The organism is Ectobacillus antri (assembly GCF_003852715.1).
Classification (GTDB): domain Bacteria; phylum Bacillota; class Bacilli; order Bacillales; family Bacillaceae_G; genus Ectobacillus; species Ectobacillus antri.
In genome coordinates this window covers 288,358-345,418 of record NZ_RIAV01000002.1, presented here as the reverse complement: position 1 = coordinate 345,418, position 57,061 = coordinate 288,358, and the positions used below count along the sequence as shown (strand labels likewise).

Here is a 57,061-nt window from a genome sequence, read left to right as displayed (position 1 = left end):
TATCACTTAAATATGAAGAAATGGGGATATCAATTATTTCTTTTTTCTTGATTGACATAGAAGCCACTCCTTTCTAAGATGAGCTCAATTGCTTTTCTCGTGATGGGAGAACCTTTTTTTATATCATCGTTCATATACATTTTTCCAATATCACCAATTCCAACAATGATCGGAACATTTAATTTGTCCAAACAATACACGGTATCCCCGTTTATACGACCCATTTCCAAGTCAGCCAAACCGGATTTATCAACACCATATTCTGTTAAATTCCCATGTCGATCTACACTTACATCTACACGCGTCCATTCAGAATGATGTGTATTTGATGCGACAGCTAAGATGCCCAGTACTTCGATAGAGTGATGCTTCGCCACATATTGAAGTGCCCTCTCACCAGGTCCTTCTCCGATATACCCACTATCATCAAACATAACAAACACCGGATCATGTGGCGCTTTTAAAATTAAATGAACGATTTCTTTTCCGATGAGCCTCGTTGGATTACTTTGGGAGGCAGAAATACATCTTCCTCCAAACACTTTTGCCATATGTTCAATCGTTCTTTGGGCATATTCATCTCCATCGGTTACTAAAATTACCTTTCTTTTCATCACGTTTATCCTTTCGGCTTAAAGATAAGTGCCGCAAAAAAAGCAAATAGAATAGCCGCTGATATTCCTGCCGATGTTAATTGAAATATCCCCATGCCAATTCCTATGTACCCATGTTCCTTTGCAGCCACCATCGCACCGTGCATTAATGAATGCCCAAAGCTTGTAATGGGTACCGTTGCCCCTGCCCCTGCAAATCGAATAAAATTATCGTAAATACCGAATCCATCTAAAATAGCACCAATGACTACAAATACAGCCATTACATGCGCAGGCGTCAGCTTAGCTAAATCTAATAAAAGCTGCCCCACTATACAAATCAAACCTCCTATAACAAATGCATATACAAAATCCATAAAAAATTTCATGCTTGTACTCCTTTCACCCGCTCAAATACAACCCCATGGGCAATTGTAGGAATCGATTCCTTTTGTTGAATCATGGTAGGGTTCAACAATGCACCTGTTGCTACAACCAAAATACGATTATACGTTCCTTTTTTCATTTCCTTAAGTAAATGCCCATACGTTACAACGGCTGAACAAGCGCATCCGCTTCCCCCCGCAAATACCTCTTGATCTTTGTTGTAAATCATTAAACCGCAGTCATTGTATACATCTGCCATATCGTATCCTTCTTCTAATAACATTTGCTTCGCAATAGGTGTGCCTACAGCTGATAAATCTCCTGTTACAATCAAATCATAATCAGCAGCCGTTCGCCCTAAATCCTGAAAGTGTTGCGCTATTGTATGTACCGCTGCAGGCGCCATTGCCGAACCCATATCAAACGGATCAGTAATTCCTAAATCCTGTACTTTTCCAAGTGTTGCGGCCATAATACGTATTGGACTTTTTACCGAACTAATAAGTGCAGTTCCTGCTCCAGTGACTGTGAAGGTGGCAGTGTCAGGTTTTTGCCCGCCGTATTCGGTTGGATAACGAAACTGACGCTCAGCGGTAGCATTATGGCTACTCACACTTGCCAATACCCGATTTGCAAAACCACCATCAACTAGAGCACTGCCTATAGCCAAAGTTTCCATCGATGTAGAACAAGCACCGAACATGCCAAGGAACGGAATTCCCAGTTGTCTTGCCGCATAATTGGCGGTGACAGTTTGATTTAGCAAGTCACCTGCCAAAAAGAAATCTATATCCTTATTTTGCAACGTTGCCTTTTGCAACGTTGTGCTTACAGAATCGCTCATAAGTCTTCTTTCTGCCAACTCCCAATTATCCTCATTACAATGCAAGTTATCATAGGTTATATCAAAATCAGATCCCAGAGGTCCCTCTGCCTCTTTCGGACCTACTGCAGTTCCAGTCTCCTGTACATAAATTTCATTCTCAAAAACCCACGTTTGTTTGCCCGTTAGCCTCATTATCTTTCCCTCCCTACATGAACACTTTAAAGGTATAACGAATTAAACCAACTACATACGCTGCGACTACGCCGAATACAATAACACTACCAGCCAGTTTAAACATATTGGTGGCTACACCAAGCACAATTCCTTCACTGCGATGCTCCATCGCAGCACTTGTCATAGAATTCGCAAAGCCTGTTACTGGTACAGCAGAGCCTGCACCGGCAAATTGCCCCAGACGGTCATATATCCCGAGCCCCGTTAAAATAGCAGAAAGCAGAATCAATGTTGCAACTGTAGGATTACCCGCATTTTTTTCTGTAAAATCAAAATAATGAATGTAGAATTTCATTAATCCTTCGCCAATTGCACAAATGATCCCTCCTACTAAAAAGGCCTTAAGGCAGTTCTTCACATATGGTGGTTTTGGTTGATAAGGTTTAATATTATTTTTATAATCATCTTTAATTGCCATAACAATCCTCCTATTTAATAAAATAGATCCAGTGAAACAGTGAACCCAATACCTTTCCTAATACAATCGCCATCAGCAAAATGACAATTTTCCCTTCTACTCCTACCCGTTTAGCTAAAATTGGCAAGACGTTCAGTACTTCTGTCAATGCGGCAGCAAGCATCCCTACAAATACACCACAAAACAAACCAATGGGGATCAACCAATACGCAGATATTAAAAAAATCGTATCTCGCAAGCTAACCCATCCACCAAACAAGGTCCCAAAAATAACTGCCCATTCGTATACATGAATGAGTTGTATGCTTTTCGTTAATTGTGTTAACCGAGGAATAACACCAAGCACTGTCAAAAACGCAACAAATCCCCCGCCGACTGCGAGCCCCCCGGCAAATCCAATAAAAATTAGAAACACATATTCAAGGATCTTCAATCTTCTTCATACTTTCTCTGTTTTCGTTCATCATTACGTATTGATCTAATGATTGCTGGTACTGAAACATCTCCACTTCAAGCGGACTAGGCTCTTCGTTAATTCTCTTTTGAAATACATGATTAAAGAACAATACCATACCAAGTCCCAATCCGATTGAATAAGGGATTTGCAACACTAAGGGCTTGTTTACCCAATCCCCTGTCACCATGCTATAGATCCGCTGATGTACTTGTTGCATGCTGACATCCTCGTGAAAATAAATAATAGCAAGACCTGATCCAAAGAATAGTAATAACCATACAGCTACAAAAAACAGTGGATTTACTCTCTTTTTCTCATATACAATCTCAACAATGACTTGGGCAGGACCAACTGTATTTATCTCTACATCCTCTTTATGAGATTGAATTACTTCAATCACCTTCATTACGTCAATTACAACATGTGTCTTATCTTTAGGCGTAACCTCGTATACAACTAAATCCTTCAATATACTGATTACTTCTTCATTGCCGGATAATTGCGCTACATCCCGCAGTTTAAGCTGATATGCTGGCGATACTTGTAGACGCTGGCGCATCTTAATATATACAGGCTGTCTCAACACAATCACCCCCTCAGCATTTCTTTGTACTTGTAGTATGGATGTTATAAAATCTTCTGATACCACTTTTTTAACATCAAATGAAAGAAGCCTCTTCTTACAAATCATGAGAATGAAATTTACTTGAACAGGGAAAGCTAAAAAAACAAGTACCTGAAAAAATAGACTCTGTTAAAAGTCCTTGTTGTTTTACATTCCATGAGTTCATTTTTTGTAACATCCCTATACTCTAATCAACAGCTACAGATTACTAACATTCAGCTTTAACACAACAAATAAAAAAACCGAACAGGCTAATCGCCTATTCGGTCTTTCATTTGTTGCAACACACGTTTTTCTAGTCTTGATACTTGTACCTGAGAGATACCTAGCCGTTCTGCAACTTCTGATTGGGTTTGATCCTTATAATATCGCAAATACACAATTAAGCGTTCTCGTTCATCTAACTGCTGAATAGCTTCTTTTAATGCCAATTTATCAAACCATTTGGCTTCGGATTGGTCAGCAATCTGATCCAATATTGTGATAGGATCACCATCGTTTTCGTACACCGTTTCATGTATAGACGAAGGAGGTCTACTTGCTTCTTGTGCCATAATAACTTCTTCCGGTGTAAGCTCTAAAGCCTCCGCAACCTCGTTAATGGTAGGTACACGTCCAAAAGATTTAGCTAATTCGTCTTTTTTCTTTCTAACTTTATTTCCGATTTCCTTTAACGAACGACTCACTTTGACAGTTCCATCATCTCGTAAAAATCTCTGTATTTCTCCAATAATCATTGGCACAGCATACGTGGAAAACTTAACATCAAATGATAAGTCAAATTTATCAACGGATTTTAACAAGCCGATACATCCAATTTGAAATAAATCTTCTGGTTCGTACCCTCGATTGATAAATCGTTGTACTACAGACCAAACCAGCCTCATATTTGTCTGCACCAAGGTGTCTCTGGCCACTTGATCTCCATGTTGACTTCTGTAAATCAATTCTTTTAATTCTTGATCCTTTAAATGCACTTTGCCGGTGTCCTTTTTCACCTCTATGTCCATAGGCGCATCTCCTTAATTGCATAGAGCGTTGCTTTTTGACAAATACTTCGTCAAATGTATTGTGGTGCCGTAGCCTTCACCAGAGATGACTTCAACTTCATCCATGAAGTTTTCCATAATTGTGAACCCCATACCTGAACGCTCTAATTCAGGTTTTGTTGTAAATAGCGGCTGTCTAGCTTCCTCTAAATCCGTTATCCCAATTCCTTTATCTCGAATTGTAAGTTTTACTGCACCATCTTCTAGCACCACTGAAATATAAACCATTCCTTCCGGATTGCTTTCATAGCCGTGGATGATAGCATTTGTAACAGCCTCTGAAACAACAGTTTTAATCTCAGTCAATTCTTCCATTGTAGGATCAAGCTGTGCAATAAACGAAGCAACTGTGACACGTGCAAAAGACTCGTTTTGACTTAATGCCGAAAACTGCAAGTGCATCTCATTCTTCATTTATGCCACCCCCAATGTTGCAAGAGCTCGTTCTTCATCTGCTTCCAAACGAACGATTTTAAACAAGCCTGACATTTCAAATAAACGTTTTACAGCAGGAGAAATGGCACATACAACCATTTCTCCGCCCAAGCTCTTGATATGCTTGTATCGACCTAATATAACACCAAGACCTGAGCTGTCCATGAAACTTAATTGTTCCATGTTTAAAACAATATGATGAATACCGTTTTTTTCTACCATGTTTGTTACTTGCGTACGTAACTCTTCAGCAGTATGATGATCTAGCTCTCCTTCTAGCCGGATACATAGAACGTCGCTTTTCACTTCCATGCTAATTGAAAGGCTCACTCTTACTTCCTCCTTTATAGGCGCACAGCGCGGAAAGTATAGGAACATCTTTCGCTTAACGGATTCTTTATTCCTTCTTAACGACAAAAGAAGTGCTTTTTCGTAGGAAACTTACACAACAAACAGAGAATATCAAAGCGACATCAAGTCGCTTTGATATTATTGAGATTTAGAAAACAAACTAATGGTTCTTTTAAATAATTCCCATAAACCTGCCTCTGTGATATCTTCGTTTGCCACGAGCGGTTCTTTAGCGATGACTTTATTTCCTGCTTTAATAACCAAGGTACCTAGTACACTTCCCTTTTTAATAGGCGCTTTTACTTGTTCTTCCATCACAATATCTTCTGTTACTTTTGCAGCATTTTCTCCGCGCTTAAGCAGTAGTGAAACATTATCGGAGGCAACCAAATTAACTGCTTGCTTTTTCCCTCGGCTTACTTCAAGTTTTGCAATTACTTGATCTTTTTTATACAATTTCTTTGTTGTATATTGACTAAATGCATAATCAAGAAGCTTTGTTACCTGTGTGTTTCTCTCTTTTGATGTAGGTGCTCCCATAACAACCGCAATTGCGCGCATACCATTTTTTTCTGCTGATGCTGTTAAACAGTATCTCGCCTCTGTGGTAAAACCTGTTTTGACACCATCGACACCTGGATAAAAACGAACTAGTTTATTGGTGTTTACAAGCCAAAATTTCTTTTCTGTGCTTTCTCGTAAATAATCTTCATACTTTCCTGTATATTGACGGATAAGTGGATACTTCATCAATTCTCTCGCCATCACAGCCATATCGTATGCAGTAGAGTAGTGATCTTTTGCAGGCAAACCCGTTGGATTTTGAAACTGGGTATTCTTAAGCCCTAAATCTTTTGCTTTCTTGTTCATCATGTTCACAAAGGCTTCCATAGAACCAGCAATATGCTCCGCCATAGCTACAGACGCATCATTGCCTGAGGCAATTGCAATACCTTTTAGCATTTCGTCCACGGTCATCTCTTCACCTGGTTCAAGAAAAATTTGCGAGCCTCCCATGGATGCAGCAAATTCACTGGTACGTATTTTGTCAGTAAGTTTCAACTTGCCGCTTTCAATTTGCTCCATAATGAGCAGCATTGTCATAATTTTTGTCATACTGGCAGGCGGTAATTTTTCGTTTCCCTGCTTTTCAAATAGTACCTGTCCTGTATCTTGCTCCAGTAATACCGCGGAGGATACATTGTCTACAAGGTTTGGAGAAGCTGGTTTTTGAGAAGTGTTTTCAGATTGTGCAAATCCCGACTGCGCTGGGAACAATAGGGCAAAACATACGAAAATACCGAAGAGTCTGTTCATCAATATACCTCCAATCAATATCAATCCTATTATTTCCAAAAAATACATTTTTATACCTATTTTTCCTTGATATATAAATAAGACCAGTACCAATACCGGTCTTATTTTATAAATATAGTAGTACCAACATACAATCATCTAACTACATACAGTTTTAACGAGATGCAGCATTTGTACGTAAAATAGGCTTTTGAACAAGAACACTTTCTGCGATTCGCCATGTACCCTGCTCTTTAACAAACACTTGTATAAAACAATTTTCACCGTTGCGCTGACGATTCGTTTCTTGCTTTACTTTATATAAAACCTCTACATAGCGCACTTGTACGTTATGCGATCCGAAGTGTGAAATATATTTAGATAAACGAGGTATATGCTGCATTGCTTGCGGAACAGACAACTCTTGCTCCGTCACTAAGGATGCTTCTTTTATGTTAAAAATGGTATTTTTGTCTTTAGGACTATGAATGAATAGCACTTCATTTTGCATCGCTTTGGTCCATAAGCTTGAATATTTCAGATAATTATGTGTATTTAAATATTTCATTTCCTTCTCAATAATAAGAGAAGGTGTTAACTCCTGTGCAGCAACAGGTATAGTAAACCATGTGTAAACAGCTACTGTAAGTACAAATCGAATCATTATTTACCCCCTTTCTTTACATAATATCCAAAGTATGGAATAAAGTTGCAGTAAATATACTAACTTTTATATACAAAAACAGACTCTTTAGAAGACGATATTTCTTTTGTCTTCTAAAGAGTCTGTTATAATACACGTTCAAATAATTCTACAACCATTCGCATTTCTTCATCGCTCCACTGTGCGAATCGTTCTTTATAGTACTGCCTTCGTCGCTCTTCTAGCTCACGTGCCACACCCTTACCTTTTTCCGTAATCTCCAAATACACAATTCGACGATCTGAATCAGAGCGCTTACGAATGACAAGTTCTTTACGAACGAGACGGTCTGTTACTGCTGTAATGTGGCTGGAGGTTACATTTACTTCACTTGCGATTTGAGATGCCATTTGCGGACTTTTTGTATACAAAGCACGTAAAACCGAAAATTCATTCCATGGCATGTACTCATCAAACAATTCATTAATATCCTGTTGCAACATACGAAACATTTGGCGAAAAGACGCCGACAGATGTAAAATGAGTGCTTCTCGATCTTCTCTCACGGTTCTCGTTCCTTTTATATGTATTTTAGACTTATTATAATTGATTTTCTATACGAATTGTATCCTTTCTTACACTACCTGTTGGATTTTTGTATATATAAGTCTATCATAAACATTATTTACTAAATACTGAGAAATTGTCCAAGTTGTTATCCATATATAATATATAAGCAGCTTTATTCTTTTTATACAAACTGTAAAAGGATGGTGAGTGCCATGCATTACGGTCCCGGCTTATATCCGGATTATCGACACATAAAAGATTCACAGTTAACATTGCAAGGAGAGGGCACTGTTACTGTAAAGCCAGATGTTGTTGTAATAACACTCGGCGTCTCTACAGAAAACGAGAAGGTTACTGAAGCACAGACCGAAAATGCACAAAAATCAGCTACCCTTTTACAAACATTACAACAACTAGGGATTCAGCCTGAAGAAATTCAAACAATTTCCTATACAATTACACCAGAATATAACTATATAGATGGAAAAGCCCTTCTTCGTGGATATCGGATTGAACATCTGTATGAAATCACAGTCTTAAATGTACAAAAAGCCGGAGAGGTATATGCTGAAGCAGTGGAAGCAGGAGCTAATATTGCAAGAGGACTTTCTTTTCGCATTTCTAACCCAGAACCATACTATAAGCAAGCTCTTACACTTGCTATTCAACAAGCACAGGAAAAAGCAAAAACAGTTGCAGGTGCGCTAGGTGTAAATGTAAATCCTGTTCCCTTCACTGTGACAGAAGAATCGAACAGCCCTTCCCAAGAGGTTGCCTTTTCTGCTAAAGCAACTCCTTCGATTGAGCCCGGTATGTTAAGTATTACCGCTACTGTTAGAACAATATTTGCCTATATATAACTTGTGCGCTTTTTGGTATAATAATAAAAGGTGAGCCCATTTTGGGTGTCACGGGTGGGAGAGGGATTATGTTTATAAAGAAGGTCAAATATGAAAGGACTGTTGGAACGTATATTTCACTTACGCTCTCACAAAACATCGCCTAAACAGGAGCTACTAGCAGGCACAACTTCATTTTTTACGATTGTGTACATTATGGTCGTAAATGCTACCATTTTGGCAGATGCCGGTATTCCGCTTGAGGCGGGCATCCTGGCAACTGTTTTCACTTCATTTGTCGGATGTCTGATTATGGCTTTTCGAGCGAACGCTCCAATTATTCTTGTACCTGGTATGGGAGTAAATGCATTTTTCACATTTACTATTGTTCATGGTATGGGGCTAAGTTGGCAAGAAGCATTGGGCGCTGTTTTTATGTCGGGAGTCCTATTTGCTATAACGGCTTTTACACCACTTGCAAAAATTTTGTCTGATACTATTCCCAAATCGCTTAAAGAAGCTATTACAGTAGGTATTGGGGTCTTTTTAGCGTTTATCGGTTTACAAAAGGGCGGTTTAGTCGTAGCAAATGCAAATACAGCTGTTGCCATGGGAGACTTACATGATTCCCACGTCATAGCAACCACTTTAACTTTAGTGATTGCGGTTATCTTATTTATTCGAAACATTAAAGGTAACTTTTTATTGACCATTGCAGTTGGTACCGCAATTGCTTGGATATTTGGTATTTTGGAAAGTGAACGTTCTACTTTTTCAATAAGCGACTATGCTTCCGTGTTTGGAGCGATGTCCTTTGCCGGTATTGCAGACCTAACCTTTTGGATGGCCACGTTCTCTTTAAGTATGGTACTTATTTTTGAGAATATGGGGTTGCTGCACGGCATGTTGGAAAAGAAAGAAAAGTTTACAAAGGCCTATCAAGCAAACGCACTGTCAGTTTTAACATGCGGTCTATTTGGTACAAGTCCTACTGTTTCCACAGTAGAAAGTGCCTCTGGAATTACAGCTGGTGGCAAAACCGGTTTAACCGCATTAACGACAGGCGTGCTGTTTTTACTTTCTTTGCTTGTATTACCCTTTGTTCAAATTATTCCCGATAATGCAATTGCTCCAATTTTAATTATTATCGGGGGATTAATGATGACAAACATTCAGCATATTAATTTGCAGGACTTCTCTGAAGGCTTTCCTGCATTCCTAATTATCGTCATGATTCCACTGACTTACAGCATTGCTGATGGAATTGCCTTTGGATTTATCGCGTACCCAATTTTAAAATTGGCCCTTGGTAAACAAAGCGAAGTAAACAGACCACTGTATGTGATTGCTTGTCTATTTTTGCTTACATTTGTATTACATGCACTTGTGTAAGAAAGTACATGCAGTTCATTCATAAAGTTGATAATTCCTTGAATAAAGAAGACCGGCGAGATACCCTGCCGGTCTTTTATCATTATTTTGTAACAATGTCATGTACTAGTTTTGGTTCTGCAACATGTTCTTTTGAAATTTTAATGTTGTCATAAATCATTTGCTTCACTTTTTCAACATCTTCTGTATTAGCATGAATTGTTACTAAAGATTCACCCTTTTTAACAACATCACCCACTTTTTTACGAAGCATCAATCCAACAGCCAAATCAATTTCCGATTCCTTCGTTGCACGACCTGCACCGAGCAACATCGCTGCTGTACCAATTTCGTCTGCAATAATTTCTGATACGTAACCGTCTTCCTTAGCCTCTACCTCAATTATATACTTCGCTTGCGGCAATTGATTAGGATTATCTACCACAGATGCATCTCCACCCTGTGCTGACAGGAATGTTTTAAACACTTCAAGTGCTTTACCATTTTTCATTACTTCTAATAACTTTTCACGAGCATCTTCTAATGAGGAAGCTTTTCCTGCTAAGAAAACCATTTGGCTGCCTAATGTTAAGCATAATTCCTCTAAATCTTTTGGACCTTTGCCTTGTAGTGTATCAATCGCTTCTTTAACTTCCAATGCATTTCCAATAGCAAAACCAAGCGGCTGACTCATATCAGAAATAACAGCCATTGTATTGCGCCCTACATTGTTACCAATGCGAACCATCGCTTGCGCCAATTCCTTCGCATCCTCCGTGGTTTTCATGAACGCACCTGCGCCTGTTTTCACGTCAAGTACAATCGCATCCGCACCTGCAGCAATCTTTTTACTCATGATGGAGCTAGCGATTAATGGAATAGAATTCACCGTAGCTGTTACATCGCGAAGCGCATACAGCTTTTTGTCAGCAGGTGTTAAGTTTCCACTTTGACCGATAACAGCAATTTTATTTTTGTTTACAAGATCAATAAATTCTTGATTTTCAATTTCAACATGGAAGCCAGGAACAGCTTCTAATTTATCAATTGTGCCCCCTGTGTGACCCAAACCACGTCCTGACATTTTTGCGACCGGTACGTCAAGTGCTGCAACAAGCGGACCAAGTACAAGGGTTGTTGTATCTCCTACCCCCCCTGTAGAATGTTTATCCACTTTAATACCTTCAATTGCTGATAAATCAATAGTATCGCCACTATTTACCATTGCCATTGTTAAGTCTGCACGCTCTTGATCTGTCATATCTTTAAAGAATACCGCCATTGCGAAGGCACTCATTTGATAATCAGGAATATCACCTTTTGTGTAACCTGTAATAATGAAATTAATTTCTTCTGTTGTTAATGCCTGACCATCACGTTTTTTTGCGATTAAATCGACCATTCTCATCGTTATTCACCTCTTATTTCATTTCGCTTACTAATTCTTTAACAAGAGCCAAGAAGTTTGCTTTCACGCGCTCCGTTGTTTCAATCACTTCACCGTGATGAAGTGGCTGTTCTAAAATACCTGCTGCCATATTTGAAATACAAGAAATACCAAGAACCTTCATTCCTGCATGACGAGCTACAATGACTTCTGGTACAGTAGACATGCCCACTGCATCTGCACCAAGTGTACGGAACATACGAATCTCAGCAGGTGTCTCATATGTAGGACCCGTAACAGCTAAGTACACACCTTCTTGTACCGAGATATGTAAACGCTCTGCTGCATTCTTCGCTAAATGGCGAAGCTCTTTGCAATACGCCTCTGACATATCAGGGAAACGTACACCGAATGCCGCTTCATTAGGACCGATTAACGGATTTGTACCCATGAAATTGATATGATCAGATAAAATCATTAAATCTCCTGGAGCAAATGATGTATTTACACCACCAGCTGCATTTGTGACAATTAACTTTTCTACTCCCATCGCTTTCATAACCCGAACAGGGAATGTGACTTTTTGCATATCATATCCCTCATAATAATGAAAGCGTCCTTGCATAGCCACAACAGGAACACCACGTAAGGTACCAAATACAAGTTGCCCTGCATGCCCTTCTACTGTAGAAACGGGAAACTCAGGAATTTCCTCATATGGTACTTTGACTGCTGATTCAATTTCATCAGCTAATACACCTAATCCTGAACCCAAAATTAAACCTACAACAGGTACAGTTTCATACTTTTTCTTTAAATATGCTGCCGCTGTTTCAATATGCTCTCTCATATTATTCTCCTCCTATTGCAAATCTTTTAAGAAGCTTTCTCCATACTGTGGCATTTTGACACCAAAGTTGTCTGCTACTGTTGCGCCTACATCGGCAAAAGTACGACGAACCGGTATTTCCTTGCCGCCCTTCATAGATGGACTATATGCTAATAAAGGAACATACTCACGTGTATGATCGGTTCCAGGATGAACAGGATCGTTACCATGATCAGCTGTGATTAACAGTAAATCATCATCATTTAGCTTGTTTAGTACCTCAGCCAAACGCGTGTCATATTCTTCTAACGCTTCACCGTAGCCCTGTGGATCGCGGCGATGTCCGAACAAAGCATCAAAGTCTACCAGGTTTACAAAGCTTAAGCCAGTAAAATCCATATGAAGGGTATCTATTAATTTGTCCATACCATCCATATTAGATTTTGTGCGGAGTGCTTTGGTAACGCCTTCATTATCATAAATATCGGAAATCTTTCCAATTGCGATTACATCATAACCACCATCCTGTAGTTCGTTCATAACAGTTCTACCAAACGGCTTCAGTGCATAATCATGTCGGTTTGCTGTACGTTTAAATGCACCCGGCTCTCCCACAAACGGACGAGCAATAATACGACCGACCATATATTTTTCATCTAATGTAAGTTCGCGAGCAATCTTACAAATCTTATATAATTCTTCAAGTGGCACAATTTCTTCATGCGCGGCAATTTGCAACACACTATCGGCAGATGTGTATACGATTAAGTCACCCGTTTCCATATGCTGCTTGCCGAGCTCATCCAAAATCTCTGTACCAGATGCGGGCTTATTTCCAATAATTTTTCTTCCAGATTGCTTCTCTAGTTCATCTAGTAACTCTTTTGGAAAACCATCCGGGAATACACGAAATGGCGTATCAATATAAAGACCCATGATCTCCCAATGGCCCGTCATCGTATCTTTACCTGCTGACTTTTCTTCCATCTTTGTATAGTATGCTAATGGTTGCGCCGCACGCTCAACACCTTTAATATCTCCAATATTACCAAGCCCTAATTTAGCCATATTTGGCATATGTAATCCATTCATGTGTTCAGCAATATGCCCCAGTGTGTTGGCACCCTTATCCCCATATTTTTCAGCATCCGGTGCCTCTCCTATGCCAACGGAGTCCATTACGATTAAAAAGATACGTTTATATGTATTCATTTATGCGTTCCTCCTGTTTTTAGTTAGTATGTACGAAAATGCCAAATAGTTACTCAATTTTTTAAGTCAGATGTCAGACATCGACTACTTGTATCATATCATGTTTACGCTTTCTTTTACACCGCTTTTTCAAGATATCCACAACAATTTTGACTTGCTTATTATAACGCATTGCTTACTGTCAGACAAATAAGAGAGACGTATAAAAGAAAAGTCTTCTCTTGCGTCTCTTATTTGCGCTGATTTCGTAAAAATTCCTCAATCCCTAAAGCTATTCCAGTTGCTGATTTTCTTTTAAAATCATCTTGCATCAATAGCTTCATATCTTCTTTATTAGTTAAATACCCTATTTCTACTAACGCTGAGGGCACAAGCGTTTCACGAAGCACTTTGTAATTTCCGAATTTTACATAGCGAAGCGGCATCTTGGTTTCTTTTATATAATTATCTCCAATTTTTTCAGCTAGTTGCTTATCACGAAACGGCGTAAAATAATATACTTCGGCTCCTCTGACATTGCTGTCCTTAAAGCCGTTAGCATGTATACTAACAAATACATCGGCATGTTTCTTTCTACTTAGTTTAGGTCGACATGCCAAGTCTTTTAGGTACCCCCCTTCCTCACAAAGCTGATCTCCTTCTCGTGTCAGATAAACTGTATAACCTTTATTTTGCAGTTCAGTACGTACATATTGTGAAACCTCTAATACGATATCCTTTTCAAGCACACCATCTTGTTCAAATCCAGGATAACTTCCACCGTGTCCGGGATCTAATACGATAATGACTTTCTTTTCTTCATACCAACGCCACCCTATTATTAGCATAAGTACGAAAGCTAAACCAATACCTATCTGTTTGGATTTCGGCATTACTTCTCACCTTTCCGCTTTGTATGCTTACTATGATGTTTGATACGGAATACATTCGCTTTCCTACACAAAAAACCTTCACAATTGTGAAGGTTTACTGTACTTGAACTTTTTGTTCTGTATGTTCGTGGATATCTCCTTTTTCAACGTGCACTTTTACAATATAAATACCAGCTGTTTTAAAAACAGGGGCTGCGACATATTCCCCTTTAACACTTTCTGTCGCGCGCACGTATTCGCGCTTTTCATGACCTTCTTGCCAAATTTCAAATTGAACATTGGCAGCTGTTAATGCAACGTTTTTTTGCATAATATGAGCCTTTATATCAGCAGATTGCCCCGCAACTAATTTATCAGCCATAAAATGGATAGACACATCACTAGCACCGTGCTCATGCACATGTCCTTGCTTCGTTTCTTCTGTGGTTCCTACTTGTACTTGTACCTTCGGCATCACGTGCATATCCTTCGCATTCGTATGGGCTACTATATTGTACATACCGGTTTCCGAAAAGATTTGGTCAATTTTGTACATATCTTTTTTGTATGTAGCATCAATCATGTCGTGCTTTTCAGAACCTTCTTTCCATATCTCAAATTTCACTTCAGCATCATCAATGGTTTTCCCGTCTTGTGTAACAATGGCCTGAATTTCAGTAGAAGTATTTGGTGTAATTTGTTCAGGTTGCGTTTTCACCTCTACCTTTACCTCTTTTGGTATCTCATTTGTAACGTCAGTTTTGCTTTCATTATTGCCACAAGCAGTAAGAACCAGTAGTAAGCTTATTGCTACAATTAGTTTTTTCACGTCATCGTCCCCCTCTATCAACAAGTATAGCCCCTTATATAAATCTGTCTACTGCCTACACAACTTAGAATTGGAAATTAAATGCGAACAATTTGTGAGGAAATTGTGAAGAGCGTAGGTTTCCCTACGCTCTTGGATGAAACTGCTTATATACATCTTTCAAACGCACTTTGGACACATGTGTATAAATTTGCGTAGTAGAAATATCAGCATGTCCCAGCATTTCCTGTACCGCTCGCAAATCGGCGCCATTCTCAAGCAGATGAGTTGCAAATGAATGGCGAAGGGTGTGAGGTGTTAAATCTTTTTGAATATTAGCCTTTTGTGCAAGTTTCTTTAAAATCTTCCAAAACCCTTGTCTCGTCAAACGGTTACCTTGATGATTTAAAAACAAAGCATTGGTAGTATATTTTCCCACCAAGCTAGCTCTTCCTCGTTCTATGTATGTAGATATAGCCTCCGTAGCTAAGCGGCCAAGCGGAATAATACGCTCTTTATTTCCTTTTCCAACACAACGCACAAACCCCATTGTCATATGTACATCTGCCAAATCCAACTGAATAAGTTCAGACACACGAAGTCCTGTAGCATATAACAACTCAAGCATTGCCTTGTCTCGAATTCCAAATGGCGTGTTGTCAGGCGCCTGCAACAGTCCCTCGACCTCTGCAACAGATAATACTTTGGGTAGTTTTCGCTCCGCTTGCGGCGTTTCAATATGAACAGACGGATCGTGTTCTGCAATATGTTCACGCAGCATAAATTGATGAAACGATCGAACAGAAGCAATATGACGCGCCAATGTTTTTGAAGATTTATTCTGCATCTTTAAATGATGTAAAAATGCAACAATATGAGATCGTTTCACTTCTTGCCAGGATACAACCTGCTCTACTTTTTGAATATATTGTATGTATCCCTTTAAGTCACGCTCGTAAGCTACAATTGTATTTTGTGCCAAACCTTTTTCGACAATCATATAATGAATAAAATCTTGTAAAGCATCATTCAATAGTCTCTACTCCCCGTTTTCATAAAAGAAAATCACTCGACTTACCCAACCGGCAGAAGGTATCCCAGAAACTTGTTCCACGGATTCGCTCTGCGGCTGTTTATAACGGTGATAATTTTGATATTCCTCATTTATCCATAGTATAGCGAAATAAAACATAATCGTACAACCCGTAAATAAGACGAACACTTTGATTACATCAAATAATACACTCATTGCCTTGCGCATACTCATGCCTCCATATGTTAGTATATCAACTAGCATCAGATCAAACCCACTTGACGGGACACCTAAAGAAGTACAATTGAATCAGTAACATCTATCCATGTTTAGTTGATTTAACTTACATCAGCAACGCCGCTGCTGACGCAAACACTTTGTTTTATTACAACATATGCCAAGCCTAGTTGCCTTTATACATAGTAGCTATACAAAAACCTCTTTCTGATTAGAAAGAGGTTTTTATTCAGACATGTTTTGACAAGAACGGCAAATACCGTGAAATGTCAATCGATGATCTTTGACTTTAAATTTCCAATTTTCTTCAACTTTTTTCTCAACTTCTCCAAGAAGATCTTCTTGTATTTCTTCCACCGAACCGCATTCGGTACAAATCAGATGGTGATGGAATCTAGATGCTCCTTCTTGACGCAGGTCGTAGCGTGAGACACCGTCACCAAAATTAATTTTGTCAACAATCTTTAATTCAGTTAATAATTCCAGTGTACGATATACAGTCGCAAGTCCAATTTCAGGCGATTTTTCTTTTACAAGGAGGTACACATCTTCCGCGCTTAAATGATCTTCTTCATTTTCAAGAAGCACACGTACAGTTGCTTCACGCTGAGGTGTTAATTTATAGCTAGCCGCATGTAGTTGCTTCTTAATTCGTTCTATTCTTTCTTCCATTCCGTACTTCCCTCCTCGCCACTCTTACACCATTATATCAAAAGAAGAGGGGGTGTCAAAAGAAAATATACAAGTAGCAAGCGTTTGTTACTTCTTCTTCATTTTCATTCGTTATTTCTTTTGAATACCTTCTATAATTCCCTTCATAAACATAGGGGAAACATAAGCTTCCACAGCAGATGCCCCCACTAAAATGCAACCTATAACTAAAAAAATACCTGTATATTTCACTAGCACCGGCAAAAGCGGCTCGTGCATTCTTCTAATAAATTGATGTCTAATCATACGAAGAGAAAAACCAGCAGCCGTAACCGTCATAAATAAAAATACGGGCATAATAACTAAGTTTTGAGGTAGTACTGCTACAAAAGCTAATAAAAAACCATTCCAACCTAACTGACTAACCAAAAAGCCAACCGTAAACCCAACTACCACACCTTTTAAAAACAACAAAATAAAGATAAGAGGAAGGCCAATGACTGATACACCAAGTAGCCATATAAAGCCAATATATTTTAAATGTGAAAAATAACTCTCTTTAAATACTTCAACTGCACTTACAAATTTTCCTTCTGAGACTTGTCCAAAGAAACGACTTAAATAAAAGTAAAGATCTTGCTTTTGACCTTCCTGCAGACTGTTCACCAGTATAGCGCCAAATATTACTCCCATTAACAATAAAACGGAAACAAATACGTATAAAGACGAATGCTCCTGTACATGTGCAGCTACCTTATCTTGCCAAGTTTTATGCAACATCAATCCCTCTCTCTCTTTTATCTCTATCACTTTTAACTTCTAAGAGATTCTTATAGAGTATATGAGACAGACCTTGCAAAATATGATACAAACTTCTATTTAGAAGAATAGATAAACTTGCACACAATTATTTTTGGCTTTATATCTTTTTTAATTCTTTTAATTGCAAATATTGAATGGCAAGAATTGTTTTAGCATCATGAATGCGTTCTTCACGAATAAGCGCCAATGCTTCCTCTATCGTAAGCTCAATTAATGTAACGAACTCATCTTCGTCTAGTGCCGCTTTTTCCTCAAGTTTTTTTAGACCTTTCGCTTCATATAAGTATACTATTTCATCTGCAAACCCTGGTGACGTGTAAAAGGAAACCAACAGTTCCATCCTATCACAAGCGTATCCGGTTTCTTCTTCTAATTCTCTTACTGCTGTATCGACAGGCACTTCCCCTGCTTCTAGCTTTCCTGCTGGAATCTCTACTAGGTGTTTTTCCATCGCTTTTCGATACTGCTCTACTAAAATGATTTTCCCTTCCTCTGTTACAGCAATTACAGCTACTGCCCCCGGATGTTTGACCAATTCTCGTTTACTTACCGCACCGTTTGGTAGAGTTACATCGTCTACCTGCACAGAAATTACACGCCCTGTGTAAATAGGGGTTGTATGTATCGTTTTTTCTTCAAAGCTACTCATATTTGCTTCCTCCCTTGTTCTAGTTCAACCGAAACCTACATACATTTTACCACATTTAACCTAGGAGGATGACCATGGACATCTATTCATATAAAAGACGAATAATATTGATTGGGACAGCAACAGCGATTTGTAGCTTCTTGCGAAAATGTCAAGGAGAGCATACACTGATGACAGAGTGGTTAGATAACACTCTATATACACATCGTCAACCCAGTCATAGTAGTAAGGAGGATTTAGAATGCAAAAACGACAGCTCGGCACATCAGAATTATGGGTTAGTGAAGTTGGATTAGGCTGTATGTCGCTTGGCACAGAGAAGCAGAAAGCGATCCGTATTATAGATACGGCGATTGAACAAGGCATTAACTTTTTAGATACAGCTGATTTATATGATTACGGCATGAATGAAGAGTTTATAGGCACAGCTTTGAAGGGGAGACGAGATCAAATCATATTGGCAACAAAAGTGGGAAACCGGTGGACTGCAAATAAAAACGGGTGGTTCTGGGATCCATCTAAAACATATATAAAAGAGCAAGTGAAGAGTAGCTTACAACGATTAGGTACAGATTATATTGATTTATATCAGCTACACGGTGGAACAGTTGAAGATTACATAGATGAAACGATTGAAGCGTTTGAAGAGTTACAAGAAGAAGGATGGATTCGTTATTACGGTATTTCTTCCATTCGTCCAAATGTGATAAAAGAATACGTATCGCGTTCAAATATTGTCAGCGTATTAATGGAATACAGCCTGCTCAACCGCCGCCCTGAAGAACTGTTCCCTCTATTGGCCGAACATAACATCAGTGTAATCGCACGAGGTTCTCTGGCGAAAGGCTTGTTAACAAATAGCGGTACGCAAAGAATCAAGGAATCCGGCTATTTATCATATAGCGCTGAAGAATTACAAGAAACACTATCTCACATCAACAACCTAACTGGAAATCGATCAGTTGGAGAAGTAGCTTTACGCTATTGTCTTCATCAACCTGTTGTAGCTTCCGTGATTCCAGGTGCAAGCTCAGTGATGCAGGTGCAAGAAAACGTTCTTTTAGGTACCCCGTTGACATCCACAGAATACGAACAACTACAGCAGCTTACGAAGCAAGATATATATACTGCACACAGAGATTAAGCTCTATTCAAGACGTTGGAGAAAGGACTCGCCTCTAATGGAATAAAGCTTGCCAAATGGCAAGCTTTATTCCATTGTGTCATATTTTTCAGGATTTGTTCCTACACGTTTATTTTCATTTAATGCGTCAATTCGTTTCATATCTTGATCAGAGATCATAAAGTCAAAAATTTGACTATTTTCTAGTATCCGCTCTGGTGTCACAGATTTTGGAATGGTAATGATACCGCTTTGCACATCCCAGCGCAGTACGATTTGTGCTGGTGTTTTACCGTATTTTTCGGCAAGCTGTGCAATCACTTCATTTTCAAAGATTTCACCGCCCTGCATAAGCGGACTCCATGCCTCCACAGCAATACCATGCTCACGGCAAAACGCACGAATTTCTGTTTGTGCAAGTTTTGGATGTAACTCAATTTGATTCACCATCGGTTTCACTTTTGCATTAGTCATTACATCTTCTAAATGATGAATATGGAAGTTCGACACTCCGATTGCCCGCACTCGTCCATCTTCATATAACTTTTCAAGAGCACGATATGTATCCACATACTTCCCTTTTACAGGCCAGTGTACCAAATATAAATCTACATAATCCAAACCAAGTTTTTGTAAACTCACTTCAAATGCGGCTAATGTGGTTTCATAGCCTTGATCACTATTCCAGACTTTCGTTGTAATAAATAATTCCTCACGTGGTACGCCAGATTCACGAATGGCTTCCCCAACCTCGGTTTCGTTTCCATATACTGCGGCTGTATCAATTGCTCGGTATCCGGCATCTAATGCCGCTTTAATAGCGTTCTTTAATTGTTCTTTTTCGGTAACCTTCCAAACACCTAAACCCAAAATCGGCATCCTTACACCATTATGTAATGTTACTGTTGGAATCATGATATCCCTCCTAAAAATAAAACCCCTTTTTGTCATTTAATCAATATTTAAAACACAAAGTCAACGAAAGTGAACTTTACCTTTACTTAAAATCTTTCCAAGACAAGTTACTTTCTTCCAATAATTCTTCAAATGTTTTATTCTTTTCTTTTTCTTTCGCTTCACGCTTTTTGCGCTCAATTTCAGCAAGGCGTTCTTGTTCTAATTTCTCCGTTAGCCCTTTTTGTTTTTCTTTTAGCTTTTGAATCAAATCATTATTTAATCTGTCCTTTACATGCATTGCTTGCGATTCATCATAAGTTGTCGGTAACTTCTGTTGTTTTTTCTTTTTCACTTTATTCACTCTCCCTATGCAAATCAATGTTCATTTTCCCATATCCCTACTCGAATATCAAACGATACAGGTACAACATATGTCACACACCTTTTCTCCCTATACATTACTATATAAGTCTACATAATTTTTTCGACATATAAACAGCAAGAAAATCATAGCTCTCAAACACCTCGCTACGTGTGTATGCTCTTACTTGACACGCGTATCTCTTAAGCCCTGACCATAACCATATATTCCCTATTCTTCTTTCCCACCCAATAAAGAATGTCGTTTTTTCTAGTTGCACTTAATATATCTAAAATATCTTCTATAAGTTTTGTTAACTATTAGAAAATTTTTTGTAAATATTTAAAAAAGAATGAAAATTATGTGGTTTAATCTCTATAAATCTATTAAAATAAATGTCGTATAATGTCAAACTAATAAGTAGGGGGAATATACTACATGTGGAAAAAGGTCATTCCGGTTGCCGCATTAACGAGTGCATTAGCTGTCTCCACAGTAACGGCCGCGCCAGCCAATCAAAATAGCCAATCCGATCATCGTAACATTGACGTTCAATTATTGGGAATTAACGATTTTCATGGTCAATTGACTACAGTTACAAAAGTAAATGGTAGAGAAGCAGGTGGTGTAGACTATCTAGCAGCTTACATACGTGAACGCGAAAAACAAAACCCTAATACTCTATTAGTACATGCTGGCGATATGGTTGGAGGTAGCCCTCCTATTTCAGCTTTGTTACAAGATGAACCAACGATCAATATTTTAAACACACTAGGCTTTGATATTGGAACATTGGGTAATCATGAATTTGATGAAGGTGTAACAGAATTAAAACGACTTATTTATGGTGGATATCACGAGAAAACTGGAAACTTTGAAGGTGCAAACTTCCCATATATTGCAGCAAACGCAGTGGATAAGAAAACAGGTCAACCTCTATTGCCTCCGTTCGCTGTAAAGAATGTAAATGGCGTAAAAATCGGCTTTATTGGGGTTGTAACAAAAGATACACAAAATATTGTTATGCCAACAATGATTGAAAACGTGACATTTACAGATGAAGCGGAAGCAATTAACAAATACGCGAAAGTATTAAAGCGTATGGGAGTTGAAACCATTGTGGTGCTCGCTCACAATCCGGGCGTAACAGATGCATCAGGCAATACGACTGGCGAGATGGTTGATCTTGCGTATAAAACAGATGAAGAAGTTGACGTAATCTTCGGCGGTCATAATCACGCCTACGTAAACGGTACAGTTAACGGAAAGCTTTTGGTTCAGGGTAATTCTTACGGCTCTGCTTTTGTAGATGTTGATTTAACGATTGATCGCAAAACAAAGGATGTTGTAGCGAAAAAAGGCGAAGTCGTTACCACATATCGCGATGCGATTCAACCCGACCCGCAGATTAAAGCTATGGTAGATCAATATGCACAACAGGTTGCTCCACTTGTAAACGAAGTTGTAGGTAAATCGGCGACTGCTATGAATCGTACGCAAAGCGTGGCAGGAGAATCTGCTCTAGGTAATCTAATTGCTGATGCACAGCGCCTTGCGATGAATGGTGATATCGCCTTGATGAATCCAGGTGGTATCCGTAATGACTTAGATGCAGGCGACATCACGTGGGGTGAATTATACAACATTCAACCGTTTGGTAACGAGCTGCGTAAGCTCACGTTAACAGGTAAAGATATTCGTGACATTTTAAATATGCAATGGCAAGTAGGTAAAACACGTATGCTTCAAATTTCAGGTATGACCTATACTTGGGATGCTGCCGCACCAATAGGTTCTCGCATTCTGGATATTAAACTATCAAACGGCGAGTTGGTAACTGACGAGAAAACATATACGGTTGTGGCAAACGCGTTTATCGCTGCCGGTGGTGACGGATTTACACCATTCACAAGGGCAACAAACATCGTGCCAGGTCCAGTGGATTTAGATGCACTTGTAAACTATGTAAAAGCATCCAAGGAACCTGTTTCCGCTCAAATTGAAGGACGTATTCAAGTGAAAAACTAAGAAAAAGAGGCCGGGACATAACTGCATCATGTAACTCTAAAGCCGAAAGAATAGAGAATAACGAACACTCATAAAGGAAAAATCCGAACTCAATCGAATTCTGTGTAGAGAATTCCGACTAATTGTTCGGATTTTTCTTTGGCTAGCAATTTTTGTATCTATATATTTATACCTACAACCACTCTTTAAGCGCTTCTTCTACTATCTGAGATTTTGTTTTGCCAGTCATTTTGGCTCGTTTATCTAAATTAGTAAGTACCTCTTCGCTAATAGAAAAGGTTCTTCTTCGCTTTATAACCTCTTCATATATAGAAGGCGGAGAAAACGGCTTTGTAAGTAATAGGCGAATCTGTTGCAGTTCTTCGTACATAAGACGTTGATAGTCAACTGGTGTAGCCGGGTAAGAAAGCAAATCGGACAAGTGATGTTCCAGAGGCTCTTTTCCCTCTCCCACAAACACTCTCTTCTTCTTCGTACGATCATATTCGTAGCCAAGCAACCTTAATCTTCTAGACAATGTGTAAGGTGTGAGTCCCACTTGTTTCGCAATAACGGCCAGCGATTCTTTTCTATTTAGCCTTTCAATAATCTCCCCTATCCTCACAGCTTCACCTCTTTGCCTATGTTCAAATGCTATTTATTTTTTCTATGACAGGTTCCTGTTAATAACCTCTATCTAGCTTTAACACAGTCTATTACGACTCACCCTTTCATAGGAGTTACTATATAAGTCTACATAGTTTTTCGACATAGAAACAGCAAGAAAGTCACAGCTCCAGAACGCTTCGCTACGTGTGTATGTTCTTACTTGACACACGTATCTCTTAGGCCCTGACCGCACCCATACATTGCCTGTCCTTCTTTCCCACCCCATGTCTGTTTTTCTAGTTGTACCTATATAGTTTTTATAGATAGTTTTCCTTTTAGAGCACTTTATATTACGAAGTATGTACCTACTTCATATAAAATATATGCAACATATTACACGATATTAACCCACTTTCGTTCGCTTCTATACGTCTATTTTGGTAAAATAAGGGCGGAGGGATGATACATGAGAAATATCGTACGCATTTTAGCGGTTCTAACCGGAGGAATGCTTGGATTAATTTATTTTTTCACTAATAAGATTATGTACATCAAGAAAAAAACTGACGAAGAAATCTTAATACGGGAAACCAATAAACATTTTACATTAGAGGATTTTGAAAGTCTGCCCAAAGAAGAATTTTTAATTAGCTCCCCATTCGGATACAATATACATGCCTACTATATACCAGCCAAGCAAGCTGATAAATATATGATTTTTTGTCATGGGGTGACGGTAAATAAAATCAATTCAATTAAGTACAGCAATTTGTTTTTAAAGCGCGGGTTCAATGTAATTATCTATGATCATCGCAGACACGGGCGTTCTGGTGGTAAGACTACCAGTTACGGCTACTACGAAAAACATGATTTAAAAGCGGTAGTGGATTGGGTAAAAATGAGATTCGGGGCTGATAAACTTATCGGCATTCATGGTGAATCTATGGGAGCCGCTACACTGCTTCAATATGCCGGTGATATAGAAGACGGGGCTGATTTTTATATTGCTGACTGTCCTTTCTCCGATTTTCGTGCACAGCTTTCTTATCGCTTACACGTAGAATTTAAGCTTCCATCTTGGCCTTTGCTACCTTTAGCTAGTTCACTGTTAAAAATAAGAGATGGCTATCGTATTGATGAGGTTTCCCCTATTCGCTGTGTAGGTTGTATTAAAAATCCGGTGCTTTTTATTCACAGCAAACCTGACGACTACATTTTAGCGGCCATGACAGAAGAACTGTATCAGCAAAAACAAGGTCCTAAGCAACTCTTTTTAGCTGAAAATGGTGCGCATGCATTATCGTATGAAGAAAACACAGAAGCATATGAAGAAGCCATTGACAGATTTTTAGCCGCATATATAGACAAATGAGGGACTGCTTATGCGAGCTCGTCCCCCATTACATGCATATTTTGGCCAATCCATAAAATTGCTTCGTCCAAATTCTGAAATTCTTTTGTTTCGAACGATACTTCATCTTGTAATAACCATATGTCTTTTTGTTCCGTTTGCGTGCCCGCAATCGACCAGTGCAACAAACTGTACGGATGATCATTATGTAAAAAAGATACCCATGTCCGTTCAGCGGCAACGTTTTTGAGTGTATGCATTGTTTCATTCATGACTTATCACCTTGTTCAATAAAATTGTATGCTTATGTGCAACAGCAACAATAATATAAATCGTAATAGTATATATTGTAACATGATAAGCCCATATTCTAAACATATATCAAATTATAACACATGTATCAGCTGGATTATGATACTATAGACATAAGCTTACAAATATGTACATAGTAGCAATGTAACAATAACGTATAATGGATAAGGAGCGAAAACATGACAAAGGTACAAATAAAAGTAAACGACAACGGCTCTATTCGCATTACCGGTGATGTAGAATTATTAGATGGCGCAGGCAATCCATTTCCTGCAAAGCCTGCTTTTTCTTTGTGTCGCTGTGGTCTTTCCAGTAACATGCCATTTTGTGACGGGGCTCATAAAGGTAAATTCCAATCTGTAGTTCGCGCACCAGATCAGCCAGCTGACTAAGCAGAGCTGCATTAAAAAAAGGTCTTGCGCGCAAGACCTTTTTTAATGCGCGACATAAAAACCGAAATATGTTGCACCGATGCCTAGTATATAACTACTCAGAATATACCATGATACAACTCTATATTGTTTCTCTCGATACAACCTAACACACTCAACTTGAAACGTTGAAAACGTCGTAAATGCCCCCATAAACCCTACCGCCAATAATAAGCGCTCCTTTTCTTGTACCCCATAAGACAATAGTATCCCCAGTAGAAATGAACCAAGAAAATTTACAATTAAAGTTCCGTAGGGAAAATGAGAACGAGACCTTGCAAGAATTACGTTACTTATCATAAATCGCAAAACGGCTCCCAGACTTCCCCCAAGTGCTACTAACAGTATGTTCATGACACAGCCATCTCTTTTTTCCCGACATAAAAACCGAGCCAAGCCATATAAAACCCGCCCCATGCACTCATTGTCATATATATCCCCATTGATAAATATGCTTGATTTTGCCATAAAGTAACTACTTCCATACTAAAAGTCGAAAACGTTGTAAATGAGCCCACTAGACCTGTTCCAACAGCGGGTGCAAAATATGGATGTATATCTGGTCGCTCAAATATTCGGGCTGTAAGCCATGCCAGCAGAAAGCTTCCACTCATATTCACAACCCATGTTGCGACAGGAAAGCCGAACAGCCAAGGTATATGTACATACAAGCTTAGTGCATATCGTAGCAACGCTCCAACGGCGCCAGCTATACCAACTACCATATATTTCATAAATCTACCTCTTTCTTCACACTTTTCTGCTATTCACTATGACCTAAACATCTATTATTTGTCAATTAATACTATCAGTTTTTTCCATAAGAGCAGCTGCATATAAACTTTCAGATTATTATACTTTTTTCTGTTCATTCTATTTTTTTATGATATAATAACAAGCAAACAATATCCTTCGGGGTCGGGTGAAATTCCCAACCGGCGGTGATGAAGCTTTTGCTTCTTAGTCCGTGACCCGCTTCGGCGGTGGACCTGGTGCAAATCCGGGACCGACAGTATAGTCTGGATGGGAGAAGGATTCTGTTTTCAATTTTATAGGAGAAGTCTGCCTTTTTACATAAATACAAGCTAAACATTTCTATCTTTAGTAGGGTATGTTTGTACAGTGTTTCTTTTTGTGTGGTCATGACTGCTATATGAACATCGTACTTGTATTTATAGAGAGACACAGCACTGATTGTCTGCAAAAAAACGCAGATATAATCGGCTTATTTGTTGTACGCTTTTCTCCTATTTCTGAAAACACACTTCTCAAGCCCCTAAGGACATTCCTTAGGGGCTTTTTATTTTAACGGGAAGGTGGTCTTATGACAGATACAACTTACATGAAATTGGCACTACAGCTCGCATCCGCGACAAATGGACAAACGAATCCCAATCCTATGGTGGGGGCAGTCGTAGTCAAAAATGGTGAAATTGTTGGAGTGGGGGCCCATTTACGGGCAGGTGAGGCGCATGCCGAGGTTCATGCACTACAAATGGCAGGTGAAAAAGCGCAGGGAGCCACATTATATGTGACACTTGAACCATGCAATCACTTTGGTAAAACACCGCCATGCACAGAACAAATTATACAAAGTGGCATTGCACGTGTTGTTATAGCTACGCAAGATAATAACCCTCTTGTTGCAGGCTCTGGTATAAAGAAGCTACAGGAAGCCAGCATTATGGTAGAAACAGGACTATTAGCCGAAGAGGCCACACAGCTAAATAACATTTTTTTTCATACCATACAACATAAAAAACCTTACGTTACTTTAAAAACAGCAATGAGCCTAGATGGAAAAATTGCTTCTACTACCGGGGAAAGTAAATGGATTACAGGTTCACAAGCACGTATGGATGTTCATCAATACCGTCACCAACATGATGCCATATTGGTTGGAGTAAATACGATTATTGCAGACAATCCTAGTTTGACTACTCGTCTTCCAAATGGTGGTAAAAATCCAATTCGGATTATCCTAGATACCCATTTACGGACGCCCCTTTCGGCTAAAGTTCTACATGACAACGCGGCACCTACTTGGCTTGTAACCGGGGCTAGCGTCTCTGAAGAACAAATAAGACAATATGAAAGCTACGCTTCAATTCTGTCAATGCCCACAGAGAGAATTTCTGTTCCAAACTTATTACAAGTGCTGTATGAACAGGGCATTTCTTCTCTATTTGTTGAAGGTGGATCACAAATACACGCTAGTTTTATAGAATCTCATATGTATAATCAGTTAGTCATTTATATGAGCGGACATTTAATAGGTGGGCAGCAAGCACCGACATTTTTTGGCGGAACCGGTTTTTCCTTGCAGGATGCACCTAAATTGTATATTGCCTCTGTTGAGCAAATGGGAGATGATATAAAGCTTATTGCACGTCGAAAGGAGGAGAACTATGTTTACAGGCATTATTGAAGAAATCGGAACAGTAGTACGTATTCAAAAAGATACGTTAGCAGTTCAAGTCACTATACAAGCCGAGCGTGTTCTTAGCGATGTACGACTTGGTGACAGTATCGCTGTAAATGGTGTTTGTTTAACCGTTACCTCATTTACCAATCAATATTTCACGGCAGATATGATGCCAGAAACAGTTAAAGCGACTTCTCTGCGCACCTTGCAAGTAGGTTCTTCCGTAAATTTAGAACGTGCAATGGCAGCGAACGGACGCTTTGGTGGACATTTTGTATCAGGACATGTAGACGGCATCGGAACAATTCTTGAAAAACGCACTTTGGCAAACGCTGTATACTATCGCATTTCTCTGCCTGTTCATTTATTGCGGTATTGTATTACAAAAGGATCTATCGCGCTAGATGGGACTAGTTTAACGCTGTTTAAGGTTGATGAATCATCTATTACCGTTTCTTTAATTCCACACACCTTGGATAAATCCGTTCTTGGGAGTAAAGGGATTGGTGATATCGTCAATATAGAGTGTGATCTTGTCGGCAAATATATTGAAAAATTCATAATATCTCCCGCTCAATCTTCTCTTACGGAAAGCTTTTTGCGGGAAAACGGATTTTACTAGGAGGGATAGCGTATGTTTCACAGCATTGAAGAAGCGTTGGAGGATTTACGCGCCGGTAAAGCGGTAATTGTTTGCGATGATGAAGATCGTGAAAATGAAGGGGATTTTATTGCCTTGGCAGAACATATTACACCGGAAACCATTAACTTCATGATTACGCATGGACGCGGTCTCGTATGTGTGCCAATTACTGAGGAGCATGCGGCAGCACTGCAGCTTGAACCCATGGTCGCTCATAATACAGATTCACACGGTACAGCCTTTACTGTTAGTATTGATCATATCTCTACAACAACGGGCATCAGCGCTTTTGAGCGTGCCGTGACAATTCGCGCCATGCTACAAGACAGCAAACCAGCAGATTTTAAACGTCCGGGGCATATTTTTCCGCTCATCGCAAAAGCAGGTGGCGTTCTGCGTCGCGCCGGTCATACCGAAGCTGCCGTTGACCTCGCTGTGCTAGCAGGTACATCGCCAGCTGGGGTCATATGCGAAATTATAAACGAAGATGGCTCGATGGCTCGTGTTCCTGACTTGCAAGTCATCGCTAAGACGTTTAACTTGAAAATGATTACCATACAAGATTTAATTGCCTATCGTAGACGACACGAAACATTCGTATCACGTGAAGTAGAAATTCATCTACCAACACAATTTGGTGACTTTCGCGCCATTGGTTATTCTAATTCACTCGATGATAAAGAGCATATTGCTATTATTAAAGGCGAGATTACCTCTGAAACCCCTGTCCTGGTTCGGGTTCATTCAGAATGCTTAACCGGCGATGTATTTCATTCGTTCCGCTGCGATTGCGGACCGCAGCTACATGCTGCGTTGGAGCGAGTTCAACAAGAAGGCGGCGTGCTTCTGTACATGAGGCAAGAAGGGCGTGGCATTGGTCTTTTAAATAAAATGCGTGCCTATAAGTTACAGGAGGAAGGCTATGACACGGTAGAGGCCAATCATAAACTTGGCTTCCCTGCTGATTTACGTGACTACGGCATTGGCGCTCAAATTTTAAAAGATTTAGGTGTTCGTAAAATTCGCCTGCTCACCAACAATCCACGCAAAATTGCAGGCTTGCAAGGATATGATTTGGAAGTTGTAGAACGCGTTCCACTTCAATTTCCTGCCAAAAAGGAAAATGAGGCGTATTTACATACCAAATACGAAAAGCTTGGTCATCTACTACAATTATAAAAGGAGAGAATATGATGATATTTGAAGGTCATTTAGTTGGAACAGGTTTAAAAGTTGCGATTGTTGTATCTCGCTTTAATGAATTTATTACTAGCAAGCTACTTGGCGGCGCCACAGACGCTTTAAAGCGTCACGGCGTTGAAGAAACGGATATTGATATTGCTTGGGTACCTGGGGCATTTGAAATTCCGCTTATCGCGAAAAAATTAGCGACGAGCGGCAAATATGATGCGGTTATTACACTCGGAACTGTCATTCGCGGCGCTACGACGCATTATGATTACGTATGTAATGAAGTTGCAAAAGGCGTTGCCGCCGTGTCTATGCAAACGGATATACCAATTATTTTCGGGGTAGTCACAACGGAGACAATTGAACAAGCGATTGAACGCGCAGGCACAAAAGCCGGCAACAAAGGGTGGGAATCAGCTGTTGCCGCTATTGAAATGGCTAACTTAAACAGAGAACTTAAAGCAATTGCTGTAACAATATAAATAAAAAAACTTGCGCTTCTAAAAGCGCAAGTTTTTTTATTTATAAGGCACATTCTTCAATTTCAAATCCTAGGTCAGCAATCATATTCCAATCATCTGTAGGTTCTTGTCCTGCGGTTGTTAAGTAGTCTCCTACAAAGATAGAATTGGCCGCAAATAAGCCTAGTGGCTGCACAAAGCGAAGATTCACTTCACGCCCACCTGAAATACGAATTTCCTTAGATGGGTTAACAAAGCGCATCATTGCTAATATTTTCAAGCACATCATTGGCGTCAATTCTTTTTTTCCTTCTAAGGGCGTACCATTGACAGCCACTAAAAAGTTGCAAGGAATTGAGTCGGCATCGAGTCGTTGCAACTCAAATGCAATATCAACACGCTGTTCCTCTGTTTCTCCCATGCCAAAAATTGCGCCGGAACAAGGAGAAATACCTGCTCCTTTCGCTTTCTCTACCGTATCTACACGATCATCATACGTATGTGTAGAACAAATACTTTCATAATTGTTGACATGCGTATTCAGATTATGATTGTAGCGATGTACGCCCGCCTCAGCTAGCCGTTTTGCATGATCTTCGTTTAAAAACCCTAGGCAACAACAAATCTTGAGATCTGTGGTGTCTCTAATTTCTTGTACAGCACTGATTACATGCTCTACTTCTTTATTCGTTGGACGACGTCCAGAGGCAACGATGCAGTATGTACCAGCTTTACGGCGAATAGCTTCCTGCGCGCCCTCCACGATTTTTTCTTTCGTCAGCCATGCGTATTTATCAATGGGGGCCTCGGATACAATCGATTGAGAACAATAACCGCAATCCTCCGGACATAAACCAGACTTTGTATTAATAATCATGTTCAGCTTTACTTTTTTTCCGTAGTAATGATGACGAATAATGTAAGCGGCATTCATAATTTCCAACACTTCTTCATCCGGCGTTTGTAGAATGTGCAGCGCGTCTGCTTTCGTAATTCCTTTTCCTTCAATTACATCATGCGCGAGTTGCTTCCAATTTGTTTTTGTTTCTGTTTCCATTCTTTTTCTCCCCCTTTTTCATAGAACAAATAAATGTATGGTATGTAGCTGGAATGTATCCATAATCCCCAAATTGTTTTTCATACAGCGCTATTACTTGACGGAACAGACTTGGACTTTGCATATACGAGCCCGTATTACTGTTTGTCGCACCTACTTTTCGAACGGAGTGAAAAAATTCATATACAGTTGGAAAGTGTTCTACATAATACGCTTCAGATATACATAAATGGTCGTATGCATCACATAATTCTTTGAGTGCACTTTTGGTAAAAAAACGCTGTCCCATCCGTTTATTTGTAATGCCTTGACAAGCTTGCTCATACACCGTGTGTAACTCATAAAACGTTTTTTCACCGAATGTTGTAAACAGTAAGTTCCCACCTGGACGGAGTACTTCATGAAGACGTAGCAGTGTTTGAGATACATCATTTAACCATTGAAAGGTAGCATTGGAAATAATGAGGTTATATGTAGTATCCAAGCGAAGCTGCTCCACATCCTCACATATAAATGTAACGCGGTTGCTGTTTAAACGTGAACGTGCCATAGCAATCATTTCAGGGGCTAGGTCTACGGCAGTTATGGTAGATTGCGGAAACAACCTCAGCAATTTTTCTGTAACATAACCTGTTCCACAACCGATTTCTAAAATTGAAATCGGCTTACTGTTGACCTGAAGCAGATTAATAAGTGCATCTCCCATTTTCTTCTGTACATTCGCATATTCATCATACGTTGCGGCAGCTTTATTGAAGCGCTTTTTGAGAAGGCTTTTATCAATCATTATGTAACCTCCGCTGCAAATTGTTTAATTAGATCAGCACACTCCCTCGCTTGTGTTATATGAGGTGCATGCCCTACTTCAGGCCACACATACAGCCGTGCACCTGTTTTTTGTTGTATATAATACGCCCCTGCAACTGGACATACATTGTCTGCTTCACCATGCAATAAAAGTAACGGCGTTTGTATTGCATCTAAGGTGTCCCTCATGTCTCTTTCCAATAGGTAAGAAAGACCCACCAATAAAGAATGGACATCATAGTCTTGAAATCTAGCACGCAGGGTCGAAAACGTTTGGTAATAGATACTCTCTTGCTCGGTAAACATGCTTGTATCAAACCTTGCCAGTGTCTTCACTTTGTCAGTCAATATACCGCGCTTCATACGAGTCACAAACGACGCTGGCCATCCTGGATAATCAACCGCCTTAGTAAACCGTGCTGTACCACCTAGAAGAACAATACCTAGCACTTGTTCTTGCTGCGCCACATGAAGCGCAACTAATGCTCCTAGAGACCATCCAATTAAAATAACATTCTCTTCCTCTGCCATTGCTTTTATTACTCTTTGCTCAAATTCATGTACCTCATCCATATGATTCCAATTGATGAAGCGAATTTGATAAGGTGATAGATAGGAACATAGTTCTCCCCAAACAGGCGTATCCATTCCCCAGCCAGGCACCATCAGAAAGGTCGGTCTCATATAAGCACACCATCTTGCCAAAGCACAGCTTTTATTTGTTGAACAGCCCACTTTATTTCTGTAAAAGTATGTTCAGCTGTTACTGTTAAGCGTACGCGGGATGTATGTCCCGGCACTGTTGGCGGGCGAATAGCAATTGCGGCAATACCAGCTTCTTGTAACATATGTGCCCATCGCACAGCCGCTTCATTGCTTCCTGCAATGATAGGCACAATCTGTGTTGTACTAGTCCCAATACAAAAACCAGCTTCGTTTAATTCTTTTCGAAGCAATTCGCTATTAGCAAGAAGTGCTTCTCTACGAACTGTGTCTGTTCTTACAATTTCAATTGCTCGTATAACCGTTCCAACTGCACTTGGCATCATTCCAGTAGTGAAAATGAACGGCCGCATGGTATTCAGTAAATAGTTGATAACCCCTTTACTCCCGGCTAAATATGCACCGCTACAACCGAGTGCCTTACTGCATGTTCCCATGTGCAAATCTATGCTATCTCGAAACACATGCCCAAGACCAGCTCCTTCAGCTCCGTATATGCCACTCGCATGTGCTTCATCAACCATTAAAAAAGCACCGTATTTTTCCTTCAGGTAAACTAAGTCACGTAAAGAAGCCATATCTCCATCCATACTGAATACAGTATCCGTTACAATCAGCTTGCGTTTATTTTCACTGTCTTGCTGCAGCAACTGTTCTAAATGATTCATGTCATTATGATGATAACGTCGATGCTGGGCTCGACTTAACATAATCCCATCTGTAATACTCGCGTGATTCAAACGGTCACTATACACCACGTCGTCTTTACTTAAAAGGGCTGCTAGTGCTCCTACATTCGCCATATATCCACTACCTACTAGTAAAGCGCTTTCAGTTCCTTTCCAAGTCGCAATTGTATGTTCGGCTTCCTCATATAGAGGGTGATTGCCAACAATGAGCCTGGAGGCCGTTGCGCCAGCTCCATATATAGCAGACTCCTGCGCTGCTTCTATTAACCTGTAATCACCAGCAAGTCCAAGATAATTGTTGGACGCTAGATTCAATAGCCTTTTTCCATGCTTGTTGATCCAAGTTTCACAGCCGTTTTCAGTTGTCTGCAATGCTCGGAGCTGTGTTTGCTCATCAAGTTTAATGAGCTTATCCTGCAAGTACTGCGACCAGCTCATGAAAACCACACTCCTAGCTGATCAATATTCACAGCATCTTCGAATTCTTGCAATATCACTTCTCTTTCCGGCGAAGACAACCATGGCAGCATCCCCAATACCGGTACACCACTTAATTCTTCAATCATGCTTCGATTTTCTTCAGCACTGTTTCGCTCTTCTTTATGATGACCTGACAAAATAACACCCGCTACCCTAAGACCATGTGCTGTGGCACATTGAATGGTAAGCGCGGTATGATTAACAGTTCCAAGAGTAGGACGAGCCACGATAAGAACCGGCAGCGCGAGTGCTTTCGCAAAATCCACTACCAGCGCGTCTTTGGTGTACGGAACCAACAGCCCGCCCGCTCCTTCTACAATGGCACCCTCAAAAGAGGCTCTTATATGCTCGTAAGCAGCTTGTACTTGCTTGAGTGAAATTTCTTTCCCTTCATACTTCATTGCCAAACGTGGCGCTACAGGTGTAGTAAAAGAAAAGGGACAAATTTCTTCAACCTCTGTTGTTACACCTGACAGCCATTGCAACCGCTTTGCGTCTCCCTCTGGGTCAGAGGCCAGATGTCCGCTTTGAAGCGGCTTGGAAACACCGATATTTTTTCCTTTTTTTCTAAGTACACCAGCTAGCGCACCTGCCACTACCGTTTTTCCTACCTCTGTATCTGTTGCTGTAACAAACAAGCCACTCATAAGCCCCGCTCCGTCACATCAATAATAGATTCCCATAGAATTTCTAACATTTCGTCCAGCTCAGTCACCGTTGATGCTAACGGCGGCATAAATACAATGACATTCCCAAGGGGACGAAGCAGCATTCCTAATTCTTTGGCGCGGCGGCATGTCTTTACCCCAACTCGTTCCTGCCAGCTGTAAGATTCTGCTGTTACTTTATCCTTTACCAGTTCAATTCCTATCATAAAACCTTTTTGACGTATATTTCCCACATGCTTTAGCTCCGAAAAAACTTGTAGCTTTTTTGTAATATGTATAGATTTTTGCTCTACAGCGTTAAGAAGCCTTTCCTTTTCAAATAGCTCTAGATTGGCCAAAGCAACCGCGCAGCCTAGCGGATTTCCTGTGTAGCTGTGGCCATGAAAGAAGGTTTTTTGCTCTTCATATTCTCCCAAAAACGCATCATAAATTTCATCAGTTGCAACTGTTACTGCAACAGGCAAATAGCCGCCTGTTAGTCCTTTCCCCGCCGTCAATAAATCCGGCGTCACCTTTTCATGCTCACAAGCAAACATCTTGCCTGTTCGCCCAAATCCAGTGGCCACTTCATCTGCAATCAGCAATACATCATAGTGTATGCACAGCTTTCGCAAACCACTTAAATATCCTGGTGGCATCACAATGATACCGCTTGCTCCCTGTACAATTGGTTCTACAATTACACCTGCAATCTCATCACCATAGTTTTGTAATACAGTTTCCATCTCGTCCAAATGCTTTCCTACAATTTCTTCCGGCTTGTATGGTGATCGATACGAATATGGATAAGGTGTTTTAATGGATGGAAACAAAAGCGACCTAAAGGTTTCATGATATAAATCAATTGCACCAACGGATACAGCACCAATTGTATCGCCGTGATAAGCTTCTTTCATCGTAATAAATTTATATTTTTGCGGCTTACCTTTATGTTGCCAGTACTGAACCGCCATTTTAAGCGCAATCTCAACAGCCGTGGCCCCTGAATCAGAATAAAATACTTTTGTTAAGCCTGGTGGCATGATTTCTATTAATTTTTCAGCTAGTAAAATAGCAGGTACGTTTGCCATACCAAGTAACGTAGAATGCGCTACTTGATCTAACTGTGATCGAATTGCATCATCAAGCTCCTTAACACGGTGACCATGAACATTCAGCCAAATAGAGGATACACCGTCCCAATAGCCGTTTCCTTGAACATCATATAATTTTCGCCCTTCTCCCCGTGCAATAATGAGCGGTTCATCTTCCATATAACCTTTCATTTGAGTAAACGGATGCCATACGTACTCTTTGTTTTTTTGCATCAATTGTTCATAGGATAAAGATGTTAAAACTGACAAAATCTCAGCCCCTTTTGTTAACCTTTTATAATAAAAGGTTAACATTTTTACTAAAACCATGTCAATCCATATAATGTTAATTCCCAGACTATAATTTATATAAGGTATTGGTTAATTTCATTGCGTTTTCCACATAAACAGCAGAACGAACAAAAAGATTAGAGTGACTCGTAAGATGTATGTATTCAGACTCGGAACGAGCATCTCTTAAACTGTACATATAGCCCTACATTGTTTATCCCATCCACAAGAATATTGCTTTTTATTTGTGCTTACTCGTTAGCAAAAAAAGATGCCCCGTACTACGGGACACCCTCTTTCTAAAATAAACTAACAATTGTAACTAATAGAATCGCAATGAGCAAACTCGGTAGCATATTCGCCACACGAACCTTCACAACTTCTAACATATTTAAGCCAATGGCCACAATCATAATTCCTCCAACAGCTGTAATCTCCAAAATGATTGCATCCATTAGCACCTCTGGTACAAACGCTTGAATTTGTGTGGCGAATAAGGCAATGAAACCTTGATATAAAATCACAGGAATTGCTGATAGCATAACACCGATACCAAGCGCAGACGTAAAAATAATAGCAGAAATGCCATCAAGCATGGCTTTTGTAAATAAGACAGTATGATCATGGCGTAAACCACTATCTAATGCGCCTACAATCGCCATAGCTCCCACTACATATACAAGCGTTGCTGTGACGAATCCCCGGGCAATACTTCCTTTTTCTTTCGCACCCACGCGCTTTTCAATCCATATACCTAACTTATTTAATTTCTCTTCTAAATTCCACCATTCTCCAATGGCAGAGCCAATGGCAATACTACTAATAACGATAAGAAATTGCTCGCTTTTCAGACCCATTCCGACACCTAAAATGAGAACAGCCAATCCAATTCCTTGCATAACAGTTGCCTTCATTCGCTCTGAAATATTACGTAATACCAATCCGAACAAACTACCAATAATAATTGCAACTCCGTTTACTAATGTTCCGAGCAATGCCACACTTTACATCCCCTTTTCTCAATATTTTCATATCATATTGGTTTTTAACAAAATTTTCAATACAAAATAAAAGATTGACAGCTTAAAAGTTTTTGTGATAGAACTTTTAATAACAAATGAATGAACGAGCGTAGACAGGAATTCAGTAGTGACTCATCTATGACTATAGAGAGCCAATAGTTGGTGCGAATCAGTGCACGATGAAAAACAAATTACACTCCTTGAGTTTTCTTCTTGAGAAACAAAGAATGAATTCTTTCCGTTATCATGTTAAGATGATTTCCATTTGAAATCATAACGTTATGGTGGTGCCGTGATTACTTTCCCCCTGCTTTTAGAGCAGGGGCTTTTTTTATGAGAGGAGAGCGGTGTATATGTGAGCAATACTTATCTATTATATTACCTGGTAAAACGTTTGCAGGTCACTTTGAGCGATTTGGTTTAGCTCGTAAAAACCTATCACACGTTTTCGAAGATGCCGGTACTGTAGTCAACCTACTTGTTCCATGTATATCTGGTATTCTCCAAGTACCAACTGTACAATATGCACCTTTTGTGTTTTTCTGCTTATTATGTCTGGCCCTTGCTATCCTTACAGACTTTACTAACATCGGGATTACACGGATAACGAAGAAAGAACACGCTACGATGTAGCGCGCTCTTTCTTTTGCTTTCTTCTTGCAGCAATCCATGTAGATACAAATAAAATGTAAGGATAGACAAACACGATATAAAAAGCAGTTTTATTAAAATATAGTCCCGCAGTATAGACTTGACTTCTAGTTTGAAACCATAACGTGCACAGAAACAATATAATCGAAACGACATACAGAGCTGTTTTTTGTGACATAGGGATATGTTTTTTAATGCCCTTTGTTAAACCCCACAAATATATTGCAATAATTGGTAGAATCGCTAACATAAATACGCACAGTACTATGACTTGATACTGCTCAAAAAAAGGAAACTTTACTACTTTATACATACTGAGCGTAGGCCATGCAGATTTAATAATTTCCTGTCCACCAAAAAAGCCAATTGCCAAAACAATCAAAAAGAGAAATACTATATTTGTTAGCAATACACCGATTTGTCCGTATTTTTGTGTTTTCTCTTTATTTTGTATATAAGGATAGTAAAAATAAATCCCTTCAAATCCTGCTAGCGAAAGGGACATTTCATACACCGCTTGAAGCATTTTAGAAAACGGCGCTTCAAATAAAGGCAAAAAGTTTTCTATCTCACAATATGGAAAAAGTTGATACAAAACAAATAAGACGGTAGAAGAGAGGATTACACTATAAAAACATAACCCTACAACAACGCGTATTCCTCCTATAATTGTATATATAGACAAAATTATAAGTATACCGCTAACAAACCAGTTTGGAATCTCTGGGAACATATATGTCGTTAAAACCTCAAAGTATGTGACAGTCACCATGAGAACTGAATAACAACAATATAACATAGCTACAAGATTCAAAAAACTACCAAACCATTTACCAAATACCAACCGATGAATATCGTATATATCCTTATCTTTAAAACGCTGAAGGGTGCGAATGATGACAAACATAGTAAGATGCGCATACAGGCCTGCTAATGCCACCGCAAAAATTGCATCTTGCCTAGCGTGTAAATAAACAAACCTTTGGAATACGGCAAGACCAATTCCTGTTTGGGCACCAATAACAGCAAAAATCACCAAGTACGCTTCAAATGTTTTAGCTGCTGGAATCGCTCCTGATTCTTTCATCACATGCCCCTTTTCTCCTTTGTTTATTTCCATTTTGTACATTTTAAGATATAACTATGTATAAAAGCAGTCCATTTTTTCAGGACTGCTTTTCTGAAGGATAAGCATATATGATATATCGGTCAGGAGCTGATCCAATAAATCTAAATGGATAACAAGTAGATAGATTGAGCACCTCGTCCTGTACACTGCCAATAACACTTGTGTCATCAGCAGGTACAATGCGTGCAGTATCCATCTTGTAACGAAACGTTCCATACGGAAGTTCCACAATAAACTCATCACCCTTTTTCAGCTCACCAAACTTTCGAAATACAGTGTCTCGATGACCTGATAACAAAATCTGTTTACCATCACCCGGAAACCCTGTCGTTTTGTAATGACCCACGCCTTTTTTTAAGTCTTCAGGGCTTGTACCTTCTACAATCGGTAATTGTGCATCAATTTTAGGGATACGTAAAATACCGATTGTTTGATTTTCCAGCGGCTGAAAAGTATCTCTAGATACCTTTTCTTTTGTCTCCTTTATTGTTTTTGTAGCTTCTTCCATAGCTTTGTCTTGTTCTTTTACGACATCTGTAATCTCCCATACACTAGACCCTATCAGTACAAGACCCACTAACAATAACAAACCTGCAATGATAGTTCTCATCTAAGCTTCACGCTCCCCTAACAATCCGTAAAAGGTGCAGAGCTCTCTCTGCACCTTTTATATTACTTTTTACGTCTTCTGAGCAATCCAAAGGCTCCGGCTCCAACTGCAACTACACCCGCCGCAAGCATACCAAACATATTTGTAGCTGTATCAGGCAAAGTACCTGTAGATTTTGGTCCTGTAACAGGTGCTGTGACTGGTTTTGCAGGGTCTGTTACTATCGGCGCTGCTCCACTTCCGTCTCTCGGTGTTTCCGTTGTCGGTGGTGTAACTGGTGGCTCACTTGGCTTAGGTGTTTCTTTTGTCAAAGTCAAGGTATATTTTGCAAATCCGTCTACATCTTCACCAATATACGTAACACCTTTTGCAGCACTCAAATACTTTTGTGCGTTCGGAGACGATTGGAAGGTTACTTTCAAATCCGTACCAATTGGAGCAAATGACCAGTTTCCATCCGCCGCCGGATCAATTTTGCCTTTTTTCTTAATATAATCAACGATAATTTGTCTGTTTTCATCTGGCGCTTGTAAAATCAGTTCTGCATTTCTTACACCCGGAAACTTATCTTCGTTTCTAGGATTTCCGGCATTTGCCCCGCGATAGTTATTGGTCGCTACAATAAATTTTTGATCAGCTGTAACAGGTTTGCCGTTAAATGTAAGATTCTTAATACGATTTGCATTCGGGTTAACTGTCTTACCTTTTGTATCATACTTAGCTGGTTGCGTTACATCAATTTCATATTGTACACCATCTAATATATCAAAGTTGTACGTACGGAATTCATTATTAATCAAATTTTGTGGCTCTGCCTTTGTTACATCCAATTGATTAAACTGTCCTGCTGACATTTCCAGCCATTCCTTAACATCTGCACCCGTTAATAATACGGCATTCACCGTATTCGGATATACATATAAATCCGCCATGTTTTTAATTGCAAGCGTTCCGGCAGCGATATCTGTGTAATAATCTGCGCCGTTTCGCCCACCTGCTTTAAATGGTGCTCCTGCTGATAAAACCGGAATATTTCGATATTTAGCATTCTCCGGTTGCTTCAACCATTTTTCTACATATTCTTTTTGCGCATTGGTAACGAGCTGTACAGATGGGTCATCTTGCACAAGGGCAAAATAACTATTGATTGGTGTAGTTGTTTCGCCGACCTTTTCATTTACATAAGCAATTGTACCTTCATGCTCGTCTTTAATAGCATTTAATACGGTCTGATCTGGTGTTTGTGGTGCTGTAGGTGCCGTGATATCACGAAGCTCTGCTTTGGAAGCTGTTTTGTCCACTGTCCATTTACCTTCTACTTGCTTTAACTCTAGATCAATTACACCTAAAGCAGATCCAAAACTACTTGGCATTGTCACGGCTACTCCGTTGATAATTTCTGCTTTTCTATCATGTGAATGTCCGGTTAAAACAGCATCAATTCCAGGTACATTTTGTGCTAAATAAGCAGATACATTTTCTTCGCCTACTTTATAAGTCTTTGGATCTCCCATGCCGGAATGTGAAAGTACAACGATCACATCAGCACCTTCTTGTTTCATTTGTGGAACGAATTTCTTTGCAGATTCTACAATGTCTTTTGCAATGACTTTATCTTGTAAATGCGCTTTGTCCCATTGCATCACTTGCGGAGGAACAAATCCAATTACACCGACCTTAATTGTTTGTTCTTGTCCATTGCTGTCCTTTACTTTCTTTTCCATGATTTTATAAGGAGTAAAATAGTTCTTATCGTTTTCAGGGTTATTATCTTTATCATCAATATATACATTTGCGTTCACTATTGGGAACTCTGCGTTATCACGAGCTTTAGCAAAAAAGTCCAAGCCATAGTTAAATTCATGATTACCTACAGTTGCCGCATCATAATCCAATAAATTCATAACACGATACACCGGATGTATGTAGTTTGGATCGTCCACTTTCTTTTCTTTATAAATGTAATCGCCGAGCGGATTTCCCTGTATTGCATCACCGTTGTCAAATAAAAGCGTATTATCAACTTCTGTGCGTGCTTGCTTAATTAAACTTGCTGTTCTTGCCAGCCCTACTTTCGGATCTTGCTTTGTCTGGTAATAATCATAGTCAGCAAGGTGAACGTGAATATCAGACGTTTCAAGAATACGCAACTTGACCACATTCGTATCTTCTACAGCATAAGAAATAGTCGGCATCATTTGCGGGATGATAACCCCCATAACTAGCGCTGCGCTTGCCACCTTTTTGCTCATTACTTTTTTCAACGTGTGTTCCCCCTTAATAATGTATGTATACATTATTATTGCAATTTTGTATTAAATCAATTTTACAAATAAAACCAATGATTCAACTTATATTTTAGCGAATTTTGTCTATTAAGGTCAATTTAATTTTCTGTAATTATATAAATTTTCTGTAAAATTATATATCTTTTTAAGGTACGTACATTAACAATCATACTTACTGAACTGTGTAGTGTTTCTTTGCGTAATAAAAAAACAAAAAAACCTTATTTCCATAATAAGGTTTTTAATATATCTACGCCTCAAAATAATTACCGTAATATACATTAGAATACGGCCACGTTCGTAAATATGGTTCTCTTAATCCAATGATTTGTCGCATCCTATAACTTTGCGCATTATGCAAAGTTGATGGAAATAAGATTGGATAGTAAAGTTGCCAATATCTTATCATAAACATCCTCCTTAACATATTCTTCTGCTATCTTATGTCTATCGAAAGAAAATGTTGGATTGTACTTTTTATGTTTATGTAAGATGTAGACCTTATCTACATTTTTATAGCATTTGAATAGACTCTTCTCAAGCAAATTGGCAGGCTATGGCGAACTCCCCTCACCTATCGGCTTTTCCGCTTGAAACGGGGGCTTCCTGCTTCATAGACATTTGCCTTTCCTTGCGGGCCGTTCTTACATCTTACCACAGCTTGTGCATAGAGGCGTTTGCATAGAAAGAGACTTGTTCACGATCTTCCTACAGCCTGAACAGTTTTGTGACGTAAGATATCTCAAAAGTTACGAGATACCTTTCTTACTTATTGCAGTAAGCTAACAAGCAACGCCTTTTGTGCATGTAGACGATTTCCAGCTTGTTCAAATACTAGTGAGTGCGGTCCATCAATGATAGCAGCAGTTACTTCTTCTCCGCGATGTGCAGGCAAGCAGTGTAAAAAATGATACGTCTCACTTGCATGTTGCGTTAATTCTTCATTGACTTGATACGGTTGAAACGTAGCTAAGCGTTCAGCCGACTCTTCTTCTTGCCCCATACTGGTCCAGACATCTGTATAAATGAAATCAGCATCTTGAACAGCCAAATGAGGATCATGATGCACTTCAACTATCCCTCCTGTCGAAGCCGCAATACTTTGAGCAGATTGGATAATTGCGTGCTTCGGTAAATGCCCAGCCGGACAAGCTATCGCAATATGCATCCCAACCTTTGCACAAGCAAGCATTAGTGAATGACATACATTATTGCCGTCTCCCACATATGCGAGTTTCACATCTTTAAATGTCCCTTTCACTTCATATATTGTCATTAAATCAGCCAGCGCCTGGCAGGGATGATGGTCATCTGTCAAACCGTTAATAACAGGCACAGTTGCATACTTAGCTAATGTAACCACTGTATCATGACTAAATGTACGAATCATAATGGCATCTACATACTGTGATAATACTTTAGCAGTGTCTTCGATACTTTCACCGCGGCCAAGTTGCAACTCTTTTCCGTTTAAAAACATACCATGGCCACCAAGCTGCACCATGCCAGCTTCAAACGATACACGCGTACGCGTTGAATGTTTATCAAAAATCATACCAAGTATTTTACCTGCTAAAAGAGGGACATTCTGCCCACGCTGATGTTGCGTTTTTAAGGTTATTGCATATTGAATTAACTCCTTTACCTCTAAAGAGCTCATTTCTTCTAATGACAGTACATCTTTTCTCTGTATATTTGAAAGAGATTGCAACATATCATAACCTCCTTATTTTGTACATAGTGCTGCTTGAAACACACGCTCTAGAATAAGAGCGGCTTGTTCTAATTCGTCTATGGTAACAGTTAGAGGCGGTAGTAATCGCAGCACATTTTGTCCTGCCTGTAACACCAACAAACCTTTCTCCTGCGCTTGCTCGATTATGCTATTGACTGCTTCTTCACATACAATACCAATCATTAAACCCTGTCCACGCACTTCCACAATTCCAGGGATATTTTGTAATTTCTTGTGTAGCAAGGAGGAAAAATACAGTCCCTTCTTTGCCACATCTTCTAAAAAGCCATCTTGAAATACCACTTCCATTACAGCCTTCGCCGCTGCCATTGCAATCATATTACCGCCAAACGTAGAACCATGAGAACCAGGTCCAAATGCTGTCACGAGCTTTTGTTTTCCGATCATCGCACCTACAGGTATTCCGTTCCCCAATGCTTTCGCCACTGTAATAATATCCGGTGCAACAGCGGCATGCTCATAGGCAAAAGCTTTTCCTGTACGTCCTATCCCAGTCTGTACTTCATCTACCATAAACAGCGCATTGTGTTTTTTACAAAGTGTCTCTATCGCTTGTAAAAAAGCGATATCCGCAACCATTATCCCCCCCTCACCCTGCACAACTTCAACAAGTACAGCTGCGGTATCATCATCCACAACATTCTGGAGGGCATCTATATCATTAAAAGGTGCATATACAAATGTTTCCAACATAGGGCCGTATCCTTCTTGAATTTTCTCTTGACCAGTTGCACTCATCGTTGCAAAGGTGCGGCCATGAAATGATTGACGAAATGTCACAATTTTTGTTCGCCCTGTATACTTACGCGCTAGTTTAATTGCTGCTTCGTTTGCTTCCGCACCGCTATTACAAAAAAATGCATATGAACCGACGCTTTTAGAAACAAGAAGCTCCGCCACTTCTTCTTGCAACGTATTTTGAAACAAATTGGACACATGCCACACCTTCTGAAGTTGCTCTTGTATTGCACTTTTCACAGCTGGATGACAATGACCCAAATTGCATACCGCAATTCCTGACACAAAATCTAAATATGTCTTACCTTTAGCATCGCGAACAATCGTACCGTTTGCTTCTATAATCTCAAGGTTTCGACGTGCATATGTTGGAAATAAAGTCATTACTTTACACCTACTTTTTTAATAATTTTTGTCCCAGTTATATAACCTGCTTCATCTATAAAGTTTTGTAAACCATTAATAATTATCACCTCATCAACACAATTCAAAGCTGCAAGTGCAGCCTGCACTTTCGGAATCATGCCGCCTGTAATGACACCTGCCTCAATCAATTCCAGCACATACGTTTCTTCTGCTTCTCGCACAAGACGGTTTTGATATAAAATTCCGGGTACATCAGTCACGAATAATAATTGTCGTGCTTGTAAAGCAGCTGCTACTGCAGCTGCAGCGGTATCCCCGTTAATGTTGTATAACTGCCCATCTTTCATACCAATTGGCGCAATGATTGGCACAAATCCTTGTTGCAATAGATGATGAATTAGTTTTCGATTCACACCCTCTACTTCTCCAACAAAACCAAGCTCTTCAACGGGCTCAGCAATCAGAAGATTTCCATCACATCCAGATAACCCCACTGCTTGCAAGCCGTATGCAGAGCAAGTTGCTACTAGATTTTTATTTACAGTACCGCAAAGCTGCATTTGTACGACTTCTAAAACTTCTGCAGTTGTTACGCGTAAACCGGCTTTTTTATGTACAGCAATACCCAGCTTTTTTAGCATCGCATCTATTTCCGGTCCACCTCCATGTACAATAACAACATCACATGTTTTCTGTAATTCTTTTATACTGCTAAAAAATGTTTCTGATAAACGAGAAAGTATACTGCCGCCGCATTTTATTACAATAATATCCTTCAAACTCTCTCCTCCTTACGTACGGTAACTAGCGTTAATCTTTACATAATCGTAACTTAAATCACAGCCCCAAGCCGTACCATTGGCTGCTCCCATATGCAAATCAACATAAATAACGATGGTATCTCCTGCTAAATATCTTGCTGCAGCTTCTTCAGAAAACACTTGTGGTTCACTTTGCTTTAACACACAAAATTCTCCTATATATATATCGATATTGGCCGGATTTAATACAATCTCACTATGACCAAGCGCACCAATAATTCTTCCCCAGTTCGCATCTTCACCATACACAGCCGTTTTTACTAAGGCTGAACCAACAATCTTTTTGGCGGCAATTTGAGCATCTTGTGTGGACACCGCTCCCTTCACATTTACTTCAATTAATTTTGTAGCTCCTTCACCATCTTTTGCGATTTGCTTTGCTAGCGATTCACATACTTCTTTTAACGCTTCATAAAAATGTGGCCAATCCACATGCGCTTCGTGCAAGGAATCATTACCCGCTAAGCCACTTGCCATAACAATTACCATGTCATTTGTAGAAGTCTCTCCGTCTACCGTAATTTGATTAAATGTACAATTTGTAATGCTCGATAATGCTCTTTGTAATACATCACTTTCAATGACCGCATCTGTTGTAATAAACGCAAGCATTGTAGCCATGTTTGGATGAATCATACCCGATCCTTTTGCCGCTCCTCCTACTGTAATTGTCTTACCATCTATCACTGTTTGATAACACGCACGCTTGGTCACAAGATCAGTCGTCAAAATCGCTTCATAGAAGGAATCAGCTTGCTCTACAGCACTCGTTGGCATTAACTGCCCAATCCCCGTTCTAATCTTTTCCATCGGCAGCACTTCACCGATTACCCCAGTTGAGGCAACTGCTACTAAATGTTCCGCAACACCACAATGCTTAGCAGTCAATGATCGCATCTCATAAGCATCTTTTTCCCCTTGTGCACCTGTACAAGCGTTGGCATTACCACTATTTACAACAATAGCCTGTAGCTTATGTGCAACTGCAATGCTTTGCTGCGTCACTCTAAGAGGTGCTGCTTGAAAATGACTTTGTGTATATACCGCTGCGCAACTAGCCGGCACATCGCAATAAATCAGCCCCAAATCTTTACGTACCTTTCTAATACCTGCATGTACACCGGTTGCTTGAAATCCCTTTGGTGTTATAACAGAACCCTCTGTTACTATGTTTACCGTTAAACCGATCATCTCTTTTCCTCCTTTACGGATACATGGGCACAAATCTAATACCTACTTGCTCATCTAGCCCCAGTGATAAATTTGCATTTTGCACCGCCTGCCCGGCAGCACCCTTCATTAAATTATCAATAACAGCTACAACTGTAATGCGGCCGGTTCGTTCATCGTATGTAACACCGATATCACAATAATTAGAACCACATACTTCTTTGGGAGATGGATATATTCCTATTTCTCGAATTCTAACAAAAGACGACTCTTCATAACTTTGTTTATATAAATCTTGTAAAAAATGAGCTGTAACTTCCCGCTTAGATTGTGCATACATCGTCACCATAATACCTCTTGTAATAGGCACAAGATGGGTACTAAATGTAATGGGTTTTGCTTCCTCGTTCCACTCCAGAAGCATCTGTTCGATTTCTGGAATATGCTGATGCTCGTTCACTTTATATATTTTCATATTGTCTTGTATCTCTGGAAAATGCGTCATAGTAGTCGGTGATTTTCCCGCACCAGAAACGCCCGATTTAGCATCTACAATTAACGAATCAGCCAATCCTTCCTTCATTAAAGGAGCGGCTGCTAACAAAGTCGCTGTTGCATAGCAACCGGGATTAGAAATGAATTGTGCCTTAGCAATTGCATCTCGTTGCCATTCTGATAATCCATACACTGCGCCATGCAGTTCGTCTCCTCCTTCGCGCTTGTACCACGTTTCATATGTATGTCGATCGCGAAGACGAAAGTCACCTGATAAATCTATCACTCTCATTCCATGTGCTAGCAGGCGCGGTGCAATAGATCTGGCTACTCCAGGAGGCGTTGCTAAAAATACAAGTTCTGCCTTAGAAGCAATGTGTTCTGTATGAATATCTTCTATATTTTTATCTAGAATATGCTGCAAGTGCGGATATTGACGAAACAGAGGTTCACTGTTTGCAGAAGATGCATGTAATGATACTACTTCCAAGTAAGGATGATTTTGTAGCAGGCGTATAAGCTCTAGTCCCCCGTATCCGGTTGCTCCAATAATAGCTGTTTTCATCACGTACCTCCGCTTCAAACGAAATTTAATTCTGATTATATTATTGTATATTTATTAAGTCAATTAAATATTTATAAATTTTTAACCTAAAAAAATTCATGTCATCCATGCATTGTTATCTCTTTACATGTATGTTACAATCACCTACGATAGGGAATAGTATCTAGATTTATACAGGTTGTACATAATCTATATGTATGCCTATGCCCGATTGATATAACCAGATGTTTGGTTTCATAGCATATACAAGGAGTTTACATATGAATATGTTGCTGCTATATAAGATGATACAAGCGCGCTTTTATCAGTATCATTGTGAGGAAGATGCTTTGTCGGAAGAAGAATGTGCTACATTAGCAAAGCAGGTTTGGAAGGAATATCAGCAGACCGGTGATAATCTACACGAACTGATTGAAGATGCTGTATATGAATTTTTAACAAAATAAAAAGACTGAGACAAAAAGCATCTCAGTCTTTTGTATAATTATTTCTTGTTTAGAGCCGTTCCTGCCAACTTTTCAAACACACGTGGCAATAACGCAAACATAAGTGGTCCTACACTCATCCAGCGCGGCAAATTGATTTCACGTTTATTTCTTTTAATCGCTTTTACAATACAAGCAGCTACATATTCCGGTCGTAACATATATCGTTCTACACTTTTCACATAGGTACCGGATTTATCAGCTATATTAAAGAAGTCCGTACGAATTGGTCCTGGATTAACAGCTGTCACGTAAATGCCTGAGATAGCCAACTCCATGCGCAGGCTATTTGAGAAAGCAAGAACAGCGTGCTTTGTAGCGGAATAAGCACTTGATTTTGGTGTCGCAATTTTACCTGCAAGCGAGGCAATATTTACAATATGTCCACTGCTTCGTTTTTTCATCGCTGGCAACACTGCTTTTGTACAAGCTACCAAACCAAACACATTCACACTAAACATCGCTTTTACTTCTTGCAAAGAGGCTTCTTCAAATGTTTTAAATATACCAAAGCCTGCATTATTCACAAGAATATCAACGTCTCCGACTTCTTGTGAGATGCGTGCGAATACGTCTGCTACCATCTTCTCGTCACTAACATCCAGTTTGTAAACATAGCATGCTGAACCAATTTCCTGACGAACCCGCATCAACTCTTCTTCACGTCTTGCTAACAGTACGACAGTAGCCCCTTCTTTCACCAGCAAACGTGCCAATTGTTCGCCAATACCGCCTGATGCCCCGGTAATAGCAGCTATTTTCCCTTTCAGTTCCATTCACATCACCTACTTTGATAAATCAATACACCGGACACTGAATCAACTTTCACTTTTTGATTATATTCTAAAAAGTCCAATTGACCAACTGTTTCAGAGATAGTAAGTGCCAATTGTTTTTGATAAATCCCAGGGAATAATGCCTGACACACTTCAAAAGCTGTCATCGGTCTTTTCTTTATCATTTGTAGCACCTGCTCAGCGCGCTTTTGTTGTTTTTGAAGACGCTCTCTCACAAGCTTTTCCACCTCGGTTACATCTTCACCATGCCCTGTCATAATACGTGAAATTGGCATCTCCGCTAAGCGACGCAATGAATGATTATATGCTAATAACGGCTTTTCTCGTTCTCCGCCCTCATAGGGAGGTTCTAACAAAGGATTTGATGAAATGCGCGCCAGCAAAACATCTCCCCCGATCATAAGTCCGTCTTGCTCTCTGTACAGGGCGATATGAGTAGAGGCATGACCTGGTGTCTCAATGACTCGAAAACCAGGTAACTCTGCTATTTCATCTCCTTCGCATACAGATCTAGTTAAAGAACGCTTACATGCAAGCTTCAATGTGTTGGTTAACGAAAGACCTTTTTCAATAAATGCTTCCGGAACACCAAGTTCACTTGCAAGCGAAGCAGAAAAACGCTCATATTTTTGAATAAATGCGACATTCTGCGTAATCCACGGCTCATTCAGCGGATGTCCCACTATATTTGTTCTGTCGCTGAACTCGCCGAGTAATCCACTATGGTCGGCATGATGATGGGTTAACACTACTGTTTCAATATCCTTGATTTCATAACCAAATTGCGCTAGTTGATGAACGAGAGCTTGTCGCGTTTCTTCTGTTTTTGTGCCTGTATCAATTAACGTAAGCGCGTCTCCTTTAATTAAGTAGGTATTAACTGTCTCCGTTGCAAACGGCACCGGTAATGGTAAGCAGTGAATTTGCATAGTAATCCTCCATATACATCTTCATCATCCAAAATACAACCTCAAAAATGAATGTACATTCATTTTACACCTCATTCCTTTCTTTGTCATTATTTTCAAACAAATAACAGGGATATATCTGAAGGAGTCGAATTGTTATGTAAAAAGGAGGCGTATGTATGAAGAAAATTTCATTTATAGGGGCAGGTTCCATTACAGAGGCTATTATCGCAGGATTGACTCAAAGCATGAATGGCCAAAGTATTATGGTAAGCAACCGAAATAATAGGAGTAGACTATTAGATTTGCAAACTATGTATGGTGTCACATTTACACAAAATACAGAGGAGCTAGTGAATAATGCAGACCTCGTTATTTTAGCTGTAAAACCGAAGGATGCTGCAGAAGCGATAAAATCTATAAAAGATTATGTACACCAAGAGCAATTGATTATTTCTTTAATGGCAGGCGTATCTACCGAGTCTCTTACAAATCTGCTAGAACAAAACAATCCCATTATACGAGCTATGCCAAATACGTCGGCGGCCATTTTAAAATCAGCAACGGCCCTCTCTCCATCTATTCATGCAACCGGGCTACATATAGAAATGGCAACTTCTATATTTGAAAAAATCGGTCTCGTTTCTGTTGTAACAGAAGAGCAAATGCATGCTGTCACCGCATTATCAGGCAGTGGTCCTGCCTATATTTATTATGTGGTGGAAGCTATGGAAAAAGCTGCTTCCCAAATCGGATTATGTGAGAACGTTGCCAAGCCTTTGATTTTACAAACCATGATTGGTGCAGCTGAGATGTTAATGGAAACACCAAAGCATCCATCGGTGCTACGAAAAGAGATTACTTCCCCGGGCGGGACAACAGAAGCTGGTATTGGTGTGCTGGAACACCATGATTTTCAAAATATTCTCGTTCGTTGTATTACTCGTGCTACCATTAGATCTCAGGAACTTGGTGAAGGCTTAACACAATTATTAAATAAAAAATAAAAGGCGATGCAATTGCATCGTCTTTTATCTGGTCATCAGAAATTGCTTCAGATCCTCTGCTAACTCCGTATATGGAAAAATATCGCGTGCTTCTTGTAGTAGCTTCTCACTATCTTCTCCCTGATAACGCGAGCTAATATGCGTCATGATTAAACATCCCACATTCGCTTTTTTAGCTACCTCAGCAGCCTGTGCTGTTGTAGAATGAAAATAATTGTATGCTTGTTCCTCATCTGCTGCGGCAAATGTTGCTTCATGAACTAATACATCTGCATTCTTCGCAAGTCTTATACTTGTCTCGCAATAACGCGTATCTCCTAATATTGTAACAATGCGGCCTTTTTGCGGTGCACCCACATAATCTTTCCCATGTAATTGGGTACCATCTTCAAGTGTAATACTATGACCAGCTTTCAATAATTTAAATGCCGGACCAGGCTTGATGCCAAGAGCTAACAATTTGTCAACAAGAAGCGGACCCGCAATATCTTTTTCTATAATGCGGTACCCAAAGCATTCGATACCATGAGACAACCTACCGGCTTCCACAATGAATTGTTCATCTGCAAATATAATACCCTCTTCTTCAATCTCTACCACATGAATCGGATATTTTACATGCGTTGTACTCACTCGCATCGCTACGTCAATAAACTCCTGAATTCCTTTTGGACCGTATACAGTCAACGGCGTTTCGCCACCTTGAAAAGAACGGCTTCCTAGTAAACCCGGCAATCCAAAAATATGGTCACCATGTAAATGTGTAATAAATATTTTTTCAATGCGGCGCGGCTTTACTGATGTATATAAAATTTGGTGCTGTGTTGCTTCACCACAATCAAATAACCACGTCACACCACGCTCTTCCAATAACTGAAGCGCGATTGCAGAAACATTTCGTCCCTTAGCCGGCACACCGGCTCCTGTTCCTAAAAAAACCAAATCCATAATTCTTACCTCTTTTCCGACATCTATCCACTATCTTACGGAAAGCGGGCCCTATTAGCAATACAAAAAGCCAGAACCATTTTCTTTATATTATAAGTTGTAAAGTATCAAACTAAAAAAGCAATAACATTTTACAGCCTTACTCATTAGGTAAATAAAAAGGTGTCCCAAAGGTTCAGCTGTTTTTGCTAGCCTTTAGGACACCTTCTTCATGTATTATTTGACTGTTTCGCGAATAATTGCCACTACAAGCTCTGCCGTTTTTACAAGTTCTTCAACCGGCATCTTTTCATTTGTGGTATGAATTTCTTCATACCCCACTGCAAGGTTCACAGTCGGTATACCGTGACCTGCGATTACATTTGCGTCGCTTCCACCCCCGCTTTGATGCAGTGATGGTGTACGTCCGATGGCTGTAATTGCACGTTTTGCCAATTCTACAACGTGATCTCCATCTGCAAATTTGAAGCCAGGATACATGATATCCACATCGACTTCAGCTTGTCCGCCCATCTCTTCTGCCGTGGAGATAAATGCTGCTTTCATTTTTTCAACCTGTGCGAGCATTTTTTCTTCCACTAAAGAACGAGCCTCCGCTAAAATAAACACATGATCGCATACAATATTCGTTTGTGTGCCTCCTTCAAAGCGCCCGATATTGGCAGTTGTTTCTTCATCAATACGACCTAGTGGCATTTTAGCAATCGCCTTTGCTGCAATTGTGATTGCGGAAACACCTTTTTCTGGTGCTACACCAGCGTGGGCAGTCTTACCACGAATAATTGTTTTTAATTTTGCTTGCGTCGGAGCTGCAACGATAATATCCCCTACTTTACCATCGCTATCAAGCGCATAACCATATTTTGCTGTGATTAAAGAGCGATCAAGCGCTTTTGCACCAACGAGACCAGATTCTTCTCCAACCGTAATAATAAACTCAACTTTACCATGCGGCGCATTTGTTTCCTTTAGTACGCGAATTGCCTCTAGCATTGCCGCCAAACCAGCTTTGTCATCCGCTCCTAAAATCGTTGTACCATCCGTGACAATATAGCCATCTTGAATAGACGGCTTAATCCCTTTACCAGGCACAACCGTATCCATGTGAGCTGTAAAGTAGATGGTATCCGCCTCTACTTTGGCTGGCAGTGTGCAAATTAAATTACCTGCACCATGTCCAGTTTGTGCTGTTGTGTCATCTTCAAACACCTCTACGCCAAGTGCAGAAAACTTCTCTTTCAGCACTTTACAAATTTCTGCTTCATGCTTTGTTTCTGAATCAACTTGAACAAGCTCTAAAAATTCGTTTACTAAACGTTCTTGATTAATCATATATATGCCTCCTCTATTTCTTGTTATGTACAAGTTTCATTATAACAGAACTATATCCAAGTTACGAAAGGCGAGCGCATAGACGCTCGCCTCGTTACAATGGGATATTGCCATGCTTTTTTTTCGGACGCTCTTCCTTTTTATTACGCAGCATATCGAGTGCTTGCATCAACTTAATTCTTGTATCACGCGGATCAATTACATCATCAACAATACCATGCTTTGCTGCGACATAGGGATTAGCAAATTTTTCACGATATTCCTCAATGAGCTGCGCCCTTGTTTCTTCAGGATTGTCGCTGCCCTCAATCTCCTTGGCAAAAATAATATTTACGGCTCCTTGTGGTCCCATTACTGCAATTTCCGCATTGGGCCATGAAAATACAACATCAGCACCAATCGCCTTACTGTTTAAAGCAACATAAGCACCGCCATATGCTTTACGTAAAATGACTGTAATTTTAGGAACTGTTGCCTCAGAATACGCATATAAAATTTTCGCTCCGTGTCGGATAATGCCTCCGTGCTCTTGCTTGACTCCTGGAAAAAATCCTGTTACATCCTCAAAAGTAATTAGCGGGATGTTAAAGGAGTCGCACAAACGAATAAAGCGCGCTGCTTTATCAGACGAATCAATATCAAGACTGCCAGCCATAACTTTTGGCTGATTACAAACAAGACCAACCACTTCTCCTTTTATTCTTGCAAAACCAATTACAATATTTTTTGCAAAGTTTTTTTGAATTTCAAAAAAAGAACCTTCGTCAACAACTCCATCAATAACATGACGCACATCGTATGGCCGAACAGCATCAAATGGAATCACATCCGTTAAATCAGGACGATAATCATCCTCATCAGGTGTGCCGTACATAAACGGACGTTCTTCGCAGTTTTGCGGTAAGTAACTGAGTAGCATTCGCACGATCTCTAAAGCATTTTCCTCGTCCGTAGCTGCAAAATGTGCGTTTCCACTAATCGTATTATGTACCTTCGCACCGCCAAGGTCCTCGGCTGAAATGCTTTCTCCTGTCACTGTCTCAATTACTTTTGGTCCAGTAATAAACATTTGGCTCGTTGTTTCTACCATAATTACAAAATCAGTGATAGCTGGTGAATACACTGCACCACCAGCACAAGGTCCTAATATCACCGAAATTTGCGGGACGACACCTGAATAGATGGCATTTCGGTAAAAAATATGGCCATAACCATCCAAGGATAATACACCTTCTTGAATTCTTGCACCGCCGGAATCATTTAACCCAATAATTGGTGCCCCATTTTGCGCAGCCAAATCCATAACATTCGCTATTTTTTTAGCATGCATTTCACCAAGGGCTCCACCAAACACGGTAAAATCCTGTGAAAACACATATATAGGACGCCCATTAATCTTACCATATCCGGTTACTACTCCATCTCCTGGCCCAGCCTTATCTCCAAGACCAAAATCACTGCAACGGTGCTCCATAAATGGATTTAACTCCATAAACGTACCAGGATCTACAAGTAGATCAATGCGCTCACGCGCTGTAAGCTTCCCCTTTTCGTGCTGTTTTTCAATCTTCGCATCTCCCCCACCTAACTCAATCTCTCGTTTTCTATCATATAAATCATTGATTTTCTCATAAATATCAACCATGTGTCTCTACCCCCTTTTTCTCGCAAAGTTCATATAAAACGCCGTGTGCAGACTTTGGATGCATAAAGGCAATACTTGCTCCTGCCGCACCAATGCGAGGAGAAGAATCAATCATTTGAATGCCATTTTGCTCCATCTCTTGGATTCTATCCGCAATTGATTTTACACCTAACGCCACATGATGAATGCCCTCTCCACGCTTCTGAATAAACATCGCAATCGGACTTTCTTTGCTTAAAGGTTCGAGCAGCTCTAATTTACTTTCTCCCAACTCCAAAAAAGCTACCTTGACTTGCTGCGAGGCTACCTCTTCAACTCCTAGCAACCTAAGTTTCAATACGTTCGTATAAAATGGTAGCGCTTCCTCTAAAGATTGAACTGCAATTCCAATATGATCAATTTTTTGAATCATGACTTCCACCCCTTGTTGTACATGAATTGCAAAATTAGACATATATTTTCTTTATTCGCTGTTTCATGTCACTTCTCCTTGTTTTCAGAGAATTTTGAATAACAAAATCTTTATTGCCCCTTAAAAGCGTTCTAGCTACAATACAAGTAACAAACAAGGAGGTTATATTATGAGAAAAACATCTCAAAAAATTGTCGTTTACGTGATGCTGTTTTCCATGCTACTTACAACCTTGCTTACAGGCTTAAGCATGTTTTGGTAGATGGAAAAGCGAAAGCGGCTTGTTTAGCTCCATAGGGCTGAGGTTCTCGGCACATAAAGGCGCTTTTTGCCTTAATGGGACGAGGTTCTCAGACCGGGGGAGCTAGCCGCTGTAGCTGGACAGAGGAAAAGCGAAAGCGGCTTGTTTAGCTCCATAGGGCTGAGGTTTTTACATTAAGAGAACTAACAAACAGAAAAGGCTGATATGAAAACCGTTTTATGCGGTTTCATATCAGCCTCTTTTATTCCCATCTACTCATTGCCCCTTTTTCTTTCGCAAGCTGTTCAAACGATTTTTTAGTTCGAACAATTAATACCTTCGTTCCAACGGGAACTTTTTCATACAAAGTCTCTACATCTTTCGGATACATGCGAATACATCCTTGTGAAATATACTTGCCGATCGAGCTCGGCTGGTTTGTACCATGAATGCCGTACTTATTTCCTTCTGTGCCTTTTGCATTAAACCCTATCCAACGTGACCCTAACGGATTTTTAGGAGATCCACCCGGGATATTGCCTTTTATATAATATGGATTTTTCACTTTCATGACCACATCAAACTCGCCTTCAGGTGTTAAATCATTCGTTTTTCCGGTTGCTACTGGATATACCTTTTGAATCATACCGTCATCAATAAAAGCCAGCTTATTATTTTGCTTATTTACAATAATATAAGGGTCTCCTACACGTGGGTTATCGCCCATTGGCCATATAGGGGACAATGAAACTAATAATAGCAAAGAAAGCAACTGCAGCATTATACGCCTCCTGGTGGTAAAAAATTAAGAGCTATGCACCTTTTTGGGACATTTGATACTTCATATTCTTCCCTTGGAACTCACTTTTAATGAGCAAATATTGTTCCATTTCATTGACAAGCTGATGCAACATAGCGCGCGTTTCAAACTCTTCCCTCGTTTGCGGCAAAGGCATTTCACGGAATTGTTCTCGCATTTCATGAAGCAAATGTAGCGATATTAAACCTGTACTTTCAGGTCTGATAGCATGGGCCACATTTTCAATAAAATCCGCAATCATTTCAGCTTGTTCGTATGTCCATGATAAAGAGGCAACAAGCGGCATAACACGCTCTAAAATCTCAAATTGTCGCAAACGCATATTAAAGTAACGATAATAATAGCTGTCTTCTCTGACAAAATGGTTTTCCAGCTTTTTAAAAGCCAGATCTCGCGCATCTTTTAAAACAGACGCCGTTGTAATCAACTCTTGGCCATTCCATTGACGCTCCCGATCTCGCAAATACGCTGCCATTTCTGTTAAAATTATTTTAAAATGTGATTCCACCTCATCCCGCATCCGTTCCAACTCTCGTTCCGCACTCGGCATATATAAATTAATCAACAATGCAATACCAATTCCGATTGTCAAAATGGAAATCTCGTTTCTAATAGCATGCCATGTAATACTTTCCAATGAATATAAATGCATTACAATAACTGAACTCGTTACAATTCCTTCC

General features: G+C 39.8%; 67 protein-coding genes, 1 pseudogene and 1 riboswitch (2 of these 69 running past the window's edge). Of the genes and pseudogenes, 15 read left to right on the top strand and 53 right to left on the bottom strand.

What is annotated here, in order from left to right:
* The 13 genes from EEJ45_RS04260 to EEJ45_RS04200 all read right to left on the bottom strand — a co-directional run.
* Window positions 1-58: the beginning of a spore germination protein gene (locus tag EEJ45_RS04260; protein WP_380018250.1), read on the bottom strand. Its footprint begins 1,424 nt before the window's first position; only the first 58 of its 1,482 coding nucleotides appear in the window; it begins with the start codon at window positions 56-58; its stop codon lies off the left edge, out of view.
* A complete protein-coding gene (gene spoVAEA, locus EEJ45_RS04255) occupies window positions 30-614 on the bottom strand; it encodes a stage V sporulation protein SpoVABEA (protein WP_124563536.1) in 585 nt (194 codons plus the stop codon). Before spoVAEA ends, EEJ45_RS04260 begins: the two co-directional genes overlap by 29 nt.
* Window positions 615-619: 5 nt before the next feature.
* Window positions 620-970 (bottom strand): stage V sporulation protein AE, encoded by a 351-nt coding sequence (gene spoVAE, locus EEJ45_RS04250; RefSeq protein WP_124563561.1) that lies wholly within the window; start codon window positions 968-970, stop codon window positions 620-622.
* An 8-nt stretch (window positions 971-978) separates the two neighbouring features.
* Entirely contained in the window at window positions 979-1,998 is a 1,020-nt protein-coding gene (gene spoVAD / locus EEJ45_RS04245; RefSeq protein WP_124563535.1) for a stage V sporulation protein AD, read from the bottom strand.
* A 13-nt stretch (window positions 1,999-2,011) separates the two neighbouring features.
* A complete protein-coding gene (spoVAC, locus tag EEJ45_RS04240) occupies window positions 2,012-2,458 on the bottom strand; it encodes a stage V sporulation protein AC (RefSeq protein WP_124563534.1) in 447 nt (148 codons plus the stop codon).
* 10 nt (window positions 2,459-2,468) lie between these two features.
* On the bottom strand, window positions 2,469-2,885 hold the full coding sequence (locus EEJ45_RS04235; RefSeq protein WP_187695346.1) for a stage V sporulation protein AB: 417 nt from the start codon (window positions 2,883-2,885) through the stop codon (window positions 2,469-2,471).
* Window positions 2,878-3,498: a stage V sporulation protein AA gene (locus EEJ45_RS04230; RefSeq protein WP_124563532.1), complete on the bottom strand. Its 621-nt coding sequence runs from the start codon at window positions 3,496-3,498 to the stop codon at window positions 2,878-2,880. The genes EEJ45_RS04235 and EEJ45_RS04230 overlap by 8 nt, the downstream gene beginning before the upstream one ends.
* A 293-nt stretch (window positions 3,499-3,791) precedes the next feature.
* Window positions 3,792-4,550, bottom strand: a complete 759-nt coding sequence (gene sigF / locus EEJ45_RS04225; RefSeq protein WP_124563531.1) for an RNA polymerase sporulation sigma factor SigF — start codon at window positions 4,548-4,550, stop codon at window positions 3,792-3,794.
* Window positions 4,551-4,562: 12 nt separating this feature from the next.
* On the bottom strand, window positions 4,563-5,003 hold the full coding sequence (gene spoIIAB / locus EEJ45_RS04220) for an anti-sigma F factor (protein WP_124563530.1): 441 nt from the start codon (window positions 5,001-5,003) through the stop codon (window positions 4,563-4,565).
* The gene (gene spoIIAA, locus EEJ45_RS04215; RefSeq protein ID WP_124563529.1) at window positions 5,004-5,354 is read right to left on the bottom strand and encodes an anti-sigma F factor antagonist; all 351 of its coding nucleotides are present in this window, start codon (window positions 5,352-5,354) and stop codon (window positions 5,004-5,006) included.
* A 159-nt stretch (window positions 5,355-5,513) separates the two neighbouring features.
* Window positions 5,514-6,692: a D-alanyl-D-alanine carboxypeptidase family protein gene (locus tag EEJ45_RS04210; protein ID WP_124563528.1), complete on the bottom strand. Its 1,179-nt coding sequence runs from the start codon at window positions 6,690-6,692 to the stop codon at window positions 5,514-5,516.
* A gap of 154 nt (window positions 6,693-6,846) precedes the next feature.
* Complete coding sequence (locus tag EEJ45_RS04205; protein WP_124563527.1) at window positions 6,847-7,335, bottom strand: DUF4829 domain-containing protein; 489 nt, start codon at window positions 7,333-7,335, stop codon at window positions 6,847-6,849.
* 125 nt (window positions 7,336-7,460) lie between these two features.
* On the bottom strand, window positions 7,461-7,880 hold the full coding sequence (locus tag EEJ45_RS04200; protein WP_124563526.1) for a MarR family winged helix-turn-helix transcriptional regulator: 420 nt from the start codon (window positions 7,878-7,880) through the stop codon (window positions 7,461-7,463).
* 216 nt (window positions 7,881-8,096) lie between these two features.
* On the opposite strand from EEJ45_RS04200, the gene EEJ45_RS04195 reads away from it, so the two are divergent.
* Window positions 8,097-8,744 (top strand): SIMPL domain-containing protein, encoded by a 648-nt coding sequence (locus EEJ45_RS04195; protein WP_245999819.1) that lies wholly within the window; start codon window positions 8,097-8,099, stop codon window positions 8,742-8,744.
* Between the two features lie 90 nt (window positions 8,745-8,834).
* Window positions 8,835-10,115, top strand: coding sequence for an NCS2 family permease (locus EEJ45_RS04190; RefSeq protein ID WP_124563524.1), 1,281 nt, complete (start codon window positions 8,835-8,837; stop codon window positions 10,113-10,115).
* An 82-nt stretch (window positions 10,116-10,197) separates the two neighbouring features.
* Here the strand turns inward: EEJ45_RS04190 and EEJ45_RS04185 are convergent, their stop codons facing one another.
* The 10 genes from EEJ45_RS04185 to EEJ45_RS04140 form a co-directional block, all read right to left on the bottom strand.
* Window positions 10,198-11,502: a pyrimidine-nucleoside phosphorylase gene (locus EEJ45_RS04185; RefSeq protein WP_124563523.1), complete on the bottom strand. Its 1,305-nt coding sequence runs from the start codon at window positions 11,500-11,502 to the stop codon at window positions 10,198-10,200.
* Between the two features lie 13 nt (window positions 11,503-11,515).
* Window positions 11,516-12,331 carry a purine-nucleoside phosphorylase gene (locus tag EEJ45_RS04180; protein WP_124563522.1) on the bottom strand — a complete coding sequence of 272 codons (816 nt, stop codon included), beginning with the start codon at window positions 12,329-12,331 and terminating at the stop codon, window positions 11,516-11,518.
* 12 nt (window positions 12,332-12,343) lie between these two features.
* The gene (gene deoB, locus EEJ45_RS04175; RefSeq protein WP_124563521.1) at window positions 12,344-13,522 is read right to left on the bottom strand and encodes a phosphopentomutase; all 1,179 of its coding nucleotides are present in this window, start codon (window positions 13,520-13,522) and stop codon (window positions 12,344-12,346) included.
* Between the two features lie 230 nt (window positions 13,523-13,752).
* On the bottom strand, window positions 13,753-14,394 hold the full coding sequence (locus tag EEJ45_RS04170) for an N-acetylmuramoyl-L-alanine amidase family protein (protein WP_124563520.1): 642 nt from the start codon (window positions 14,392-14,394) through the stop codon (window positions 13,753-13,755).
* A gap of 94 nt (window positions 14,395-14,488) precedes the next feature.
* Entirely contained in the window at window positions 14,489-15,202 is a 714-nt protein-coding gene (locus tag EEJ45_RS04165) for a FixH family protein (RefSeq protein WP_164464198.1), read from the bottom strand.
* Window positions 15,203-15,326: 124 nt separating this feature from the next.
* The gene (gene xerD, locus EEJ45_RS04160; protein ID WP_124563518.1) at window positions 15,327-16,214 is read right to left on the bottom strand and encodes a site-specific tyrosine recombinase XerD; all 888 of its coding nucleotides are present in this window, start codon (window positions 16,212-16,214) and stop codon (window positions 15,327-15,329) included.
* A gap of 6 nt (window positions 16,215-16,220) precedes the next feature.
* Complete coding sequence (locus EEJ45_RS04155) at window positions 16,221-16,442, bottom strand: YqzK family protein (protein ID WP_124563517.1); 222 nt, start codon at window positions 16,440-16,442, stop codon at window positions 16,221-16,223.
* Window positions 16,443-16,676: 234 nt separating this feature from the next.
* Complete coding sequence (gene fur, locus EEJ45_RS04150; RefSeq protein ID WP_124563516.1) at window positions 16,677-17,123, bottom strand: ferric iron uptake transcriptional regulator; 447 nt, start codon at window positions 17,121-17,123, stop codon at window positions 16,677-16,679.
* A gap of 111 nt (window positions 17,124-17,234) precedes the next feature.
* Window positions 17,235-17,882 (bottom strand): stage II sporulation protein M, encoded by a 648-nt coding sequence (gene spoIIM, locus EEJ45_RS04145; protein ID WP_124563515.1) that lies wholly within the window; start codon window positions 17,880-17,882, stop codon window positions 17,235-17,237.
* A 139-nt stretch (window positions 17,883-18,021) separates the two neighbouring features.
* A complete protein-coding gene (locus EEJ45_RS04140) occupies window positions 18,022-18,573 on the bottom strand; it encodes an NUDIX hydrolase (RefSeq protein WP_124563514.1) in 552 nt (183 codons plus the stop codon).
* A gap of 68 nt (window positions 18,574-18,641) precedes the next feature.
* Here EEJ45_RS04140 and mciZ point away from each other — a divergent pair, with 68 nt between their 5' ends.
* Entirely contained in the window at window positions 18,642-18,869 is a 228-nt protein-coding gene (mciZ, locus tag EEJ45_RS19165) for a Z-ring formation inhibitor MciZ (protein ID WP_484068174.1), read from the top strand.
* The gene (locus EEJ45_RS04135) at window positions 18,815-19,717 is read left to right on the top strand and encodes an aldo/keto reductase (protein WP_124563513.1); all 903 of its coding nucleotides are present in this window, start codon (window positions 18,815-18,817) and stop codon (window positions 19,715-19,717) included. The genes mciZ and EEJ45_RS04135 overlap by 55 nt, the downstream gene beginning before the upstream one ends.
* A 66-nt stretch (window positions 19,718-19,783) precedes the next feature.
* Here EEJ45_RS04135 and EEJ45_RS04130 read toward each other — a convergent pair whose 3' ends face one another.
* Window positions 19,784-20,614 carry an aldo/keto reductase gene (locus EEJ45_RS04130; protein ID WP_124563560.1) on the bottom strand — a complete coding sequence of 277 codons (831 nt, stop codon included), beginning with the start codon at window positions 20,612-20,614 and terminating at the stop codon, window positions 19,784-19,786.
* Between the two features lie 79 nt (window positions 20,615-20,693).
* Window positions 20,694-20,945 (bottom strand): YqkE family protein, encoded by a 252-nt coding sequence (locus EEJ45_RS04125; RefSeq protein WP_124563512.1) that lies wholly within the window; start codon window positions 20,943-20,945, stop codon window positions 20,694-20,696.
* Between the two features lie 447 nt (window positions 20,946-21,392).
* Between EEJ45_RS04125 and EEJ45_RS04120 the strand changes: the two genes are divergently transcribed.
* Window positions 21,393-22,982 carry a bifunctional metallophosphatase/5'-nucleotidase gene (locus EEJ45_RS04120; RefSeq protein WP_124563511.1) on the top strand — a complete coding sequence of 530 codons (1,590 nt, stop codon included), beginning with the start codon at window positions 21,393-21,395 and terminating at the stop codon, window positions 22,980-22,982.
* 172 nt (window positions 22,983-23,154) lie between these two features.
* Here the strand turns inward: EEJ45_RS04120 and EEJ45_RS04115 are convergent, their stop codons facing one another.
* Entirely contained in the window at window positions 23,155-23,586 is a 432-nt protein-coding gene (locus EEJ45_RS04115) for a ribbon-helix-helix domain-containing protein (protein WP_124563510.1), read from the bottom strand.
* Between the two features lie 450 nt (window positions 23,587-24,036).
* Between EEJ45_RS04115 and EEJ45_RS04110 the strand changes: the two genes are divergently transcribed.
* Entirely contained in the window at window positions 24,037-24,942 is a 906-nt protein-coding gene (locus tag EEJ45_RS04110; protein WP_124563509.1) for an alpha/beta hydrolase, read from the top strand.
* An 8-nt stretch (window positions 24,943-24,950) separates the two neighbouring features.
* On the opposite strand, the gene EEJ45_RS04105 is transcribed toward EEJ45_RS04110, so the two are convergent.
* Complete coding sequence (locus tag EEJ45_RS04105) at window positions 24,951-25,193, bottom strand: DUF2552 family protein (RefSeq protein ID WP_124563508.1); 243 nt, start codon at window positions 25,191-25,193, stop codon at window positions 24,951-24,953.
* 219 nt (window positions 25,194-25,412) lie between these two features.
* Here EEJ45_RS04105 and EEJ45_RS04100 point away from each other — a divergent pair, with 219 nt between their 5' ends.
* Window positions 25,413-25,625 carry a CDGSH iron-sulfur domain-containing protein gene (locus EEJ45_RS04100; RefSeq protein ID WP_124563507.1) on the top strand — a complete coding sequence of 71 codons (213 nt, stop codon included), beginning with the start codon at window positions 25,413-25,415 and terminating at the stop codon, window positions 25,623-25,625.
* A 42-nt stretch (window positions 25,626-25,667) separates the two neighbouring features.
* Here EEJ45_RS04100 and crcB read toward each other — a convergent pair whose 3' ends face one another.
* Both crcB and EEJ45_RS04090 read right to left on the bottom strand, forming a co-directional pair.
* Complete coding sequence (gene crcB, locus EEJ45_RS04095) at window positions 25,668-26,018, bottom strand: fluoride efflux transporter CrcB (protein WP_124563506.1); 351 nt, start codon at window positions 26,016-26,018, stop codon at window positions 25,668-25,670.
* Window positions 26,015-26,398, bottom strand: coding sequence for a fluoride efflux transporter FluC (locus EEJ45_RS04090; RefSeq protein WP_124563505.1), 384 nt, complete (start codon window positions 26,396-26,398; stop codon window positions 26,015-26,017). Before EEJ45_RS04090 ends, crcB begins: the two co-directional genes overlap by 4 nt.
* Window positions 26,399-26,568: 170 nt before the next feature.
* Window positions 26,569-26,703, top strand: a riboswitch (FMN riboswitch).
* Between the two features lie 285 nt (window positions 26,704-26,988).
* Between EEJ45_RS04090 and ribD the strand changes: the two genes are divergently transcribed.
* From ribD to ribH, 4 genes are read left to right on the top strand one after another with little or no spacing between them, the layout of a single operon-like run.
* Complete coding sequence (gene ribD / locus EEJ45_RS04085; protein WP_124563504.1) at window positions 26,989-28,092, top strand: bifunctional diaminohydroxyphosphoribosylaminopyrimidine deaminase/5-amino-6-(5-phosphoribosylamino)uracil reductase RibD; 1,104 nt, start codon at window positions 26,989-26,991, stop codon at window positions 28,090-28,092.
* Window positions 28,073-28,711 carry a riboflavin synthase gene (gene ribE / locus EEJ45_RS04080; protein ID WP_124563503.1) on the top strand — a complete coding sequence of 213 codons (639 nt, stop codon included), beginning with the start codon at window positions 28,073-28,075 and terminating at the stop codon, window positions 28,709-28,711. The genes ribD and ribE overlap by 20 nt, the downstream gene beginning before the upstream one ends.
* Window positions 28,712-28,723: 12 nt before the next feature.
* Complete coding sequence (locus EEJ45_RS04075) at window positions 28,724-29,911, top strand: bifunctional 3,4-dihydroxy-2-butanone-4-phosphate synthase/GTP cyclohydrolase II (RefSeq protein WP_124563502.1); 1,188 nt, start codon at window positions 28,724-28,726, stop codon at window positions 29,909-29,911.
* Between the two features lie 14 nt (window positions 29,912-29,925).
* The gene (gene ribH / locus EEJ45_RS04070; RefSeq protein WP_124563559.1) at window positions 29,926-30,405 is read left to right on the top strand and encodes a 6,7-dimethyl-8-ribityllumazine synthase; all 480 of its coding nucleotides are present in this window, start codon (window positions 29,926-29,928) and stop codon (window positions 30,403-30,405) included.
* Between the two features lie 40 nt (window positions 30,406-30,445).
* On the opposite strand, the gene bioB is transcribed toward ribH, so the two are convergent.
* From bioB to EEJ45_RS04035, 7 genes and pseudogenes are all read right to left on the bottom strand, one after another.
* Window positions 30,446-31,441, bottom strand: coding sequence for a biotin synthase BioB (bioB, locus tag EEJ45_RS04065; protein WP_124563501.1), 996 nt, complete (start codon window positions 31,439-31,441; stop codon window positions 30,446-30,448).
* Window positions 31,398-32,228 (bottom strand): malonyl-ACP O-methyltransferase BioC, encoded by an 831-nt coding sequence (gene bioC, locus EEJ45_RS04060; protein ID WP_124563500.1) that lies wholly within the window; start codon window positions 32,226-32,228, stop codon window positions 31,398-31,400. Before bioC ends, bioB begins: the two co-directional genes overlap by 44 nt.
* Window positions 32,228-32,932, bottom strand: a complete 705-nt coding sequence (locus tag EEJ45_RS04055; protein ID WP_124563499.1) for an alpha/beta fold hydrolase — start codon at window positions 32,930-32,932, stop codon at window positions 32,228-32,230. Before EEJ45_RS04055 ends, bioC begins: the two co-directional genes overlap by 1 nt.
* Window positions 32,929-34,098 carry an 8-amino-7-oxononanoate synthase gene (gene bioF, locus EEJ45_RS04050; protein WP_124563498.1) on the bottom strand — a complete coding sequence of 390 codons (1,170 nt, stop codon included), beginning with the start codon at window positions 34,096-34,098 and terminating at the stop codon, window positions 32,929-32,931. Before bioF ends, EEJ45_RS04055 begins: the two co-directional genes overlap by 4 nt.
* Window positions 34,099-34,174: 76 nt before the next feature.
* Window positions 34,175-34,787, bottom strand: a pseudogene (bioD, locus tag EEJ45_RS04045) (dethiobiotin synthase); the annotation flags it as partial.
* Window positions 34,784-36,196, bottom strand: a complete 1,413-nt coding sequence (bioA, locus tag EEJ45_RS04040; RefSeq protein ID WP_124563558.1) for an adenosylmethionine--8-amino-7-oxononanoate transaminase — start codon at window positions 36,194-36,196, stop codon at window positions 34,784-34,786. The gene bioA and the pseudogene bioD, both read right to left, overlap by 4 nt.
* 275 nt (window positions 36,197-36,471) lie before the next feature.
* A complete protein-coding gene (locus tag EEJ45_RS04035; RefSeq protein WP_124563496.1) occupies window positions 36,472-37,173 on the bottom strand; it encodes a DUF554 domain-containing protein in 702 nt (233 codons plus the stop codon).
* A 354-nt stretch (window positions 37,174-37,527) separates the two neighbouring features.
* Here EEJ45_RS04035 and EEJ45_RS04030 point away from each other — a divergent pair, with 354 nt between their 5' ends.
* Window positions 37,528-37,827 carry a Na+/H+ antiporter NhaC family protein gene (locus tag EEJ45_RS04030; protein WP_124563495.1) on the top strand — a complete coding sequence of 100 codons (300 nt, stop codon included), beginning with the start codon at window positions 37,528-37,530 and terminating at the stop codon, window positions 37,825-37,827.
* Here the strand turns inward: EEJ45_RS04030 and EEJ45_RS04025 are convergent.
* The 9 genes from EEJ45_RS04025 to argC form a co-directional block, all read right to left on the bottom strand.
* A complete protein-coding gene (locus EEJ45_RS04025; protein WP_245999821.1) occupies window positions 37,817-38,932 on the bottom strand; it encodes a GerAB/ArcD/ProY family transporter in 1,116 nt (371 codons plus the stop codon). The two genes, EEJ45_RS04030 and EEJ45_RS04025, sit on opposite strands and share 11 nt — an antisense overlap.
* Window positions 38,933-39,011: 79 nt before the next feature.
* Complete coding sequence (locus EEJ45_RS04020; protein WP_124563493.1) at window positions 39,012-39,584, bottom strand: class D sortase; 573 nt, start codon at window positions 39,582-39,584, stop codon at window positions 39,012-39,014.
* 62 nt (window positions 39,585-39,646) lie between these two features.
* Window positions 39,647-41,836 carry a bifunctional 2',3'-cyclic-nucleotide 2'-phosphodiesterase/3'-nucleotidase gene (locus EEJ45_RS04015; protein ID WP_124563557.1) on the bottom strand — a complete coding sequence of 730 codons (2,190 nt, stop codon included), beginning with the start codon at window positions 41,834-41,836 and terminating at the stop codon, window positions 39,647-39,649.
* 286 nt (window positions 41,837-42,122) lie between these two features.
* Complete coding sequence (locus EEJ45_RS18315; RefSeq protein ID WP_164464195.1) at window positions 42,123-42,281, bottom strand: hypothetical protein; 159 nt, start codon at window positions 42,279-42,281, stop codon at window positions 42,123-42,125.
* Window positions 42,282-42,641: 360 nt separating this feature from the next.
* Window positions 42,642-43,586, bottom strand: a complete 945-nt coding sequence (gene argF, locus EEJ45_RS04010; RefSeq protein ID WP_124563492.1) for an ornithine carbamoyltransferase — start codon at window positions 43,584-43,586, stop codon at window positions 42,642-42,644.
* Between the two features lie 12 nt (window positions 43,587-43,598).
* A complete protein-coding gene (locus tag EEJ45_RS04005) occupies window positions 43,599-44,750 on the bottom strand; it encodes an acetylornithine transaminase (protein WP_124563491.1) in 1,152 nt (383 codons plus the stop codon).
* A complete protein-coding gene (gene argB, locus EEJ45_RS04000) occupies window positions 44,750-45,511 on the bottom strand; it encodes an acetylglutamate kinase (protein ID WP_124563490.1) in 762 nt (253 codons plus the stop codon). Before argB ends, EEJ45_RS04005 begins: the two co-directional genes overlap by 1 nt.
* Window positions 45,512-45,523: 12 nt before the next feature.
* Window positions 45,524-46,744, bottom strand: a complete 1,221-nt coding sequence (argJ, locus tag EEJ45_RS03995; RefSeq protein ID WP_124563489.1) for a bifunctional ornithine acetyltransferase/N-acetylglutamate synthase — start codon at window positions 46,742-46,744, stop codon at window positions 45,524-45,526.
* A 13-nt stretch (window positions 46,745-46,757) separates the two neighbouring features.
* The gene (gene argC / locus EEJ45_RS03990; RefSeq protein WP_124563488.1) at window positions 46,758-47,783 is read right to left on the bottom strand and encodes an N-acetyl-gamma-glutamyl-phosphate reductase; all 1,026 of its coding nucleotides are present in this window, start codon (window positions 47,781-47,783) and stop codon (window positions 46,758-46,760) included.
* A 260-nt stretch (window positions 47,784-48,043) separates the two neighbouring features.
* Between argC and EEJ45_RS03985 the strand changes: the two genes are divergently transcribed.
* Window positions 48,044-48,229: a YqzH family protein gene (locus tag EEJ45_RS03985; protein ID WP_164464194.1), complete on the top strand. Its 186-nt coding sequence runs from the start codon at window positions 48,044-48,046 to the stop codon at window positions 48,227-48,229.
* A 38-nt stretch (window positions 48,230-48,267) separates the two neighbouring features.
* On the opposite strand, the gene EEJ45_RS03980 is transcribed toward EEJ45_RS03985, so the two are convergent.
* Together EEJ45_RS03980 and EEJ45_RS03975 are read right to left on the bottom strand one after the other, a co-directional pair.
* Complete coding sequence (locus tag EEJ45_RS03980) at window positions 48,268-49,044, bottom strand: SDR family NAD(P)-dependent oxidoreductase (RefSeq protein WP_124563486.1); 777 nt, start codon at window positions 49,042-49,044, stop codon at window positions 48,268-48,270.
* A 5-nt stretch (window positions 49,045-49,049) separates the two neighbouring features.
* Window positions 49,050-49,994: an MBL fold metallo-hydrolase gene (locus tag EEJ45_RS03975; protein ID WP_124563485.1), complete on the bottom strand. Its 945-nt coding sequence runs from the start codon at window positions 49,992-49,994 to the stop codon at window positions 49,050-49,052.
* A 158-nt stretch (window positions 49,995-50,152) separates the two neighbouring features.
* Between EEJ45_RS03975 and proI the strand changes: the two genes are divergently transcribed.
* Entirely contained in the window at window positions 50,153-50,980 is an 828-nt protein-coding gene (gene proI, locus EEJ45_RS03970; RefSeq protein WP_124563484.1) for a pyrroline-5-carboxylate reductase ProI, read from the top strand.
* Between the two features lie 24 nt (window positions 50,981-51,004).
* On the opposite strand, the gene rnz is transcribed toward proI, so the two are convergent.
* The 4 genes from rnz to mce form a co-directional block, all read right to left on the bottom strand.
* Window positions 51,005-51,928: a ribonuclease Z gene (gene rnz / locus EEJ45_RS03965; protein WP_124563483.1), complete on the bottom strand. Its 924-nt coding sequence runs from the start codon at window positions 51,926-51,928 to the stop codon at window positions 51,005-51,007.
* A 216-nt stretch (window positions 51,929-52,144) separates the two neighbouring features.
* Window positions 52,145-53,260, bottom strand: a complete 1,116-nt coding sequence (locus EEJ45_RS03960; RefSeq protein WP_124563482.1) for a M20/M25/M40 family metallo-hydrolase — start codon at window positions 53,258-53,260, stop codon at window positions 52,145-52,147.
* A gap of 94 nt (window positions 53,261-53,354) precedes the next feature.
* The gene (locus tag EEJ45_RS03955) at window positions 53,355-54,905 is read right to left on the bottom strand and encodes an acyl-CoA carboxylase subunit beta (protein ID WP_124563481.1); all 1,551 of its coding nucleotides are present in this window, start codon (window positions 54,903-54,905) and stop codon (window positions 53,355-53,357) included.
* Window positions 54,898-55,317 (bottom strand): methylmalonyl-CoA epimerase, encoded by a 420-nt coding sequence (gene mce, locus EEJ45_RS03950; RefSeq protein ID WP_124563480.1) that lies wholly within the window; start codon window positions 55,315-55,317, stop codon window positions 54,898-54,900. The genes EEJ45_RS03955 and mce overlap by 8 nt, the downstream gene beginning before the upstream one ends.
* Window positions 55,318-55,486: 169 nt before the next feature.
* On the opposite strand from mce, the gene prli42 reads away from it, so the two are divergent.
* A complete protein-coding gene (prli42, locus tag EEJ45_RS18310) occupies window positions 55,487-55,579 on the top strand; it encodes a stressosome-associated protein Prli42 (RefSeq protein ID WP_164464193.1) in 93 nt (30 codons plus the stop codon).
* Window positions 55,580-55,820: 241 nt separating this feature from the next.
* On the opposite strand, the gene EEJ45_RS03945 is transcribed toward prli42, so the two are convergent.
* Window positions 55,821-56,339, bottom strand: coding sequence for a L,D-transpeptidase (locus EEJ45_RS03945; protein ID WP_124563479.1), 519 nt, complete (start codon window positions 56,337-56,339; stop codon window positions 55,821-55,823).
* A 31-nt stretch (window positions 56,340-56,370) separates the two neighbouring features.
* Window positions 56,371-57,061: the 3' portion of an aromatic acid exporter family protein gene (locus EEJ45_RS03940; protein WP_124563478.1), read on the bottom strand. The gene runs 290 nt beyond the window's last position; only the last 691 of its 981 coding nucleotides appear in the window; its start codon lies beyond the right edge, outside the window; the stop codon is at window positions 56,371-56,373.

Bases quoted from the DNA above. Each gene is read 5' to 3' on its own strand.
- EEJ45_RS04140 (WP_124563514.1), bottom strand. From the start codon at position 18,573: ATGAGTAGCTTTGAAGAAAAAACGATACATACAACCCCTATTTACACA.
- deoB (WP_124563521.1), bottom strand. From the start codon at position 13,522: ATGAATACATATAAACGTATCTTTTTAATCGTAATGGACTCCGTTGGC.
- EEJ45_RS04110 (WP_124563509.1), top strand. From the start codon at position 24,037: ATGAGAAATATCGTACGCATTTTAGCGGTTCTAACCGGAGGAATGCTT.
- prli42 (WP_164464193.1), top strand. From the start codon at position 55,487: ATGAGAAAAACATCTCAAAAAATTGTCGTTTACGTGATGCTGTTTTCC.
- ribE (WP_124563503.1), top strand. From the start codon at position 28,073: ATGTTTACAGGCATTATTGAAGAAATCGGAACAGTAGTACGTATTCAA.
- spoVAEA (WP_124563536.1), bottom strand. From the start codon at position 614: ATGAAAAGAAAGGTAATTTTAGTAACCGATGGAGATGAATATGCCCAA.
- EEJ45_RS04005 (WP_124563491.1), bottom strand. From the start codon at position 44,750: ATGACTTTATTTCCAACATATGCACGTCGAAACCTTGAGATTATAGAA.
- EEJ45_RS04100 (WP_124563507.1), top strand. From the start codon at position 25,413: ATGACAAAGGTACAAATAAAAGTAAACGACAACGGCTCTATTCGCATT.
- spoIIM (WP_124563515.1), bottom strand. From the start codon at position 17,882: ATGTTGCATAAAACTTGGCAAGATAAGGTAGCTGCACATGTACAGGAG.
- EEJ45_RS04015 (WP_124563557.1), bottom strand. From the start codon at position 41,836: ATGAGCAAAAAGGTGGCAAGCGCAGCGCTAGTTATGGGGGTTATCATC.
- EEJ45_RS04030 (WP_124563495.1), top strand. From the start codon at position 37,528: ATGAGAGGAGAGCGGTGTATATGTGAGCAATACTTATCTATTATATTA.
- bioF (WP_124563498.1), bottom strand. From the start codon at position 34,098: ATGAGCTGGTCGCAGTACTTGCAGGATAAGCTCATTAAACTTGATGAG.
- EEJ45_RS04195 (WP_245999819.1), top strand. From the start codon at position 8,097: ATGCATTACGGTCCCGGCTTATATCCGGATTATCGACACATAAAAGAT.
- EEJ45_RS04180 (WP_124563522.1), bottom strand. From the start codon at position 12,331: ATGAGAGAGCATATTGAAACAGCGGCAGCATATTTAAAGAAAAAGTAT.
- EEJ45_RS04105 (WP_124563508.1), bottom strand. From the start codon at position 25,193: ATGAATGAAACAATGCATACACTCAAAAACGTTGCCGCTGAACGGACA.
- EEJ45_RS04210 (WP_124563528.1), bottom strand. From the start codon at position 6,692: ATGAACAGACTCTTCGGTATTTTCGTATGTTTTGCCCTATTGTTCCCA.
- spoVAD (WP_124563535.1), bottom strand. From the start codon at position 1,998: ATGAGGCTAACGGGCAAACAAACGTGGGTTTTTGAGAATGAAATTTAT.
- EEJ45_RS04120 (WP_124563511.1), top strand. From the start codon at position 21,393: ATGTGGAAAAAGGTCATTCCGGTTGCCGCATTAACGAGTGCATTAGCT.
- proI (WP_124563484.1), top strand. From the start codon at position 50,153: ATGAAGAAAATTTCATTTATAGGGGCAGGTTCCATTACAGAGGCTATT.
- spoVAE (WP_124563561.1), bottom strand. From the start codon at position 970: ATGGATTTTGTATATGCATTTGTTATAGGAGGTTTGATTTGTATAGTG.
- EEJ45_RS04205 (WP_124563527.1), bottom strand. From the start codon at position 7,335: ATGATTCGATTTGTACTTACAGTAGCTGTTTACACATGGTTTACTATA.
- EEJ45_RS03945 (WP_124563479.1), bottom strand. From the start codon at position 56,339: ATGCTGCAGTTGCTTTCTTTGCTATTATTAGTTTCATTGTCCCCTATA.
- argC (WP_124563488.1), bottom strand. From the start codon at position 47,783: ATGAAAACAGCTATTATTGGAGCAACCGGATACGGGGGACTAGAGCTT.
- rnz (WP_124563483.1), bottom strand. From the start codon at position 51,928: ATGGATTTGGTTTTTTTAGGAACAGGAGCCGGTGTGCCGGCTAAGGGA.
- EEJ45_RS04170 (WP_124563520.1), bottom strand. From the start codon at position 14,394: ATGCCGAAATCCAAACAGATAGGTATTGGTTTAGCTTTCGTACTTATG.
- EEJ45_RS04055 (WP_124563499.1), bottom strand. From the start codon at position 32,932: ATGAGACCGACCTTTCTGATGGTGCCTGGCTGGGGAATGGATACGCCT.
- spoVAC (WP_124563534.1), bottom strand. From the start codon at position 2,458: ATGGCAATTAAAGATGATTATAAAAATAATATTAAACCTTATCAACCA.
- EEJ45_RS03955 (WP_124563481.1), bottom strand. From the start codon at position 54,905: ATGGTTGATATTTATGAGAAAATCAATGATTTATATGATAGAAAACGA.
- EEJ45_RS04185 (WP_124563523.1), bottom strand. From the start codon at position 11,502: ATGAGAATGGTCGATTTAATCGCAAAAAAACGTGATGGTCAGGCATTA.
- ribD (WP_124563504.1), top strand. From the start codon at position 26,989: ATGACAGATACAACTTACATGAAATTGGCACTACAGCTCGCATCCGCG.
- EEJ45_RS04135 (WP_124563513.1), top strand. From the start codon at position 18,815: ATGCAAAAACGACAGCTCGGCACATCAGAATTATGGGTTAGTGAAGTT.
- argJ (WP_124563489.1), bottom strand. From the start codon at position 46,744: ATGATCGGTTTAACGGTAAACATAGTAACAGAGGGTTCTGTTATAACA.
- bioB (WP_124563501.1), bottom strand. From the start codon at position 31,441: ATGGAAACAGAAACAAAAACAAATTGGAAGCAACTCGCGCATGATGTA.
- EEJ45_RS03985 (WP_164464194.1), top strand. From the start codon at position 48,044: ATGAATATGTTGCTGCTATATAAGATGATACAAGCGCGCTTTTATCAG.
- EEJ45_RS04075 (WP_124563502.1), top strand. From the start codon at position 28,724: ATGTTTCACAGCATTGAAGAAGCGTTGGAGGATTTACGCGCCGGTAAA.
- EEJ45_RS04025 (WP_245999821.1), bottom strand. From the start codon at position 38,932: ATGAAAGAATCAGGAGCGATTCCAGCAGCTAAAACATTTGAAGCGTAC.
- EEJ45_RS04155 (WP_124563517.1), bottom strand. From the start codon at position 16,442: ATGCGCAAGGCAATGAGTGTATTATTTGATGTAATCAAAGTGTTCGTC.
- EEJ45_RS03960 (WP_124563482.1), bottom strand. From the start codon at position 53,260: ATGATTAATCAAGAACGTTTAGTAAACGAATTTTTAGAGCTTGTTCAA.
- EEJ45_RS18315 (WP_164464195.1), bottom strand. From the start codon at position 42,281: ATGATAAGATATTGGCAACTTTACTATCCAATCTTATTTCCATCAACT.
- EEJ45_RS04090 (WP_124563505.1), bottom strand. From the start codon at position 26,398: ATGAAATATATGGTAGTTGGTATAGCTGGCGCCGTTGGAGCGTTGCTA.
- spoIIAB (WP_124563530.1), bottom strand. From the start codon at position 5,003: ATGAAGAATGAGATGCACTTGCAGTTTTCGGCATTAAGTCAAAACGAG.
- bioC (WP_124563500.1), bottom strand. From the start codon at position 32,228: ATGATTGATAAAAGCCTTCTCAAAAAGCGCTTCAATAAAGCTGCCGCA.
- mciZ (WP_484068174.1), top strand. From the start codon at position 18,642: ATGACCATGGACATCTATTCATATAAAAGACGAATAATATTGATTGGG.
- EEJ45_RS03980 (WP_124563486.1), bottom strand. From the start codon at position 49,044: ATGGAACTGAAAGGGAAAATAGCTGCTATTACCGGGGCATCAGGCGGT.
- EEJ45_RS04020 (WP_124563493.1), bottom strand. From the start codon at position 39,584: ATGAGAACTATCATTGCAGGTTTGTTATTGTTAGTGGGTCTTGTACTG.
- argF (WP_124563492.1), bottom strand. From the start codon at position 43,586: ATGTTGCAATCTCTTTCAAATATACAGAGAAAAGATGTACTGTCATTA.
- sigF (WP_124563531.1), bottom strand. From the start codon at position 4,550: ATGGACATAGAGGTGAAAAAGGACACCGGCAAAGTGCATTTAAAGGAT.
- mce (WP_124563480.1), bottom strand. From the start codon at position 55,317: ATGATTCAAAAAATTGATCATATTGGAATTGCAGTTCAATCTTTAGAG.
- crcB (WP_124563506.1), bottom strand. From the start codon at position 26,018: ATGAACATACTGTTAGTAGCACTTGGGGGAAGTCTGGGAGCCGTTTTG.
- ribH (WP_124563559.1), top strand. From the start codon at position 29,926: ATGATATTTGAAGGTCATTTAGTTGGAACAGGTTTAAAAGTTGCGATT.
- bioA (WP_124563558.1), bottom strand. From the start codon at position 36,196: ATGTTAACCTTTTATTATAAAAGGTTAACAAAAGGGGCTGAGATTTTG.
- EEJ45_RS04190 (WP_124563524.1), top strand. From the start codon at position 8,835: ATGAAAGGACTGTTGGAACGTATATTTCACTTACGCTCTCACAAAACA.
- EEJ45_RS03975 (WP_124563485.1), bottom strand. From the start codon at position 49,994: ATGCAAATTCACTGCTTACCATTACCGGTGCCGTTTGCAACGGAGACA.
- fur (WP_124563516.1), bottom strand. From the start codon at position 17,123: ATGGAAGAAAGAATAGAACGAATTAAGAAGCAACTACATGCGGCTAGC.